At 72.0% G+C, this 56563-nt stretch carries 54 protein-coding genes, 1 tRNA gene, 1 pseudogene and 2 riboswitches (2 of these 58 only partly in view); of the genes and pseudogenes, 21 read left to right on the top strand and 35 right to left on the bottom strand.

Going from position 1 to position 56563, the window contains the following annotated elements; all coding sequences use genetic code 11:
* On the bottom strand, positions 1-860 hold the 5' portion of the coding sequence (locus tag IEQ44_RS12680) for a sulfotransferase family protein (protein WP_193638823.1). 292 nt of this gene lie to the left of the window's left edge; the window shows 860 of its 1152 coding nt (coding positions 1-860); its start codon is at positions 858-860; its stop codon lies off the left edge, out of view.
* A 41-nt stretch (positions 861-901) separates the two neighbouring features.
* Between IEQ44_RS12680 and IEQ44_RS12675 the strand changes: the two genes are divergently transcribed.
* The gene (locus tag IEQ44_RS12675) at positions 902-2080 is read left to right on the top strand and encodes a glycosyltransferase family 2 protein (RefSeq protein ID WP_193638822.1); all 1179 of its coding nucleotides are present in this window, start codon (positions 902-904) and stop codon (positions 2078-2080) included.
* Positions 2081-2138: 58 nt separating this feature from the next.
* Here the strand turns inward: IEQ44_RS12675 and IEQ44_RS12670 are convergent, their stop codons facing one another.
* The 12 genes from IEQ44_RS12670 to dacB form a co-directional block, all read right to left on the bottom strand.
* Complete coding sequence (locus tag IEQ44_RS12670) at positions 2139-2738, bottom strand: hypothetical protein (protein WP_193638821.1); 600 nt, start codon at positions 2736-2738, stop codon at positions 2139-2141.
* Between the two features lie 10 nt (positions 2739-2748).
* Entirely contained in the window at positions 2749-3276 is a 528-nt protein-coding gene (locus IEQ44_RS12665) for a DUF3180 domain-containing protein (RefSeq protein WP_193638820.1), read from the bottom strand.
* Between the two features lie 7 nt (positions 3277-3283).
* Positions 3284-3853: a 2-amino-4-hydroxy-6-hydroxymethyldihydropteridine diphosphokinase gene (gene folK, locus IEQ44_RS12660; RefSeq protein ID WP_193638819.1), complete on the bottom strand. Its 570-nt coding sequence runs from the start codon at positions 3851-3853 to the stop codon at positions 3284-3286.
* Positions 3850-4233 carry a dihydroneopterin aldolase gene (gene folB / locus IEQ44_RS12655; protein WP_193638818.1) on the bottom strand — a complete coding sequence of 128 codons (384 nt, stop codon included), beginning with the start codon at positions 4231-4233 and terminating at the stop codon, positions 3850-3852. Before folB ends, folK begins: the two co-directional genes overlap by 4 nt.
* The gene (folP, locus tag IEQ44_RS12650; RefSeq protein ID WP_438861851.1) at positions 4230-5102 is read right to left on the bottom strand and encodes a dihydropteroate synthase; all 873 of its coding nucleotides are present in this window, start codon (positions 5100-5102) and stop codon (positions 4230-4232) included. Before folP ends, folB begins: the two co-directional genes overlap by 4 nt.
* The gene (gene folE, locus IEQ44_RS12645) at positions 5099-5716 is read right to left on the bottom strand and encodes a GTP cyclohydrolase I FolE (RefSeq protein ID WP_193638817.1); all 618 of its coding nucleotides are present in this window, start codon (positions 5714-5716) and stop codon (positions 5099-5101) included. Before folE ends, folP begins: the two co-directional genes overlap by 4 nt.
* On the bottom strand, positions 5716-7809 hold the full coding sequence (ftsH, locus tag IEQ44_RS12640; protein WP_193638816.1) for an ATP-dependent zinc metalloprotease FtsH: 2094 nt from the start codon (positions 7807-7809) through the stop codon (positions 5716-5718). The genes folE and ftsH overlap by 1 nt, the downstream gene beginning before the upstream one ends.
* Before the next feature lie 206 nt (positions 7810-8015).
* Positions 8016-8624 carry a hypothetical protein gene (locus IEQ44_RS12635; RefSeq protein WP_193638815.1) on the bottom strand — a complete coding sequence of 203 codons (609 nt, stop codon included), beginning with the start codon at positions 8622-8624 and terminating at the stop codon, positions 8016-8018.
* Positions 8625-8667: 43 nt separating this feature from the next.
* Entirely contained in the window at positions 8668-9219 is a 552-nt protein-coding gene (gene hpt, locus IEQ44_RS12630; RefSeq protein ID WP_193638814.1) for a hypoxanthine phosphoribosyltransferase, read from the bottom strand.
* 30 nt (positions 9220-9249) lie between these two features.
* A complete protein-coding gene (tilS, locus tag IEQ44_RS12625) occupies positions 9250-10230 on the bottom strand; it encodes a tRNA lysidine(34) synthetase TilS (RefSeq protein ID WP_193638813.1) in 981 nt (326 codons plus the stop codon).
* Positions 10231-10254: 24 nt separating this feature from the next.
* Positions 10255-11316, bottom strand: coding sequence for a zinc-dependent metalloprotease (locus tag IEQ44_RS12620; protein ID WP_227487395.1), 1062 nt, complete (start codon positions 11314-11316; stop codon positions 10255-10257).
* A gap of 10 nt (positions 11317-11326) precedes the next feature.
* On the bottom strand, positions 11327-12820 hold the full coding sequence (gene dacB, locus IEQ44_RS12615) for a D-alanyl-D-alanine carboxypeptidase/D-alanyl-D-alanine endopeptidase (RefSeq protein ID WP_193638812.1): 1494 nt from the start codon (positions 12818-12820) through the stop codon (positions 11327-11329).
* A gap of 175 nt (positions 12821-12995) precedes the next feature.
* Here dacB and IEQ44_RS12610 point away from each other — a divergent pair, with 175 nt between their 5' ends.
* Positions 12996-13487: an inorganic diphosphatase gene (locus IEQ44_RS12610; protein ID WP_438861852.1), complete on the top strand. Its 492-nt coding sequence runs from the start codon at positions 12996-12998 to the stop codon at positions 13485-13487.
* 99 nt (positions 13488-13586) lie between these two features.
* Here IEQ44_RS12610 and IEQ44_RS12605 read toward each other — a convergent pair whose 3' ends face one another.
* The 9 genes from IEQ44_RS12605 to IEQ44_RS12565 all read right to left on the bottom strand — a co-directional run bounded on the left by IEQ44_RS12605 (position 13587) and on the right by IEQ44_RS12565 (position 24668).
* Positions 13587-14132, bottom strand: coding sequence for a carboxymuconolactone decarboxylase family protein (locus IEQ44_RS12605; protein ID WP_193638811.1), 546 nt, complete (start codon positions 14130-14132; stop codon positions 13587-13589).
* A complete protein-coding gene (locus tag IEQ44_RS12600) occupies positions 14129-15022 on the bottom strand; it encodes an SDR family oxidoreductase (RefSeq protein WP_193638810.1) in 894 nt (297 codons plus the stop codon). Before IEQ44_RS12600 ends, IEQ44_RS12605 begins: the two co-directional genes overlap by 4 nt.
* A 57-nt stretch (positions 15023-15079) precedes the next feature.
* A complete protein-coding gene (locus tag IEQ44_RS12595) occupies positions 15080-15907 on the bottom strand; it encodes a hypothetical protein (RefSeq protein WP_193638809.1) in 828 nt (275 codons plus the stop codon).
* 19 nt (positions 15908-15926) lie between these two features.
* Positions 15927-17987, bottom strand: coding sequence for an acyl-CoA dehydrogenase family protein (locus IEQ44_RS12590; RefSeq protein WP_193638808.1), 2061 nt, complete (start codon positions 17985-17987; stop codon positions 15927-15929).
* Positions 17988-18087: 100 nt separating this feature from the next.
* Positions 18088-19455, bottom strand: a complete 1368-nt coding sequence (locus IEQ44_RS12585) for a C40 family peptidase (RefSeq protein ID WP_193638807.1) — start codon at positions 19453-19455, stop codon at positions 18088-18090.
* Positions 19456-19730: 275 nt separating this feature from the next.
* On the bottom strand, positions 19731-20933 hold the full coding sequence (locus IEQ44_RS12580) for a phosphatase PAP2 family protein (RefSeq protein ID WP_319804660.1): 1203 nt from the start codon (positions 20931-20933) through the stop codon (positions 19731-19733).
* Positions 20815-21855: an ABC transporter ATP-binding protein gene (locus IEQ44_RS12575; protein WP_319804659.1), complete on the bottom strand. Its 1041-nt coding sequence runs from the start codon at positions 21853-21855 to the stop codon at positions 20815-20817. The genes IEQ44_RS12580 and IEQ44_RS12575 overlap by 119 nt, the downstream gene beginning before the upstream one ends.
* A 26-nt stretch (positions 21856-21881) precedes the next feature.
* Positions 21882-23519, bottom strand: coding sequence for an ABC transporter permease (locus IEQ44_RS12570; protein ID WP_319804658.1), 1638 nt, complete (start codon positions 23517-23519; stop codon positions 21882-21884).
* Between the two features lie 24 nt (positions 23520-23543).
* Positions 23544-24668, bottom strand: coding sequence for a thiamine ABC transporter substrate-binding protein (locus IEQ44_RS12565; RefSeq protein WP_193638806.1), 1125 nt, complete (start codon positions 24666-24668; stop codon positions 23544-23546).
* Positions 24661-24768, bottom strand: a riboswitch (TPP riboswitch). Its footprint overlaps the gene before it by 8 nt.
* Before the next feature lie 48 nt (positions 24769-24816).
* Between IEQ44_RS12565 and IEQ44_RS12560 the strand changes: the two genes are divergently transcribed.
* From IEQ44_RS12560 to IEQ44_RS12545, 4 genes are all read left to right on the top strand, one after another.
* Positions 24817-25767: an alpha/beta hydrolase gene (locus IEQ44_RS12560; RefSeq protein WP_193638805.1), complete on the top strand. Its 951-nt coding sequence runs from the start codon at positions 24817-24819 to the stop codon at positions 25765-25767.
* Between the two features lie 101 nt (positions 25768-25868).
* Positions 25869-27326, top strand: coding sequence for a WS/DGAT domain-containing protein (locus IEQ44_RS17960; protein ID WP_193638804.1), 1458 nt, complete (start codon positions 25869-25871; stop codon positions 27324-27326).
* Between the two features lie 26 nt (positions 27327-27352).
* Complete coding sequence (locus IEQ44_RS12550; RefSeq protein ID WP_193638803.1) at positions 27353-29392, top strand: DUF8754 domain-containing protein; 2040 nt, start codon at positions 27353-27355, stop codon at positions 29390-29392.
* Positions 29389-30228 carry an SDR family NAD(P)-dependent oxidoreductase gene (locus IEQ44_RS12545; RefSeq protein WP_193638802.1) on the top strand — a complete coding sequence of 280 codons (840 nt, stop codon included), beginning with the start codon at positions 29389-29391 and terminating at the stop codon, positions 30226-30228. Before IEQ44_RS12550 ends, IEQ44_RS12545 begins: the two co-directional genes overlap by 4 nt.
* A gap of 315 nt (positions 30229-30543) precedes the next feature.
* On the opposite strand, the pseudogene IEQ44_RS12540 reads toward IEQ44_RS12545, so the two are convergent.
* Together IEQ44_RS12540 and IEQ44_RS12535 are read right to left on the bottom strand one after the other, a co-directional pair.
* A pseudogene (locus IEQ44_RS12540) lies at positions 30544-33015 on the bottom strand (glycoside hydrolase family 65 protein); the annotation flags it as partial.
* Entirely contained in the window at positions 33015-33812 is a 798-nt protein-coding gene (locus tag IEQ44_RS12535) for an HAD family hydrolase (RefSeq protein ID WP_193638801.1), read from the bottom strand. The gene IEQ44_RS12535 and the pseudogene IEQ44_RS12540, both read right to left, overlap by 1 nt.
* A 124-nt stretch (positions 33813-33936) precedes the next feature.
* On the opposite strand from IEQ44_RS12535, the gene IEQ44_RS12530 reads away from it, so the two are divergent.
* Entirely contained in the window at positions 33937-34740 is an 804-nt protein-coding gene (locus IEQ44_RS12530) for an SDR family NAD(P)-dependent oxidoreductase (RefSeq protein ID WP_193638800.1), read from the top strand.
* A gap of 7 nt (positions 34741-34747) precedes the next feature.
* On the opposite strand, the gene IEQ44_RS12525 is transcribed toward IEQ44_RS12530, so the two are convergent.
* On the bottom strand, positions 34748-36043 hold the full coding sequence (locus IEQ44_RS12525) for a PucR family transcriptional regulator (protein WP_193638799.1): 1296 nt from the start codon (positions 36041-36043) through the stop codon (positions 34748-34750).
* 73 nt (positions 36044-36116) lie between these two features.
* Positions 36117-36181, top strand: a riboswitch (guanidine-III (ykkC-III) riboswitch).
* An 11-nt stretch (positions 36182-36192) separates the two neighbouring features.
* Here IEQ44_RS12525 and IEQ44_RS12520 point away from each other — a divergent pair.
* Positions 36193-36507, top strand: coding sequence for a DMT family transporter (locus IEQ44_RS12520; protein WP_193638798.1), 315 nt, complete (start codon positions 36193-36195; stop codon positions 36505-36507).
* Between the two features lie 17 nt (positions 36508-36524).
* On the opposite strand, the gene IEQ44_RS12515 is transcribed toward IEQ44_RS12520, so the two are convergent.
* The 8 genes from IEQ44_RS12515 to tmk all read right to left on the bottom strand — a co-directional run bounded on the left by IEQ44_RS12515 (position 36525) and on the right by tmk (position 43413).
* On the bottom strand, positions 36525-36986 hold the full coding sequence (locus IEQ44_RS12515) for a hypothetical protein (RefSeq protein WP_193638797.1): 462 nt from the start codon (positions 36984-36986) through the stop codon (positions 36525-36527).
* 45 nt (positions 36987-37031) lie between these two features.
* A complete protein-coding gene (locus tag IEQ44_RS12510; protein WP_193638796.1) occupies positions 37032-37622 on the bottom strand; it encodes a hypothetical protein in 591 nt (196 codons plus the stop codon).
* A gap of 1009 nt (positions 37623-38631) precedes the next feature.
* The gene (locus IEQ44_RS12505; protein ID WP_193638795.1) at positions 38632-39075 is read right to left on the bottom strand and encodes an MmcQ/YjbR family DNA-binding protein; all 444 of its coding nucleotides are present in this window, start codon (positions 39073-39075) and stop codon (positions 38632-38634) included.
* Positions 39075-39695: a hypothetical protein gene (locus IEQ44_RS12500; RefSeq protein ID WP_227487393.1), complete on the bottom strand. Its 621-nt coding sequence runs from the start codon at positions 39693-39695 to the stop codon at positions 39075-39077. Before IEQ44_RS12500 ends, IEQ44_RS12505 begins: the two co-directional genes overlap by 1 nt.
* Positions 39696-39827: 132 nt before the next feature.
* Positions 39828-39903: transfer RNA gene (locus tag IEQ44_RS12495), tRNA-Thr, on the bottom strand.
* Positions 39904-40049: 146 nt separating this feature from the next.
* Positions 40050-41588 carry an alpha/beta hydrolase gene (locus tag IEQ44_RS12490; RefSeq protein ID WP_193638793.1) on the bottom strand — a complete coding sequence of 513 codons (1539 nt, stop codon included), beginning with the start codon at positions 41586-41588 and terminating at the stop codon, positions 40050-40052.
* The gene (locus tag IEQ44_RS12485) at positions 41585-42760 is read right to left on the bottom strand and encodes a DNA polymerase III subunit delta' (protein ID WP_319804657.1); all 1176 of its coding nucleotides are present in this window, start codon (positions 42758-42760) and stop codon (positions 41585-41587) included. The genes IEQ44_RS12490 and IEQ44_RS12485 overlap by 4 nt, the downstream gene beginning before the upstream one ends.
* Positions 42757-43413 carry a dTMP kinase gene (gene tmk / locus IEQ44_RS12480; protein WP_193638792.1) on the bottom strand — a complete coding sequence of 219 codons (657 nt, stop codon included), beginning with the start codon at positions 43411-43413 and terminating at the stop codon, positions 42757-42759. Before tmk ends, IEQ44_RS12485 begins: the two co-directional genes overlap by 4 nt.
* A gap of 74 nt (positions 43414-43487) precedes the next feature.
* Between tmk and IEQ44_RS12475 the strand changes: the two genes are divergently transcribed.
* Positions 43488-44126: a class I SAM-dependent methyltransferase gene (locus IEQ44_RS12475; RefSeq protein WP_193638791.1), complete on the top strand. Its 639-nt coding sequence runs from the start codon at positions 43488-43490 to the stop codon at positions 44124-44126.
* Positions 44127-44139: 13 nt separating this feature from the next.
* Here the strand turns inward: IEQ44_RS12475 and IEQ44_RS12470 are convergent, their stop codons facing one another.
* Positions 44140-44946 (bottom strand): hypothetical protein, encoded by an 807-nt coding sequence (locus IEQ44_RS12470; protein ID WP_227487392.1) that lies wholly within the window; start codon positions 44944-44946, stop codon positions 44140-44142.
* On the opposite strand from IEQ44_RS12470, the gene IEQ44_RS12465 reads away from it, so the two are divergent.
* Together IEQ44_RS12465 and IEQ44_RS12460 are read left to right on the top strand one after the other, a co-directional pair.
* Entirely contained in the window at positions 44869-45492 is a 624-nt protein-coding gene (locus tag IEQ44_RS12465; RefSeq protein ID WP_193638789.1) for a hypothetical protein, read from the top strand. The genes IEQ44_RS12470 and IEQ44_RS12465 overlap by 78 nt on opposite strands.
* A 62-nt stretch (positions 45493-45554) precedes the next feature.
* Positions 45555-46154: a hypothetical protein gene (locus IEQ44_RS12460; RefSeq protein ID WP_193638788.1), complete on the top strand. Its 600-nt coding sequence runs from the start codon at positions 45555-45557 to the stop codon at positions 46152-46154.
* A gap of 21 nt (positions 46155-46175) precedes the next feature.
* On the opposite strand, the gene topA is transcribed toward IEQ44_RS12460, so the two are convergent.
* Positions 46176-48923, bottom strand: a complete 2748-nt coding sequence (gene topA / locus IEQ44_RS12455) for a type I DNA topoisomerase (protein WP_319804656.1) — start codon at positions 48921-48923, stop codon at positions 46176-46178.
* A 74-nt stretch (positions 48924-48997) separates the two neighbouring features.
* On the opposite strand from topA, the gene IEQ44_RS17725 reads away from it, so the two are divergent.
* The 10 genes from IEQ44_RS17725 to IEQ44_RS12410 form a co-directional block, all read left to right on the top strand.
* Positions 48998-49120, top strand: coding sequence for a hypothetical protein (locus tag IEQ44_RS17725; protein WP_264674474.1), 123 nt, complete (start codon positions 48998-49000; stop codon positions 49118-49120).
* Between the two features lie 134 nt (positions 49121-49254).
* Positions 49255-50544, top strand: a complete 1290-nt coding sequence (gene urtA, locus IEQ44_RS12450) for an urea ABC transporter substrate-binding protein (protein ID WP_193638787.1) — start codon at positions 49255-49257, stop codon at positions 50542-50544.
* An 86-nt stretch (positions 50545-50630) separates the two neighbouring features.
* Positions 50631-51512: an urea ABC transporter permease subunit UrtB gene (gene urtB / locus IEQ44_RS12445; RefSeq protein ID WP_193638786.1), complete on the top strand. Its 882-nt coding sequence runs from the start codon at positions 50631-50633 to the stop codon at positions 51510-51512.
* The gene (urtC, locus tag IEQ44_RS12440) at positions 51509-52684 is read left to right on the top strand and encodes an urea ABC transporter permease subunit UrtC (RefSeq protein ID WP_193638785.1); all 1176 of its coding nucleotides are present in this window, start codon (positions 51509-51511) and stop codon (positions 52682-52684) included. The genes urtB and urtC overlap by 4 nt, the downstream gene beginning before the upstream one ends.
* On the top strand, positions 52684-53439 hold the full coding sequence (urtD, locus tag IEQ44_RS12435) for an urea ABC transporter ATP-binding protein UrtD (protein WP_193638784.1): 756 nt from the start codon (positions 52684-52686) through the stop codon (positions 53437-53439). Before urtC ends, urtD begins: the two co-directional genes overlap by 1 nt.
* Positions 53432-54124 carry an ATP-binding cassette domain-containing protein gene (locus tag IEQ44_RS12430; RefSeq protein WP_227487391.1) on the top strand — a complete coding sequence of 231 codons (693 nt, stop codon included), beginning with the start codon at positions 53432-53434 and terminating at the stop codon, positions 54122-54124. The genes urtD and IEQ44_RS12430 overlap by 8 nt, the downstream gene beginning before the upstream one ends.
* Before the next feature lie 14 nt (positions 54125-54138).
* The gene (locus IEQ44_RS12425; protein ID WP_193638783.1) at positions 54139-54441 is read left to right on the top strand and encodes an urease subunit gamma; all 303 of its coding nucleotides are present in this window, start codon (positions 54139-54141) and stop codon (positions 54439-54441) included.
* Between the two features lie 10 nt (positions 54442-54451).
* Positions 54452-54793 (top strand): urease subunit beta, encoded by a 342-nt coding sequence (ureB, locus tag IEQ44_RS12420; protein WP_193638782.1) that lies wholly within the window; start codon positions 54452-54454, stop codon positions 54791-54793.
* Complete coding sequence (locus IEQ44_RS12415; protein ID WP_193638781.1) at positions 54786-56489, top strand: urease subunit alpha; 1704 nt, start codon at positions 54786-54788, stop codon at positions 56487-56489. Before ureB ends, IEQ44_RS12415 begins: the two co-directional genes overlap by 8 nt.
* Positions 56490-56502: 13 nt before the next feature.
* Positions 56503-56563: the beginning of an urease accessory protein UreF gene (locus IEQ44_RS12410; protein ID WP_193638780.1), read on the top strand. Its footprint extends 596 nt past the window's final position; 61 of the gene's 657 nt are visible here — the first part of the coding sequence; the start codon lies at positions 56503-56505; its stop codon lies off the right edge, out of view.

Raw genomic sequence — 56563 nt, 5'->3', positions numbered from 1 at the left:
GTGTCGTGGGCCGGGTCGGTCAGCAGGTTGAGCTGCTCCCAGGTCTCCTCGGTGAGCTCGTGCAGCCGCTTGGGCAGGCCGAGGTCGGCCAGCGTGACGGTGACCCGACGCAGGGTCGGGTCGACGAAGCGGTGGACCGCGCGGATGTCCTCGGAGTCGGCGTGCAGCACGGCGTCGAGACGCAGGTGCTCGGCCATGTCGGTGGTCGTGCGCACCCAGTCGGTGAGCAGGTCGGAGTAACGCACGAACGTACGCCCAGCGCCCGGGGTCGCACCCTCGACCGCGCGGGTCGCGCGCTCGGTGTGGAGCAGCATGTTGACCCAGCCGGCCGCCAGGTGTGCGGCGCCCAGCTTGTTGGCGTAGTACTTCTGCTTGGAGCCGACCACCTCGGCGGGGGGCCGCAGCATCGTCGCGAAGACCGGCTCGGCGCCCACCCGCAGCGCGCCCACCCGCCACAGGCCCAGGAACCAGCTCAGGCGCGGGTCCTTCACCACCAGCTCGGGAGCGACGGCGAAGTGGCTCTCGAGCCAGTCGGCGACCTTGATCCGCGCGGGCTCACGGGCCTCCACGCGTCCGGTCTCCAGCCAGGCCGACGGGCGCGCGTCGCTGACCTGCACGTTGACCTCGGCCAACCACCGGTCGTGCTGCTCGACGCACCAGCGCGGCTCGCCGAAGCCCTTGGGGTTCGACTCGTCAGCGGTGACCTCGGGCTGCGGCACGTGCAGGCCGAGGCGGCTGACGATCCCGGCCAGCGTGCTGGTGCCGCTGCGGCCCGCGCCGGCGACGAAGAGGACCTTGCGCGACGGCCCGTCCGGGGTCCCTGCCGCGCCGTCGGGGTGGGGAGAGGGAGCCTGCGTCACAGTCGGCGAGCCTACTGCATCGCCACCCTAGACTCGCGGCCATGAAGTGGCCCCGGATCCGTCGCCCGGACGACCGCACGGAGTCTCGGCGGGACCCTGCTGCGCGCCGAAGCCCGACCGTCGGCGTGGTGGTGCCCGCGTGGGGCGTCGAGCAGTGGCTGCCCGCCACCCTCGACAGCCTCCTGGCGCAGACCCACACGGCGTGGCAGGCGGTCGTGGTCGACGACGGCTCGCCCGACCGCAGCGGCGAGATCGCCGAGGCGTACGCGGCGCGCGACGACCGCATCCGGGTGCTGCACACCGACAACGGCGGCCTGGGCGCCGCCCGCAACCGGGGCACGGCGCTGGTGGAGGGCGACTACCTCTCCTTCGTCGACTCCGACGACGTGCTGCCGCCCGACGCGCTCGCCCACCAGGTCGGCCTGCTGGAGGCGTCGGGCTCCGACTTCGTCGCCTCCTGCCTGCTGCGCGTCGAGGCCGCGCCCCCCGCCGGCGCCGGCGCGGTCGTGCCGCGGTGGATGGCCCGGCTTCACGCAGACGAGCGGACCGGCATCCGGGTCGAGGAGCACCCCGAGATCCTGGGAGACGTCTTCGCCCACAACAAGATGTTCCGCCGCTCCTTCTGGGAGACCGAGCAGCTCGCCTGGCCCGAGGGCGTGCGCTACGAGGACCAGCCGACCACCACCCGGGCCTTCCTCGCCGGCCGCTTCGACGTCACCGGCCACGTCGTCTACCACTGGCAGGTGCGCGAGGACGGCTCGTCGATCACCCAGCAGCGCGGCTCCCTGACCGACCTGCACGACCGGTGGGCCACCAAGCGGATGTCCCTGACCTCCGTGCTGGAGCACGGCGACGCGGCCGTCACCCGGGTCTTCGCGACCCGCGTGCTCCCCGGCGACCTGTGGGTCTACCTGCACGCCGTGCCGGAGTGCGACGACGCGTGGTGGGAGAGCCTGCGCGCCGGCATCGACGAGTTCTGGGGCCCTGAGGGACGCACCGGGCACGACCTGACCGGGTCGATCCTCTCCCCCGCGATGCGGCTGGCGGCCTGGCTGGTCACCGAGGACCGGCGCGACGACGCCGCGGCCTTCGTGACCTACGTGAAGGGCCTGGCGGGGCGGCCGGTGCCGCGGACGCCCGACGGCCGCGCGCTCGACGTGCCCGCCGACGTACTGGCTCCGGGATCAGTGCCCCACGCGCGCCTGCTGCTGGCCCCCTGAACGCAGCAGGCCCCCGGAGCCGTGCTCCGGGGGCCGTGCGGTCGTGCGGGGGTGGAGATCAGGCGCGCTTGCGGGCGACCTGGGTGGCCTCGACCTTCCAGGCGTCGAGCTCGGAACGGAGACCGTCGAGCTCGGCTTCGAGCTCGGCGACGCGGACGATCGCCTCGGCGGCGCGGGTCTCGCTCTCCTCCACCGACTCGGTGAGGCGGGTGACCTGCGACTCGGCCAGGTCGGCGCGGCGGGCCTCGGAGCTCATCTTGAGCGTGGAGGTCGCGGCGCGCTCGAGGGCGCGGCCCAGCTCCACCTCGAGGTGGCCGATGACCTCTTCGCGCTCGGCGATGCGGGCGCGCATGTCCTGGGCGAAGGCGACGTTCTCGGCGGCCCGTCGCGCGGTGATGTCGCGGTAGGCCTGGGCCTGGCGGGCCCGGTCGGCGGCGGCGTCACGACGCGTCTGCACCAGCTCGGACCAGGTGATCCGCGTGGAGGCGGCTCCCAGGACGAGCGCGGCGACGGCGGAGAGGAGGACCAGCGCGAACTGGCCAGTGGCGACGGCCCCGACAACGAGGACGGCCGCGAGGACGAGGAGGCCGACGGCGACGGTCACACGCGTGGAGCGCTGACGTCGGCGGGCGGCGGGGTGGGTCGACGGGGAAGTCATGACCCTCAGGTTAGGGATGAGGGTCGCGCTTGGGTACTCGACACGCCCACTCCAGCCACTTGCCTCCCACCAGAACCGTGAGTGACGCCACGGCGGCGGCCAGGGCGACCCCCACCCGGGGGACGACGAGGTCGGGGTGCGCGTCGAGCCAGGAGAGTCCGTAGCCGACGTAGCCGCCGGCCAGCAGGGCCCCGACGACGGTCGCGGCGCGCGCCAGCACCAGACGGTTGACCATGCGCTCGGGGTCGAGGGTGACCGCGGTGCTGCGCACCTGACGCCGGGTGTGCACCGCCACCCCACCCAGGGCCGCGGCGAGGAAGGCCAGTGCCCCCACCTGGAGCCACGAGACGGGAGCCGCGGTGTCCACGGCGTCGGCCACCACCCGCAGGAGGCGCCCCAGCACCGCGCCGACCACCGCCACCGCCACCAGCGGCCCGGCGGGGAGAGGCTCGAGGTGACGCGACGACAGCTCCGCGCCGGGCCCGTCGGCCTCGTCGGACCCGTCGTCGGGGTCGTGGACCGGGTGGTCGTCCCTCACCGGGAGGTCACGGCAGCTCGAGGGCGATGTCCTCGCGCTTCACCACTCCGCTGGCGTCGACCTGGGCGAGGAGCTCGGCGACAGGGCCGTGGTCGAGGAGCACCGCGTCGGCCTCCAGCTCGTGCCACGGCACCAGGACGAAGGCCCGCTCGGCTGCGCGCGGGTGCGGCAGGACCAGCATGTCGTCGTTGGCGCGACGGTCACCGATCTGGATCAGGTCGATGTCGAGGGTGCGCGGGGCGTTGCGCACGTCGTCGCGCTCACGGTCGAAGGCGACCTCCACGGTCAGCGCCCGCTCCATGAGCCGGTGGGCCGGGAGCGTCGTGTCCAGCAGGACGACGGCGTTGAGGTAGGGGTCGGAGCCCTCGGGCGCGTCGACCGGCTCGGTCTCGTAGACGGAGGAGACGCTGGTCAACCAGACGTCCGGGGTGTCGGCGAGGGCGTCGACCGCACCCTGCAGGGCACCCAGGCGGTCGCCCAGGTTGGACCCCAGCGAGACGACCACGCGGCGGATCGGGTGCATCTCCCCGGTGAGGGCGTCGGCGTCGATGATGTGCGGGTTGGGCGTCTCGGTCACTGTTCGGTCCTCTTCGTCCTCGTGATGCTCAGGGTCACATCTGCGAACGTGGCCTGGATCGGCGCACTCGGTTTGTGCACGGTCACTCGGGCCCATTCAACACGGTCGCCGGTCAGGGCGACGTCGGCGATCCGCGCGGCCAGGGTTTCGATCAGGTCGACGGGGTCCGACTCGACCGCAGCTTTGACGCGGTCGACGAGGACACCGTAGTGCTCGGTGTCGGCGAGGTCGTCACTGGCGGCTGCCTGGCGGGTGTCGATGCCCAGGGTCAGGTCGACCACGAAGACCTGACCCTCGCGTCGCTCGAAGTCGAAGACCCCGTGGTGCCCGAAGCACTCGATCCCGGTGACGGTGAGCTCGTCGGTGGTGGGCTGCGTCATCGTGCTCCTCCCTCGGCGGGTGCGCCGAGGCGGCGCCAGACGTCCAGGGCGTCCACCGTGGCCTCCACGTCGTGGACGCGCAACCCCCACACCCCGCGGGCGGCGAGCAGGAGCGACAGCGCGACCCCGGCGTGCTCGCGGCGGTCGACCGGACGGGGGGTGCCGTCGGGAGCGGCCAGCAGGCTGCCCAGGAAGCTCTTGCGCGAGGCGCCCACCAGCACCGGGAATCCCAGGGCCTCGACGGCGCCCAGACCCTGCAGCAGCTCCCAGTTCTGCTCGGCGGTCTTCGCGAAGCCCAGCCCCGGGTCGAGCACCAGCTGCTCCTCGCGTACGCCCGCAGCCAGCGCCACCTCGACGCGGGCGGCGAGCTCGGCGCGGACGCCCTCGACCACGCCGGAGGGGTAGTGGGTGAAGGTGCCGCGCTGCATCTCGGTGGAGTGGGCGCGCCAGTGCATCAGCACGAGGACGGCGCCGGTCTGGGCGACCACGTCGAACATCTCGGGGTCCGCCAGCCCGCCGCTGACGTCGTTGACGACGTGGGCGCCGGCGGCGACGGAGGCGGCGGCGACCTCGGCCCGCATGGTGTCCACGGAGACGACCGCCCCCTGGGCGGCGAGCTCGGTGATGACCGGCACCACCCGGTCGAGCTCCTCGGCCGGCACCGGTCGGGTCGCACCCGGACGGGTCGACTCCCCGCCCACGTCCAGCAGGTCGGCGCCGGCCGCCACGAGGTCCGCGCCGTGGGCGAGGGCCAGCTCGGTGCTGGCGAAGCGCCCACCGTCGCTGAAGGAGTCGGGGGTGACGTTGACGATGCCCATCACCACCGGGCCGGGTCGGCCGGGGGTGGGCAGCGGCAGCGCCGGGGTCACCGCGTCCCGGACCGGATCAGGGCCATCGCCTCCGTGCGGGTGACGGCGTCACGCATCTGGCCGCGGACGGCGGAGGTGATGGTGCGGGCGCCGGCCTTGCGGACGCCGCGCATCGTCATGCACAGGTGCTCGGCCTCGATGACCACGATGACGCCGCGGGCGTCCAGGATGCCGGTCATCGCGTCGGCGACCTGGGTGGTGAGCCGCTCCTGCACCTGGGGGCGCTTGGCGTAGACGTCGACGAGCCGGGCCAGCTTGGAGAGACCGGTGATCTTGCCGCTCTCGGCCGGGATGTAGCCGACGTGCGCCACCCCGGTGAAGGGCACCAGGTGGTGCTCGCACATCGACCACAGCTCGATGTCACGGACCAGCACCATCTCGTCGTGCCCGAGGTCGAAGGTGGTGGTCAGCACCTCCTCGGGGCGCTGGCGCAGGCCGACGGTGAGCTCGGCGTACGCCCGGGCGACGCGTGCTGGCGTGTCGCGCAGGCCCTCGCGGTCGACGTCCTCCCCCATCGCGGCGAGCAGCTCGCGCACCGCGGCCTCGGCACGCGCGTGGTCGAAGTCGGGCACCTCGTCGGGATCGCGTTCGACGAGGACGACGGGGTCGGTCATCAGGACTGCTCCGTGGGGTGGCTGGGCGGTCCGGGCTGGGTGTCCGGGCCGGGGTCGACCCCGGGGTCGCCGTGCACGTCGCCGCCGGGGCCGGGCGGCGTGATGACGACACCACCCTCCTGCTCACCGGCGTCGACGTTGACGCCCAGGGCGGAGAGCGCCGCGGCGTCGCGCTCACGCACGTGCTGCGGCACCTCCACCGGGGGCAGGGTCGAGGGCACGCGGCGCTCGGAGCCCGTCCACGCGGGACGCACGGGCCGGCGACGCAGGGGCTCGAAGATCTCGGCGACCTCGGCCTTGTCGAGCGTCTCGCGGTCCATCAGGGCCAGCACGAGGGCGTCGAGGACGTCGCGGTTCTCGTCGAGGATCTCGAAGGCCTCGTGGTGGGCGGTGTCGAGCAGGGCCCGGACCTCGGCGTCGACCTGGGCGGCCACCGACTCGGAGTAGTCGCGGCTGTGGCCCATGTCGCGGCCCAGGAAGGGCTCGGAGTTGTTGGAGCCGAGCTTGACGGCTCCCAGCGTCTCGGACATGCCGTACTGGGTGACCATCGCGCGGGCCACGCTGGTGGCCTTCTCGATGTCGTTGCCGGCGCCGGTGGTGGGGTCGTGGAAGACGAGCTCCTCCGCGGCGCGGCCACCAAGCATGTAAGCCAGCTTGTCGAGCATCTCGCTGCGGGTCTGGGAGTACTTGTCCTCGTCGGGCAGCACCATCGTGTAGCCCAGCGCGCGTCCGCGCGGCAGGATCGTCACCTTGTGCACCGGGTCGGTGCCGGGCAGCGCCGCGGCGACGAGGGCGTGGCCGCCCTCGTGGTAGGCGGTGACGAGCTTCTCGTGCTCGCTCATCAGACGCGTACGCCGCTGCGGACCGGCGATCACGCGGTCGATCGCCTCGTCGAGCGAGGCGTTGGTGATCAGCTTCGCGTCGCTGCGGGCGGTGAGCAGCGCCGCCTCGTTGAGCACGTTGGCCAGGTCGGCGCCGGTGAAGCCGGGCGTGCGACGGGCGACGGAGCGCAGGTCGATGTCGTCGGCGATCGGCTTGCCGCGCGAGTGCACCTGGAGGATCTTGTGGCGTCCGTCGAGGTTGGGGGCGTCGACCTGGATCTGGCGGTCGAAGCGGCCCGGACGCAGCAGCGCGGGGTCGAGCACGTCGGGTCGGTTGGTGGCGGCGATGAGGATGACGCCGCCGCGCACGTCGAAGCCGTCCATCTCGACGAGCAGCTGGTTGAGGGTCTGCTCACGCTCGTCGTGGCCGCCGCCCATGCCGGCGCCGCGGTGGCGGCCGACGGCGTCGATCTCGTCGATGAAGACGATCGCGGGCGCGTTCTCCTTGGCCTGCTCGAAGAGGTCGCGCACGCGGGAGGCACCCACGCCGACGAACATCTCGACGAAGTCGGAGCCGGAGATCGAGTAGAAGGGCACGCCTGCCTCGCCGGCGACGGCGCGCGCGAGCAGGGTCTTGCCGGTGCCGGGCGGGCCGTAGAGCAGCACGCCCTTGGGGATCTTGGCGCCCACGGCCTGGAACTTCGCGGGCTCGGCGAGGAACTCCTTGATCTCGCTGAGCTCCTCGAGCGCCTCCTCGGCGCCGGCCACGTCGGCGAACGTGGTCTTCGGCATGTCCTTGGTGATCAGCTTCGCCTTCGACTTGGCGAACTGCATGACCCCGCGACCGCCACCGCCCTGGGCCTGGTTCATCAGGAACAGGAAGATCAGCACGATCAGCACGAAGGGCAGCAGGGTGATCAGCAGCGAGCCCAGCACGCTCGGCTTCGGCACCTCGGTGGTGTATTCCGAGATCTCGCCGGCCTCGACCTGGCGCTGCACGGCGCGCTCGATGTCGTCCTGGGTGTTCGACAGCCAGAAGGCCATCACCTGGTCGTTGCCGTCGCGTACGCCCTCGTCGAGCGTCGCGCGGATCTCCTGGTCGCCGTCGACGAAGGTGATCTCGTCGACCTGCCCCTCGGCGATGTAGGCGTTCATCTGCGAGGTGGTGATCTCGTCGTGCCCGTCGCCGGGCGCGAAGATCTGGATGGCCAGCAGCACACCGAGGGCCGCCAGCACGACCCACAGCCAGGGGCCCTTGACAATGCGCTTCACAGGCTTCTTTCCACTCTCACGTCGACCGACCAGGAGACGTCGGTGACGCTACACGTCGACGCCCACGACGGTCGGGCGCCGGCAGCAGTCACCACCGCGGAGGTCATTCTCGCAGGCAGAGCGAAATGACCGGTCGCCACGTCACTGGTCGTCGACCGATCCGTGCAGGTCACCAGCCTTCAGGCATGAGGGACGGAGGATCGAGGCTAGGAACATCCGTCGTCCGGGTCCTGGAGCATCTCGGTGCCGCACAAGGTGATCTGCCACCGAGAGGTGCTGGCGGAATGGCTCTGTCCGTCACCGGTCGTGTAGAGGATCGACACCCGCTCCACCTTCGCTCCGCGATCGTCCGTCCTGCCAGCCACCAGCAGGTCGGCAAAACGGCCAGCGCGTTCGTCGACGTCACAGGGAAGCGCCTCCACCCGCGTGCCCTGTGCGGGCTCCACCCACTCGTCCATGTCGTCCATGCCGTGAATGGTGGGCGGCTTGCCGGGGCCGGCGCCGAACCGACGGTGCGTGCCGTCCTCGCGACTCCCGCGAGGGCTGGCGTACAACCACTCCTCCTGCGCCAGGATGCCGCCTGACCACACGACCTCGACGCGTTCGATGGTGACTGGCTCAGTCGAGCACAGGGGGAGTCCGACGGTCCCCCACCATGTGGGTGTGTCCTGGGCATTGATGGCCGAGCCGCCGGCCCCCATGTAGAACTCGAGGGGTCCGGATTCCGCGCGGTTTTCCGGAGGGGACGAGCACGACATCGCCAGGACCAGGAGGGGGGCGAACAACGCGCTCTTCCCGACGCGACGTGCGCTCATGCCGTCGAAACCACGGATTGCGCCCTTGCGTGCCTGCTCCGCCTCAGGAGTAGACGTGCGGCGCCAGCGTGCCGATGTCGCGCAGGTTGCGGTACTTCTCGTTGAAGTCCAGGCCGTAGCCGACGACGAACTCGTTGGGGATGTCCCAGCCGACGTACTTCGGCTCCACCGGCATCGACAGCGCCTCCGGCTTGCGCAGCAGGGTGGCGATCTCCACCGAGGCCGGGTTGCGGGTGCCCAGGGAGTTGACCAGCCACGACAGGGTCAGGCCGGTGTCGATGATCTCGTCGACCACGAGCACGTGGCGACCCGAGATGTCGGTGTCGAGGTCCTTGAGGATGCGCACCACGCCCGACGACTTCGTGCCGGAGCCGTAGGAGGAGATCGCCATCCAGTCCATCTCGACGTGGCGGGGCAGGGCGCGGGCCAGGTCGGCCATCACCATGACGGCGCCGCGCAGCACGCCCACGACCAGCAGGTCGCGGCCCTCGTAGTCCTCGGCGATCCGGACGGCCATCTCGGCGAGCCGTTCCTGGATCTGCGCCTCGGTGAAGAGGATGTTGACCAGATCGTCTTCGACGTGGGAGGACTCCATGCGCCCTGACGATACAGGCAGCGCCGGGCCTCAGTCGGCCGGCATCGAGCCCTCGAACACCACCGCTCCGTCACGCCTCAGGGCCCTCAGGTGACCCGGCAGGTCGATCCACTTCTGGCCCCGCCACGCGGTGACGAGCTCGTCGGTGGCGAGCACGTGGGAGTGGAAGAGCTCGGCGTCGAGGGCGCCCGCCCGCACGGCAGCCGCGCGCAGCACGCGACGGCGTACGGCCGTGGGCAGGGTCGCGAGGGCGGCGACCTGCAGCGCGTCGGCGCGGGTCAACCACTCCTCGGTGAGCTCGTCGAGCGCCTCCATGTCGGTGCGCAGGGAGTCGGCGGTGCGCGCCAGCGTCTCCGCGACCCCGGGTCCGAGGTGGTCCTCGAGCACCGGCATCACGTCCAGGCGCACCCGCGAGCGCAGGAAGCGGGGGTCAGCGTTGTGCGGGTCGCTCCAGAAGGCGATGCCCTCGGCCACGCACGCCGCCTCCGTCTCCTCCCGCCGGACGTCGAGCAGCGGGCGACGGTAGCGGTCGAAGCCGCGTCGCATCCCCGCGATCGAGCGGCCGCCGCTGCCGCGGGTCAACCCGAGCAGCACCGTCTCGGCCTGGTCGTCGAGGGTGTGCCCCAGCAGGATCGCGCCCGCCCCGACCCGGTCGGCGACCTGGTCGAGCACGGCGTAGCGCGCCTGCCGGGCGGCGGCCTCGGGGCCCTGCCCGGCGCCCTCGACGGTGACGGAGACCGCGAACGTCTCGTCGGCGCCCAGCGCCTGCATCTGCGCGACCGTGTGGCGGGCCTGGTCAGTCGATCCTTCCTGCAACCCGTGGTCGACGGTCACACCGACCACCCGGTCGCCGCTCGCACGAGCCTCGAAGACGGTCGCCGCCAGCAGGGCGAGCGAGTCCGCGCCGCCGCTGCAGGCCACGAGCACCACCCGGTCGTCGGCAGGCGGCAGGTCGGCGAGGCACTGGCGTACGCCCCGGCGCACCGCCGCGACCGCGGGGTGCAGCCTCATGGCGCGCTCACCCGTGGACCCTGCTCATCCGTGCACCCGGGCGACCCACGTCGCCGGGTCGTGGATCTCGGCCCGCGACGGCAGCGCCTCAGGCCCGCTCCACACGGCGTTGAAGCCCTCCATGCCAACGGTGTCGACGACCTCACGGACGAAGACGGCCCCGTCGCGGTACTGCGCCATCTTGGCGTCGAGGCCCAGCAGCCGGCGCACCATCCGGTCGACGGTGCCCAGGCCGGCGCGACGCGTCGTGAACTTGCGACGGATCTGTCGCACCGACGGGATCACCGACGGTCCGACGCCGTCCATCACCACGTCGGCGTGCCCCTCGAGCAGCGACATCACACCGGTGACCCGGTCGAGCAGCTCGCGCTGCTCCGGGCTGCTCAGCAGCTCGACCAGCGAGTTGTCCTTCGCCTCGCCACGGGCCACCTGCGCGACCCGCTTGACGAGGTCGCCCAGCACGATCTGGGGGTCCACCGAACCGCTGGCCTCACCGACCAACCCACGCAGGTGCTCACGCATCCACGGCACGGCGGTGAACTGCACCCGATGGGTCTCCTCGTGCAGGCAGACCCAGAGCCGGAAGTCGGTGGGGTCGACCTCGAGCTCGCGCTCCAGGTGCACCAGGTTGGGCGCGACCAGCAGCAGCCGGCCGGCCTCGCCGTGGAAGGGGTCGAACTGGCCCAGCACCTTGGAGGAGAGGAAGGAGAGCAGTCCGCCCACCTCCGCGCCGGTGACCCGCGACCCGACCGCGTGGGTCACGCTGCCCGGCCGGGGCGCCCCCCGCTTCTGGGTCAGCTTCTCGACCAGGGGATCCATCAGGGAGGCGAACGACTCGGTGTTGGCGCGGATCCAACCGGGCCGGTCGACCACCAGCACCGGGGCCTCGGGGCCACCGCCCGCCTCCAGGCCGGTGAAGTCGCGCACCAGGTCGGTCGAGCGACGGGCGCCCTCGCGCAGTTCGCGCACGGTCGCCTCGGCCTCGTGGGCCGCCACCTGGGGGGGAGCCGGCGCCGTGCGCGCCCCCACGGTCGCGGCGAACTCCCAGTCGACCATCTGCGCGGACCCGCCGGCGTTCTCCGTCATGCTCGCGACCCTAGCCGTCGGACCCAGTGGCCGATCCGCACGCGCAGGTCGCCAGGGCGGCCGCGGCCCGGTCGAGCGCGGCGCGAGCGTCGAGGCTCTTGTCGGCCGCGACCCGGTCGGCGGCGAGCACGACCACCATCGGCACCCCGTCGGCGCCGGTGACCAGGCCGGCCAGGGCGTGCACCCCGGTCAGGGTGCCGGTCTTGGCGCGCACCCGCCCCAGGCCGCCGTCGGACGCGTCCTCGGAGAAGCGGGCGGCCAGCGAGCCGGTGAAGCCGGCGACGGGCAGCCCCTCGATGACGGCCCGCAGCTCGGGGTGGTCATCCGACGCCGCGACCCGCAGCACGTCGACGAGCGTGCGGGCGGCGAACCCGTTGTCGCGCGACAGTCCGGAGCCGTCGTGGAGCTCGAGGCCGGTCTCGTCGACCCCCAGGTCGGCGAGCACGGTCCGCACGGCGTCCAGGCCGGCGCGCGTGCTGCCCTCCCCCACCACCGCGAGACCGACGTGGCGCAGGACCACCTCGGTGGTCTCGTTGTCGGAGACGTCGACCAGCCACTGCACGACCTGGTCCAGCGGCGGTGAGCTCACCGCGGCGAGCTGCTCAGAGCCTTCGGGAGCGCGACCGGCCCGGACCCGCGAGACCCGTACGCCCTCGTCGCGCAGGGCGTCGGCGAAGGTGGTGGCGGCGGCGCGGGGCGCGTCGCCCACCCGCCCCCAGCCGCTGGGGTCGCGGCCGCCGTCCACCCACAGCGCGCTGGTCGGCGTGACCACCTGGTCGGGCACGTAGGACGGCTCCCACCGTGGGTTGACCGCGGGCCCCGCAAAGAGCGAGTCGTCATAGCGCACCTGCACCCGGCGTACGCCCCGCTCGCGCAGGGCGGCAGCGGTCTCGGCGGCGAGGGTGGCCACGTCGGCGCGGACGGGCCAGACGTCGCCCTCGGGGTCGGCCGGCTCGGCGGCGAGCAGGGGGTCGCCGCCGCCGACCAGCACCACCTGGTCGGAGGCGTCGCCGGTCACCACGGTGGTCTCGAAGGTGGCGTCGGGGCCGAGGGCGGCCAGGGCGGCGGTGGCGGTCAGCAGCTTGGTGGTGGAGGCCGGCACGAGCGGGTCGCGGCCCCGCTGCAGGGCGATGCCGGGGCCGTCGAGCGAGGCCACGGCGGCCACGACGTGCGGGCCGAGGTCGGCGTCACGCAGAGGGCGCGCCAGGGCCTTGCGGACCGCAGCGAGGTCGACCCCGTCGGGAGCGGCGGGCTCGGCCACCGGCGGCGGGTCGGCGACCTCCGGCAGGTCGAGGCCGGCGGGCAGGGCGACCGCGGCAGGGTCGACCGCCGGGTCGCCGCCACGCCAGCCAAGGTGGGTCGGCCCCCACCGCCGGTCGTCGGCGACCACGGCCAGGGCGAGCAGCGCGAGGACCAGCAGCACCGGCAGCGTCAGGGCCACGGCGCCGGGGCCGGTGCGCGGTCGACGCGACCCCGTAGTGTGACCTGTCTCACGTCTCGCCACTGGTGGGTTCCTCCCGAATGTGTGTCGGGGGCCATTGTGCGCGACACTGAGCGGCGGCAGCGCGTCGGTGACCCCGCCCGGACACCCGGTCGGACCCACGTGCGCAGCCGGGGGACACCGCACCACGCGCATCCCCGACAAGTCTTGCAGGCAACACGATGACGAGGTGAATGCGGTGCTGGAGTTCGACGTGCTGGTCGAGATCCCCAAGGGTGAGCGCAACAAGTACGAGGTCGACCACGAGTCCGGGCGCCTGCGCCTGGACCGCATGCTCTTCACCTCGACGGCCTACCCGACCGACTACGGCTACATCGAGAACACCCTCGGCCAGGACGGCGACCCGCTCGACGCCATGGTCATCCTGCAGTCGCCCACCTTCCCGGGCTGCCTGATCAAGTGCCGCGCGATCGGCATGTTCCGCATGACCGACGAGGCCGGCGGCGACGACAAGGTCCTCTGCGTGCCGTCCTCCGACCCGCGCCTGGAGCACCTGCGCGACATCAACCACGTGTCGAAGTTCGACCGCCTGGAGATCCAGCACTTCTTCGAGGTCTACAAGGACCTCGAGCCCGGCAAGTCGGTCGAGGGTGCTGACTGGGTCGGCCGCGCCGAGGCCGAGGCCGAGGTCCGCGCCTCCTTCGACCGCTTCAAGCCCGGCGGCCACTGAGTCACCCGGCTCCACGAGCCTTCTCGCAACTGGCGAGAAGATGACGTCTTCCTCGCAAGGAACGTCATCTTCTCGCCAGTTGTCGTTGGGGTACAGGGATCAGCGGTCGCGGTCGGGCTGGACCCGCAGCGTGCCGAGTGTCTGGGCGAGCATCTGGTAGTGCCCGACCAGCAGGAGCACCTCGATGCAGGTGCGCTCGTCGAGATCCTGACGCAGCCGGGCCCAGGTGGCGTCGGAGAGGTCGCGCTCGTGGTGCAGCTCGTCGGTCACCTCGAGCAGCAGGCGCTCGCGGGGCGTCCAGCCCTCGGCCTCCGGACCGGCCACGACCCGCTCCAGCTCGGCGGGGCCGATCCCGGCCCGCCTCCCCAGACGGGCGTGGTGGCTGAACTCGTAGTCCGAACCTGCGAGCGTCGCGACCCGGAGGATCACCAGCTCGGTCTCGCGACGCGGCAGCCGCCCTCCGGGCATCAACCGACCAGCGAAGTGGAGCCATCCCCAGAAAAGGCCACGGTTGCGGCCCAGGGTGAGGAAGATGGCGGGCGGCTCGGTGCCGGTCACTCGCCCGGCGATCTTGGCGAACCCGGCCACCACCGGCCCGACCTCGCGCCAGCTGCCGGGGGTGATCCGGGGCGTACCGGGACTCATCGTGACCACTCCTCGCTCCGCCGGGCCCGACCGACGTCGGGCAGCGCCCGGTTGGCGCCGGCACTCAGGCCCCGCATCGCCAGCACGTAGAGCCACGGCAGGTGCCGCTGGATCCAGTGGATGACCCGGATGTCGGGCGAGGTGTAGACCCAGTAGCGGTTGCGCCGCACGCCGGCGAGGATCGCCTCGGCCGCCTGCTCCGGCGTCACCGCGCGGGACCGGAAACGGGCGTGCAGCTTCTCGAAGCGCGGGCTGGCCTTGTCGATGCCGGCGATGGTGACGGTCTCGGTCAGCGGGGTCGCGACGCCGCCGGGGCAGACGAGGCTGACCCCGATCCCGTGGCGGGCGAGGTCGAAGCGGAGCACCTCCGAGACGCCGCGCACCCCGAACTTGCTGGCGCTGTACGCCGCGTGCCACGGCATCCCGATGATCCCCGCGGCCGACGACACGTTGACGAGGTGGCCACCGCGCCCCGCCTCGACCATCGGCGGGACGAAGGCCTCGATGACGTGGATCGGCCCCATCAGGTTGACGTCGACGAGGCGCTGCCAGTGGTGGTGCTCGAGGCTCTGCACGGTGCCCCAGGTGGAGATGCCGGCGATGTTCATCACCACGTCCATCGGCCCGGACGTCGCGGTGACCTCGTCGGCGACCCGACGCACGGCCGCGAGGTCGGAGACGTCGGCGGCCCCGGCATACGCCACCGTGCCGCCGCGCTGCCGGACGGCGGCGGCGACCTCCTCGAGCCGGGGTGCGTCGCGGTCGGTCAGGTGGAGCACCGCGCCCCGGAAGGCAGCCAGCTCGGCGGTGGCGCGGCCGATCCCGCTGGCGGCACCGGTGATGAAGACGTTCAGTCCGGACAGGTCGCGAAGGCGTCGTGGTCGGGCCATCAGGACAGTGTGGCAGGGGCCACTCACCACCGGCTGCCAAGCGTCTCGCGACGTGGTTCAGTCGAACTCGACGGCCATGAGGACGGTGCGCGTCTCGGGCTCGAAGAGCACCAGCAGGCTGGCCACGGACTCGTCGTTCCACGCCCACCGGTCCGTCCGCCCGACCAAGCGGAACGGACGACCGTCGGCCGTCGTCACCCCCGGCGGGCCGGCGTGGTCGTGCGGCTCGACGTAACGGTAGGCAGCAGGCGGGGCGACGACCGTCCAGTTGCCCCAGTAGAGCTCGCCCCCGAGGGTGAACACCTGCGCGCCCTTCCCGCCGGTGCGACGCAGACGCAGTTGGCCCTTCGCTCGGTCCAACGCGTCACGCACGTAGTGGTCCTCGACCGGGGAGCCCGTCAGCTCACCGCGTTCGCGCAGCGTCTCGTGCAGGAAGTAGGTGCGCCGCCCGAGGAACCGCAGCCGGCCGTCCGGCTCCAGCCGCAGCGCCATCCACGAGTTGCAGGCGTGGTCGTCGTGGGACTCCTCCGTCTCGTCACCGACACTGCCCTGCACGTCATGCACCGGCTCGACCGGATCCACGATTGGCAGGCTTCCTGACCACGTGGGGTCCACGGCCGACAGGTCGACGCGCAGCACGGGCATCAGCACGTCGCCGAGCCACGGCTGGTCGGCGACGAAGACCGTGGCCGGGTCGGGCAGGAGCTGCAGTCGCGGGTCGTCACCCCTCAGCTCCTCGCCCTCCTCGGGCTCCCACTCGTCGTCACTGCCCGAACCCCCGTTCGGCCTCAGCAGCTCGTCGTCGGCGCGTGCCACTCCGACGGCCTTCAGGATCTCTCCGAGTCGCTCCCGTCCGCCCATGGTGACCACCGTAGGGAGAGTCATCCCTCAGACGGTGGGCGTCTCAGCCGATGAGTTCCTCTGCCCGCAGGACCTCCTTCGGCACCCCGAAGGCGTCGACCAGGTCGACCGCGATCGGGCGGACCTTGCGGCACAACGCATTGACCTCGGCGGTGATCGCCTTGGACCGCTGCACGGTCAACCGGCCGTGCTCCATGAACCAGGCGCGGTCGGCCTCGATCGTGGAGAGCGCGTGGAGGTCGCAGAGCAGGTTGAGGGCGACCTTGTCGTCACCCTCGGGCATCGTGGCGAGCTTGTCGACGAAGGCCTCGAGCACGAGGCGCTCGACGTGGGCGCGCGCGGTGGCCATCACGTGGTCCTGGACCCGGCTCAGCACCTCGCCGGGGTGCTCGCCGTTGCGCACCCGGCCCTGGATGCGGCGCGCCACCCCGCCGATCATGTGCTCCTCACGGAAGCGCAGCATGGCGAGCTGGTAGTTGGGGTCGAGCAGCCCCGCCTCCTGGTCCCACTCGTCGCTGCTGCCACCGGGGAGCACGTCCTTGATGCGCTCGAGCAGCTTGTGCACGTTGGTCTTCTCCAGCACCGTCTCCACCGCGAGACCGGCGACGAAGCGGACCATGCCGAACTGGTCCATCTCCTCGAACTCGCTGGAGTAGTCGGTCAGCAGGCCCTTGGCGACCAGCTGCAGGAGGACGTGGTTGTCACCCTCGAAGGTGGTGAAGACGTCGGTGTCTGCCTTGAGCGCGGCAAACCGGTTGCGGCTCATGTAGCCGGCGCCGCCGCACGCCTCGCGGCACTCCTGGATGGTGCGGGTCGCGTGCCAGGTGCCGAGGGCCTTCGTGCCGGCGGCCCGCGACTCCAGCAGCTGGCGCGCGAGCCCACCGGCGTCGGGGTGATCGGGGTCGGCGGAGAAGACCCGGTGCAGGTCGTCGACGAGCACCTCCTGGGCGAAGTGCAGGGCATAGGTGCGCGCCAGCAGCGGCAGCAGGCGGCGCTGGTGCATGCCGTAGTCGAGCAGCAGCTGCTCCTCGCCCTCGCGCGGCGAGTCGAACTGGCGCCGTCGGTCGGCATAACGGATCGCGATCGTCAGGGCGACCTTGGCGGCGTTGATGCCGGCGCCACCCACGCTGACCCGCCCCTGCACGAGCGTGCCGAGCATGGTGAAGAAGCGCCGGCCGCGCGACTCGATGGGGCTGGAGTAGACGCCGTCGGCGCTGACGGAGGCGAACCGGTCGAGCAGGTTCTCCCGGGGCACCCGCACGTCGTCGAACCAGATCTGGCCGTTGTCGACACCGTGCAGGCCCAGCTTGTCGCCGCTGTCCTCGATGCGTACGCCCGGGGCGAGCTCGCCGTCCACGCGCAGCGGCACCACGACGGCGTGCACGCCGTGCCGCTCGCCGGCCACCTCGAGCTGGGCGAAGACCACGGCCAGCTCACCGTGTCGCGCCGCGTTGCCGATGTAGTCCTTGCGCGCCGCGTCGTTGGGCGTGGTCACGACGAACTCGTCGGTCTCGGGGTCGAAGCGGGCGACCGTCTCGACCGCGGCGACGTCGGAGCCGTGGCCGCGCTCCGTCATCGCGAAGGAGCCGAGGAGGCGGCCGGCGACGATGTCGGCCATCCAGCGCTCGTGGTGCTTCTCGGTGCCGAGCTGGAGGATCGCGCCGCCGAAGAGCCCGAACTGCACCCCCACCTTGGTGAGGACGGAGAGGTCGCCGAAGGCCAGCGTCTCAAAGGCCGCGACGGAGGCGCCCACGTCGCCGCCACCGCCGTACGCCTCGGGCAGGCCGAGGCCCGTCTGGCCGGTGGACGCGAGGTCGACGACGACGTCCCGCACCTGGTCGCGGAAGTCGTCGCGGCTCATGGCTTCGGCGTCGACGAGCACGTCGGCGTGGCTGACGAGGTTGCCGCGCACCAGGTCGCGCACGTCGGCGTAACGGCCGTCGAGGAAGGCCTGGAGCGACGCCACGTCGACCTGCGGGGAGTAGGTCTCGGCCTCGGCGCCCGAGCCGGTGCCAGAGTCAGCACCCGAGTCAGCGCCCGAGGCCGCTCCGAGCGGGGTCTCGGTGGTCTCGTCCGGGGTCGCGGTGGTGCTCTCGTCAGCCATGTCGAGAGGTTACCGACACACCGGGAAGCAGAAACGTCGCCCGAGCCACACCGGCGCCGCGGGGTGGGATCCGCGTTGGCTCAGCGTCGGGCCAGGGGGCTCAGGGTCGGGTGAAGAAGTTGGGCGAGCGCCAGTAGTACATGGACTCCTTGACGACCGGCCGTCCGGTGCGCGGCGCGTGCACGATCATGCCGTCGCCGACGTAGAGCGCCACGTGGAAGATCGTGTCGGGGTTGCTCGAGGAGCTCCAGAAGACGAGGTCGCCGGCCCGCAGGGCCGAGGCCTTGACCGGGGTGGTCGCCCGGTACTGGCCGACGGACCAGTGAGGCAGCGACTTCCCGCCCTGCGCCCAGGCCTGCATGGTGAGGCCGGAGCAGTCCCAGGCGTTCGGGCCGGCGGCGCCCCACACGTACGGCTCGCCCAGCTGGCGCTCGGCGAAGGCCACGGCGGCGGAGGCTCCGCGAGCGGGAGCGGGCGGCGCAGGAGCCGGGGGCGCCGGAGCGGGGGCCGGCGGAGCCGGTGCGGGGGCCGGCGGAGTGCTGGGCGACGGGCTCGGTCGGGGCTCGGGCCGGGGGCTGGGGGTCAGCTCGGGCCTCGGCTCGGGCGTCTCCTCCGGGGCGGGGGCCGGGGCGGGTCCCGGCTGCGGCTCAGCGGGGGGATCAGCAGGGGGCTCGGCGTCGCGCTCCTGCTCCTGCTGACGGGCGCGGGCCGCCTCCTCGGCGGCCTGCTGCTCGAGCGCACGCTGGCGTCGTTCGGCCAGGGCGACGCTGATGCCCTCGAGCTCGGCGAGCTCGGCGAGCAGCTCCGACTTCCGCGCGGCGATCTCCTCGGCGCGGGTGGCAGCGGAGGCGGCGGCCCGGGAGGCGGCGTCGCGCAGCTCGCGCGCCTCCGCCTCGAGCTCTTGGGCCGCGGCACGGCTCTCGGCCGCCCGGCCCGACGAGATCTCGGCGACCAGGGACGAGGCACGGAACTGCTGGTAGCGACCCTCCATGGCGTCCACGGCGTGGTCCATGCTGACCCGCTGCTCCACGAAGGACTCGATGCCGTCGGCGTCGAGCACGGCCGCGACACCCGCGATCTCCGGCGACGCCTGGTAGGAGCGCACCAGCGCGTCGCCGTACTCGCGCTGCTGGCGGCGTACGTCGTGACCCGCACTGCGCGCGGCCCGGCGCGCTGCCGCGGCCTCGCGGCGCGCTTCCTCGAGCTGCCACAGGGCGCCGTTGTAGGCCTCGGAGGCCTGCGCGGCGGCCACGGCCGACTCCTCGAGCTCGACGTTGGCCAGGGCGAGCTCCGCCTGGACGCCGGCGACGTCGCGTGCCTTGTCGTCTGCGGCGTCACGCGCGGCCCGGACCTCCTCGCGGGAGGGGGTCGGCTCGTCGGCGAAGGAGACGTTGGTGGCCAGGAGCACCGAGGTGAGGGCCCCGACGACGCCGGCGGCGACGAGTGGGGCACGGCGGCGCTGGCGCACGGGGACGACTCCTGGGGGTGGGTGTGTCGAGGCTGGTGTGACCTCGGGCGGCTTCCCCACCGTCCGAGGCCCACGCGGAACGGTAGTGCGCTTTCGTCACACTGGAAACACTTTTCCCACAAAATCTTCAAGTCATCGGCGTGTCGGCTTGCAAACTACATCCGTGTAGTTCCTGACCCATCCCCCAAAAGCCGTGCGCGGGCTGTTGATGTCACTGGATGACACCAACGGGCCGCGCACGGTCGGTGGGGGCGGGGCAGGCGGAGAGGGGTGGGTCAGACCCGTGGGACGGGGTCGCGCCCGGGTTCGAGCTCTTCGGGCTCGGTGTCGGAGACCTCGTCGAGCGCCTCCCGCAGCGCCTTCTTGGAGAACTTCTGCCCCGAGGCCCAGCCACCGACCGCGAAGGAGACCAGCGCGATCGCGACGCCGGCGATGTCGTCGGCCACGTAGTGCCAGCCGAAGTAGAGCGTCGCCACGATGGTGACGGCGAAGTTGGCCCAGGCCAACCGCTTCACCCAGCGGTTGCGCAGCGTGTACTGGATCATCAGCGCCCACAGCAGCGTCACGCCGGTGTGCAGGCTGGCGAAGGCCGCCACGGACTGCACCTTCGCCTCAGCGCCGTCGTGCAGCACGCTCTTGCGCCCGTAGAAGAGTGAGTCCATCAGGTCGCCGGTGCCGGTCTGCGGCAGCTCGGTGAAGAGCCAGTAGTAGCGGAAGCCCGGCCCCAGGCTCGGGAGGCAGTAGTACATCGCCGTGCCGAGGGTCCAGATCAGCACCTGCGACGTGGCGAACCAGTAGCCGAAACGCAGGTTGCGCGACCACACCACGTAGACCGCCACCATGATCGCCACCAGCGGCAGGAAGGCCACGTAGACGGTGGAGAGGACGTGGGCGCTGATGCCGGTGCCGAGGATCGAGTGGAGCACGGTCGCGGGCTCGTTGCCGAAGAACATGGCCCGGTCGAGCACGTGGAGCTCACGGTCGTACTTGGTCTCGCCCATTACGAAGGGCAGGTGCGACTTGATGTTGCGGTAGGTCACGTAGGTGACGTAGAAGCACGCGATGCCGGAGACGACCAACGCCCAGCGCGCCTTCGTCCAGTGGGTCTCCCAGCGCCGCTTCATCGCCTCCCAGCCGGCTCGCGGCTTGCCGCGGCCGGTCCAGAAGTACTGCGGCAGCATGTCGGCCAGCAGCGCCGCACCGACCAGCATCGGGAGCCGCAGGAAGCTCGGGCCGAGGAAGCCCTCGGGGTCCACGAGCGTGCGGTCGAGCTGGACCGACATGACCAGCGCGACGACTCCCATCAGCAGGGTCGTGCCGATCATGACTACGTAGGCGCGGCGATACACGCGCGCCATCCTACTGAGCGGTCGCACCCGGCTCCGGGCCCAGCGCCATGCGGGTGGCGTCCACCACGAGTCGTACGTCCTCGCCCACCGCCACCGGGCGGTCCAGCGCCGCGACCGCGTCGGCGTCACCCACGTCGGGCAGACGCACCCTCAGTCGCCACTGCTCGGGGGTGGAGCTGACCGCCAGCACGCGGGCCTGCAGGCTCCCCCGGGGGTCGACGTGCAGGGCGGAGCGGCGCAGCGCCACCCACTGCGCCGGCCGCACCCCCGCGGCGCGGCAGAAGACCAGGGCGGGGGCGCCGGTGCGTACGCCCGCATAGCCCAGGAAGGTCGCCGTGCGGGGGGTCGCGGGCCGGGCCCAGACGTCGGCGATCGGCCCCTGCTGCACCACCTCGCCGTCGAACATGACGGCCAGCCGGTCGGCCACCGCGAACGCCTCGTCGTGGTCGTGGGTGACCATCACCGCGGTCGTGCCCGCGGCGCGCAGGATGTCGCGCAGGTCGGCGGCGAGGCTCTCGCGCAGCGAGGCGTCGAGGGCGGAGAGCGGCTCGTCGAGCAGGAGCAGCCGTGGCTCGACGGCGAGCGCCCGGGCCAGCGCGACCCGCTGCCGCTCGCCGCCCGACAACGTCGCCGGCATCCGCTCCTCGTGGCCGGACAACCCGACGAGCGCCAGCAGCTCGGCCACCCGCGCCGCCACCTCGGCCCGCGGCCGGCGGCGCAGACGCAACGCGTAGCCGACGTTGCGGGCCACCGACAGGTGGGCGAAGAGCTGGCCGTCCTGGAACATGAGCGCGAACCCACGCCGGTGCGTGGGCACCCCCCGCAGGTCGTGGCCCTCGAGGAGCACCCGGCCCGCGCTGAGCGGCTCCAGCCCGGCCAGGGCCCGCAGCAGCGTGGACTTGCCGCACCCCGAGGGTCCGAGCACGGCGAGCACGTCGCCGCGCCCGAGCTCGAACGAGACGTCGCGCACCACCGGGACACCGCCGTAGGAGACGTCGACGTGCTCGACCTGCAGCACCGCCGCGCCTGCTCCGGGTCGCTCGTCGCGCACTCCTGCTCCTTCCTCCGGCCCCGACGTCACACTGCCCCCAGGCTGGGCACCCGCAGCCGCTCGACGGCGAGCATGACGGTGGCGGTGGTGACCGCGAGCACCACCGAGGCCGCCAGCGCCATGCCGTAGTTCATCTCACCCGGCTGCCCCAGGAGACGGAAGATCACGATCGGCAGGGTCGGTGCCTCGTCGCGGGCCAGGAAGCTGGTCGCACCGAACTCGCCCAGCGAGGCCGCGAAGGCGAACCCGCTGGCCGCCAGCAGCGGCTTCCAGATGACCGGCGCCTCCACCGTCCACCAGGTGCGGGTCGCCCCCGCACCCAGCGACGCGGCCGCCTGGCGCTGCCGGTCGTCGACCCCTCCCAGCACGGGCACCAGGGTGCGCACCACCAGCGGCAGCGCCACCAGCGCCTGCGCGATCGGCACGAGCACCGGGGAGTCGCGCAGGTCGAGCGGGCCCGAGTCGAGGGTGACGAGCAGGCCGAAGCCCAGCGTCACCGCCGAGACCCCCAGCGGCAGCATGAAGAGCGCGTCGAGACCACCTCGCAGCCGCCGCTCCAGCGGTGAGTGGGAGCGGCGGGTCACGACCACGGAGAGGAGCAGACCCAGCCCCAGCGCCATCCAGGTGGCGTCGACCGCGATGCGCAGCGACGCCGTCAGCGCCTCGGTCACCGGCACCAGCAGGGCCTCCTGCTCGCCGCGCCCGGCGAGGGCCCGGTAGTTGCCCAGGCTCCACTCGCCCCGCACCCGCAGCGAACCGATGACCAGGCCACTGAGGGGCACCGCGACAAAGAGCAGCAGCAGCGCGGTCATCGCCAGCGCCGGCGCGTCACTGACCCGGGGGCGCCGCGGGGTCGTACGCGCCCTGGCGACGGGGGCCACGGGCGTACGGGAGCGGGCCGCCAGGGCCAGGAGAGCCACCACGACCACCAGCTGCAGGATCGACAGGGCCGCGGCCGCCCGCAGGTCGAAGAGGGTCGTGGTCAGCAGGTAGATCTCGGTCTCGACCGTCGCCCAGCGCACGCCGCCCAGGGTGAGCACCACGCCGAAGGAGGTGGCGCAGAAGAGGAAGACGACCGAGGCGGCCGAGACGACGGCACCGCGCAGGGCCGGCCAGGTGACGGTCCACCAGACCTGGAGGGGGGTGGCGCCCAGCGCCGCGGCGGCCTCACCGGGGCGTGGGTCGAGGGACTCCCACGCCGCCCCGACCGTGCGGATCACCACTGCGGCGTTGAAGAACGCCAGCCCGAGCACCACCGCGACCGGCGACTGCTCCCAGCCGAGGAAGCCGAGCGGGCCGCCCTCCCCCAGCACCTGGCGGAAGGCGACGCCCACGACGATGGTCGGCAGCACGAAGGGCACCAGCAGCAGCGCGCGCAGGACGCGGCGTCCCGGCACCGCCACCCGGCTCAGCACGTAGGCGGCGGGAAGCCCGAGCACGAGGGAGAGCGCCGTCCCGGCGGTGGCCGAGAGCACGGTGAAGGCGAGCACGCGGCCCACCCGTGGTCGGGTGAGCACCTCCAGCACGCCCACCGGGTCGAGGGTGCCGTCGACGACGAAGCCGCGCCCCACCATGCCCGCGACGGGCAGGAGGAAGAAGAGGGTGAGCACGACCAGGGGCCCGGCCGCGAGTGCGACCAGGCCGACCAGTCGCCGCGCCACCACGTCGTCAGCCCTGCGTGTGCGGCATCAGCGGGTGACGACCTCGGTCCACTCGGTCAGCCACGCCTCGCGCTGCTCGGAGATGTCCTCGGGGCTGACCTCCCACGACTCCTCCGGCTCGGGCGCGAAGCGGGACCACTCCTCGGGCACCTCCACCTGCGAGGAGACGGGGCGCACGTACATCGCCGTCGGCAGCGCGGCCTGGACGTCGTCGCCCAGGAGGAACTCGACCAGCTCTCGCGCGCCCTCGGGGTTGTCGGCGCCCTCCAGGACACCCGCGTACTCGACCTGGCGGAAGCAGGTGCCGAGCAGGGCGGCGGTGCGCGTCGCCTCACCGTCGTCGGTCACGGTGAAGGCCGGGGAGCTGTCGTACGACAGCACGACGGGCCGCTTGCCCTTCTCGCTGCCGCCGGTGAAGTCGGCGTAGTAGGCGTCGGACCAGCCGTCGACCACCTTGAGGTCGTTGGCCATCAGGTCGGCCCAGTAGTCGGTCCACTCGTCGCCGAAGGCAGCCCGGGTGGTCAGCATGAACGCCAGACCGGGCGACGAGGTGGAGGCCCCCGGCACGACGGTGAGCCCGCGGTAGCGCCGGTCGGTCAGGTCCTCCAGCGTCGCGGGAGGCTCGAGGTCGCGCTCGGAGAACCAGGTGGTGTCGACGTTGAGGCACACGTGCGACTGGTCGACGGGAGCCAGCCGGTCGGCACCCTGGTCGAGGGCGTAGTCGTCGGCGCCCTCGGGCAGCGTCGTCTCGTGCGGAGCCAGGGCACCCGCCTCGAGCACGCGGGAGGCGAAGGTGTTGTCGACGCCGAAGGTGGCGTCGCCCGACGGGTTGCCGGCGGTGAGCGCGAGCTTGGTGGCGAGCTGTCCGGCGTCGCCAGCGGCACGGACCACCAGCTCCAGGCCGGTCTCGGACTCGAACTGGGTGACGAGCTCCTCGGGCAGCTCGAAGGAGCTGTGGGTGAGCAGCACGACCTTCGAGGGCGCGTCGCCGGACCCGGCGTCGGAGTCGGAGTCGGAGTCGCCGCCGGAGTCGCCACCGAGCAGGCTGCACGCGGTGAGCGTGGTGGCCAGCAGGAGGCCGGCAACGCCGGTCGAGGCCGTCGTGGCGACGCGGCGCGGGCGGGGCGCGCGGCCGTGGGCAGGCAGGATCATCGTGGTGACTCCCTTCGCCGGTGCTAACCGGAGCAGGTTCGTAGGGTCTGCGGCTGGTCCGCACTCTCAGCACGCTCGGCGTGCTCCCCTGTCTGACGCCGCACACCATACGCCTGCCGGCTCACCGCCCATCGCCTACGGTCGGAGGGTGGCCCTCCTCGCACCCTCCTCCCCGAGCGCGCTGCACCAGGTGGTGGCGAAGGTCCTGCCCCGGGTGCGCCGGGCGCGTGACCTCGACGACGCGGAGTCCGAGCGCCGCCGCATCCTGAGGTGGCAGTCGACGCTGCCCGACGCGCTGCCCACCCGCCTCGTGCCGGGCTTCGAGCGGCGCTTCACCCTCGAGGTGGACCGGTCGGCGGGGTGGCCCGTCTACGTCTTCTCGCCCCGAGGGCGCCGGGTGCGCCGCACCGTCCTCTACGGGCACGGCGGGGGCTACATGGCACCCATCGACCCCTTCCACGTGCTCCATGCCGCGAGCCTGGCCCGACGCCTGGACGCGCGGATCGTGATGCCCGACTACCCGCTCGCCCCCACCCACACCTGGCGCGACTCCCGCGACGACCTGGTCGACCTGGCCGTCGCCTGGGCCGAGCACGCCGACTGCACCGGTGAGAAGCCCCTGGTCCTGGCCGGCGACTCCGCGGGCGGCGGGCTGGTGCTGGCGATCGCGCAGGCCATGCGCGACCGGGTGCGCCGCGACGGGTCCGGGCCGACGGCGGGCGCGATGGTGCTGCACGCCCCCTGGGTCGACCTCACCTCCACCGCACCCGGCACCGAGGAGTTCTCCGCCCGGGACCCGTGGCTCTTCCTCGGCAAGATCCGGCTCTACGCCCAGTGGTGGGCCGGCGCCGAACCGGTCGAGCGCCCCGAGGTCTCCCCCGGGCTCGGCGACCTCTCCGACCTGCCACCGGCCCTGATGTTCCACGGCACGCTCGACACCCTCGCGCCCGCCTGCCGCGTGCTCGCCGAGCGCGCCGAGGCGGCCGGATGGCAGCTGACGAGCATCGAGGAGCGCGACCTCCTGCACGTCTACAGCATCTTCCCGCTGCTGCCCGAGGCGCGTCGGGCGATGCGTCGCACCCTCGACTTCCTGGCCTGAGCGCCGACCCCGGACGGGGCCGGGAGGGCCGGATGCAGGAAGAGTCCCACTTCACCTGACGAACAGCGGCGCCGACGGCCTCGCGGGCCTAGGTTGGAGACGTGGACACCGTGAGGACCGTGAACGCGACGCCGATACCGACGGCCGACCAGACCTGGCTGCACATGGACCGGCCCAACAACCTCATGGAGGTGCGGGCGCTCATGTGGTTCGACGACGAGCCCGACCGTGAGGCCGTGGAACGGGTGCTCTCCGAGCGGCTGGTGGACCGCCATCCCGTCTTCCGGCGGCGAGCCGTCGAGCGTGACGGCGACTGGTTCTGGGAGGACGTGGCGGAGTTCGACGTCGCGGACCACGTGCGCACCACCCGGCTCGGTGGCGACGCCGACGACCTGAAGGCCTGGATCGGTGAGCGGTTCGCCGAGCCGCTGGACCGCCGGCGCCCCCTGTGGGACTGCACCCTGGTCTCGGACGTCGAGGGCTACGGCACCGTCCTGTTCTTCCGCTTCCACCACGCGGTCGCCGACGGCATCCGGGCCGTGCAGCTGATGTTCAACATGTGCGAGCCCGCCGACGGCAGCGCCGTGCTGCCGGTGCCGGTGGGTCGCACGCGTCGACGCGCCCATCCGCTCGCCGTGACCACCGGTGTCGTACGCCGCGGTGCCGGCGACCTGGGCGACTTCGCCCTGGGCGCGGCGAGGCTGCCGCTGAGGGTGGCGGCGACGCTGAGCCCGCGCCTGCTGCGTGAGGGCGTGGAGGCCGGATGGGGCTTGGTCCGCCGTCCGTTGAAGCTGGTCGACATGGTCGAGGGCCTGGCCTCGCGCGACAACCACTCGGTCAACACCATCGCCGAGGTCAGTCGCCTCCTCGCCGCCCCGCGCAGCGTGAAGACGTCGTGGTCGGGCACGCCGGGCGTCGAGAAGTCGGTCTCCTGGGTGACCGGTCTCGACCTGGAGCGCATCAAGACGGTCGGCCGCGAGCACGGCGGCACCGTCAACGACGTGCTGCTCGCCCTGGTCTCCCAGGCCCTGACCCGATACCTGGCGGAGAAGGACGCGCTGGTCGACGAGATCTCCTGGCTGGTGCCGGTGTCGCTGCTGCCCTTCGACGCCAACCTTCCCGAAGAGCTGGGCAACCACTTCTCGTTGGTCTTCCTGCCGATGCCGCTCGGCACGGGCAGCACGCAGGCCGCCGTCCGCGCGATGCGTGACCGGATGCTGCGCATCAAGAACAGCGTGGAGCCGGCGATCACGTTCGGCGTGCAGTGGATGGTGGCCGAGAGTCCCCGTGCGCTGGCCGTGCGTCTCACCAACCTCTTCGCCAACAAGGGCGTCGGCGTGCTCACCAACGTGCCGGGGCCCCGCACGCCGATCACCTTCGCGGGGGCGACGGTCGCCGGCGTCCTGGGGTGGGTGCCGATGTCGGGCGACCAGCCGCTCGGTGTGGCGATCTTCAGCTATGACGGCGAGGTCAGCATCGGCATCGCGGGTGACGCCGCCCTGGTGCCCGACCCGGACCGCATCGCCGACCTGATCCAGCAGGAGTACGCAGCCTTGTGACTGCCCACCGACCGGAAGGATGAGCCATGACACGTCCCGTCATCGTCAACGTGAGCCTGGCCGGGCCCGAGCTCGACCACGACCAGGACGCCACCCTGCTCGGGGAGTCCTTCCGGTTGGTGCGTCGCGGCACGTCCGGTGACGTGGACGCGGCCGTCGCCCTGGTCGAGGAGTGGCGCGACCGCGCGGCCGTCTTCGCGCTCTCGGGTGTCCGGGAGGCCCGGGCGGCGGGCCTCTTCGGGGGCCGCGACTCCGACGTCGCCCGGATCCGCGCGGCCTGCGGAGACGTGCCGGTGACCGACGGCGAGCTGCTCACCGACGTGCTCCAGGAGTGGGCCATCCGGTCGGTGCAGTCGGCCGAGCCGGGCTACTTCACCAACGCGCGCGTGCTGGTGCTCGGGCACGGTACGCACTCGCGTACGGCAGGGGTGCTCGCGGAGTTCACGCCCAACGTCGAGCACGCCGACCCCGGCGCCCGGCTCGACCGCGTCGCGCTGCAGGCCGCGGCGAGCGTGCTCGGGCTGGCCGGCGACGTCGCCAGCCTGCCGATGCGGCTGCTTCCCGGGGGCCTGCGCCGCACGTTGGCCACGCCCGCCGAGTGGGTCGCCAACGAGGTGGCGCGGCGGCGGGCCCGCGACAACGACGTCGTGGTCGGTGCCTACGACGAGCTGACCGGCTTCGACCTGGAGGACCTCGCGGCCACGACGGTGGTCTCCGCGGCGATCTCACCGGGACGGCTCACCGACCTCGCTGCTCGCGGCGTCGACCGGGTCATCGACACCACGCCCCAGCCGTTCGACGGCGTGACCGTGGTGGCGGCCACGCTGGAGGCGGTGGTGCGGCTGCACCGTGGCGGCGACGTCTCGGTCGACGACATGCTGCGCGCCATCGAGGAGGCCGACCTGGAGCCGCGTCGTCTGGACCCCCACGGCCCGCGTCGCCACCACCGCTTCGCCTTCGTGATCCACCCGCTCTCCACCCAGTACTTCCGCAACGTCCAGCCGCTCGGCCTGATCACCCAGGTGCCGGGCATGACGCCGGTGGTGGAGAAGGCGGCGGCCTACCTGCCCCCCTTCGTCTACAGCCACGTCACCGGCATCACCTCCCCCACCGGAGCCGAGGCGGAGGGATGGTTGATCACCGTCGGCGGCACCCCGAAGGAGCTGATGGCCCACCCGCCGGAGTTCACCTACTCCCGGCTGCTCCAGGCCGCCGACCTGGCTCGCAAGCTGGGCGCGCAGGTCATGGGCCTGGGCGCCTTCACCAAGGTGGTCGGCGACGCCGGTGTCACCGTCGCGAAGCAGGCGCCCCTGCCCGTGACCACCGGCAACAGCTACAGCGCGTCGGGGGCGCTGTGGGCCGCCCACGAGGCGATCCGGCGCCTCGGCATCGCCGAGGTCGACGAGAAGGGGCGGCTCCACGGCAGCACGATGGTGATCGGTGCCACCGGATCCATCGGCGCCGCCTGCGCCCGTCTGCTCGCGCTCGCCAGTGACGAGCTGTGGCTGGTCTCCCCGGAGTCGGCCAAGCTGCTCTCCCTCAAGGCCGAGATCGAGGCCGAGAAGCCGCGCGCCGTCGTGCACGTCGCCACCCGACCAGACGAGGTGCTGGGCGAGATGGACATGATCGTCACGGCCACCTCCGCCGCGGGCCAGAAGGTGCTCGACGTGATGGCCCTCAAGCCCGGCTGCGTGGTCACCGACGTGGCGCGCCCCCTCGACCTCTCCGCCGAGGACGTCGCCAAGCGGCCCGACGTGCTGGTCGTGGAGTCCGGCGAGATCAAGCTGCCGGGCGACGTGCGCATGAAGGACATCGGGCTGCCGCCGGGCGTCGTCTACGCCTGCCTGGCCGAGACCGTCGTGTTGGCACTCGAGGGCCGCTACGAGGCCTTCACCGTCGGTCGCACGATCGAGTGGTCCAAGGTCAAGGAGATCTACCGGCTCGGCCTCAAGCACGGCATGGAGCTGGCCACGATCTCAGGCGTCAACGGCGTCTACACCGACGACGACTTCGCCCGGGTGCGGACCCGCGCCCTGGCTGCTCGCGCAGAAGGAGGAAGGTCATGAAGAACGTCTCCGGAGCGACGGTGCTCATCACCGGCGCCGCCAAGGGCATGGGACGGCTGTTCGCCGAGCGTGCCGTCGAGGAGGGCGCCGGGGCCGTGGTGCTCCTCGACGTCGACGCGGACGCGCTGGCCGAGACGGCGGCCGCGCTGTCGGGGCGCGGCAGCCGCGTGCTCAGCGAGGACGTGGACGTACGCCGCCTCCCGGCGATCCGCGCGGCGGCGAAGCGCATCCACGCCGAGGTCGGGCCGATCGACGTGCTCGTCAACAACGCCGGCGTCGTGCGCGGCAACGACTACTTCTGGGAGACCAGTCCGGCGGACACGAAGTTCACCCTGGAGGTCAACGCGCTGGCGCCGATGCAGATGGCCCACGTCTTCCTGCCCGAGATGATCGCCCCCGGGCCCGACGGCGAAGGGCGCGAGCGTCGCCTGGTCAACATCGCCTCGGCCGCCGGGCTCACCTCCAACCCGCGGATGGCCGCCTACGCCGCCTCGAAGTGGGCGGTGGTGGGCTGGTCGGACTCGGTGCGCCTCGAGCTCGAGCAGGCGGGCCACCACCACGTGAAGGTCACCACCGTGTGCCCCTACTACGTGAAGACCGGCATGTTCGACGGCGCCAGGTCGGCCCCCCTGCTGCCGTTGCTGGAGCCCGACGACGTGGTGCAGCAGACCTGGTCGGCGATGCTGCGTGGCCAGGCCATGCTCGTGCTGCCACGCACGGTGATGATCAGCGAGGTCGCCAAGGGCGTGCTGCCGGTCGGGGTGCGCGACTTCGTGGCCGACAAGGTGCTCGGGATCTACCACACGATGGACGACTTCACCGGCCGCGGCGAGTGACGCCCGCTCCCCCGCCCGCGCGACGCGGAGCGGGGGGCGCACCACTCACTCGTGGACCGACTCCGACGCCACGTCCTGCACGCGCACGATGCGCTCCGACTCGGTGATCGCCCGGGCGCGACCCTCCAACGGCACCTCGTGACCGTCATGGTCGTCACCCCCCGACCCGGCACCGTTCTCGTCGGCCTGGTTGCGTCGGTCGACCAGCTCGGCGTAGTCGTCGACCTGCTCCGACGGCACGTCGGCGTCGGAGCCGTCGTAGAGGTCGGTCGCCGGCGTCCACGCGGCGTAGGGGTCGGGTCGGGCCTCGGTGACCACCGGGTCGGGCACGCCTGCGGTGATGCGGGTGCCGTCGGCGCGCACGCCACCGGTGTGCGGCAGGTCGCCCATCAGGCCGTCGATCCGCTCACCCTGGTGCTCGAGGGCCACCTCGACCCCCGAGGGCGTGACCGTCACGGCCTCACCACGCACCGTCACCTCGATCGGGCCCTGCCCCTCGACCAGCGAGAGGTGCAGGGCGTCCTGCGTGAGGCGTACGAGGAGGCGGTCGCCGCGCCAGGCGATCTTGAACTCCAGGCTCTCCCACTCGGCGGGCAGGCGCGGGTCGAATGAGAGGGCCCCCTCGTGGTCGCGCATGCCGCCGAAGCCGAAGACCAGGGCGGTCCACACCCCGCCGGTGGAGGCGACGTGGATGCCGTCCTCGGTGTTGTGGTGCAGGTCGCCGAGGTCGGTGTGCAGGGCGTGGGAGAAGTAGTCCATCGCCACCTCGTGGTAGCCCACCTCGGCCGCCACGATCGACTGCACCACCGCCGACAGGGTCGAGTCGCCCGTGGTGATCGGGTCGTAGTACTCGAAGTCGGCCTTCTTCTCCTCGGCGGTGAACTGGTCACCGTGCAGGAAGAGGGCCAGCACCACGTCGGCCTGCTTGAGCACCTGGAACCGGTAGATCACCAGCGGGTGGTAGTGCAGCAGGAGCGGTCGCAGCTCCTTGGGCGTGCGGGAGAGGTCCCACACCTCGCGGTCGAGGAAGAAGTCGTCCTGGGGGTGGATGCCCAGGCCCTCGTCGAAGGGGACGTGCATGCCCTCGGCGCAGCGCATCCACTCGTCGACCTCCTCCGGCTGCACGTGCAGCCGGTGCACGAGCGCCCGGTGGGCGTCGGGCTCCTTCTCGCGCAGGTGACGCACCACCTCCGCCGCGGAGCGCAGGTTGAAGCGCGCCATCAGGTTGGTGAAGAGGTTGTTGTTGACCACCGTCGTGTACTCGTCGGGGCCGGTCACGCCGTGGATGTGGAAGCTGGGCTGGCCGTTGCTGCGCCAGAAGCCCAGGTCGCGCCACATCCGCGCGGTCTCGACGAGGACGTCGACGCCCTCCTCCTTGAGGAAGTCGTGGTCGCCGCTGGCCACGACGTACTTCATCAGCGCATAGACCACGTCGCCGTTGATGTGCATCTGGGCCGACCCGGCGGCGTAGTAGGCCGAGGCCTCCTCGCCGTTGATGGTGCGCCACGGGAAGAGCGCGCCGCTCTGCGCCATCTCGCTGGCCCGCACCCGTGCCGCCGGCAGCATCTTGCGGCGGAAGTGCACGGCGTTGCGGGCCAGTCCGGGGTGGGTGTAGGTCAGGAAGGGCACCACGTAGATCTCGGTGTCCCAGAAGTAGTGGCCCTCGTAGCCGCTGCCGGTCACGCCCTTGGCGGCGATGCCGCCACCGTCGGTGCGCCCCGCTGCCTGCGCCAGGCAGAAGAGGTTGAAGCGCACCGCCTGCTGGATGGCGTCGTCGGCGCCGACCACCACGTCGGCGTTCTCCCAGAACTCGTCGAACCACTCGCGCTGCTCGGCCTCGAGGTGCTCGACGCCGTGGCGCAGGGCCCGGTCGAGCGTCCGGTCGCAGCGGTCCGTCAGCTCACGCACCGGCACGCCCCGCGACGTGTGGTAGGTGACGTACTTCTCCAAGCGGACGGTCTCGCCCTCGGCGGCGTCGAACCGGAAGACGGCCTTGGCCTGGTCCTCGCTGGCCCGCAGCACGAGGTCGGCGTGGTCGGGCCCGTCGAAGCGGTGCTCCGCGGCCACCGCGACGGTCATCCGCGAGCGCGCGCACTGGTAGCCCAGCACCATGCGGCCGTCGTCGCAGGAGTGCGCCTTCGGCAGCAGCACGCGACCCTCGAACGACCCCGCCTTGCGCGGGTCGGCCATGCCGCCCTCGTCGGGGTCGGGACCGCGGAAGTCGTCGAGCCCGTCCTGGCGGTTGATGAGCTGCGAGGAGACCACGACCGGGGCCGACCCGGTCAGCATCGTCACCTCGAGGGTCATCACGGCGACGTGGCGCTGGACCATCGACACCATGCGCGTGGTGACCACCTGCACCCGCTTGCCCGAGGGCGTACGCCAGACGAGACGTCGGCGCAGCACGCCGGCGCGGAAGTCGAGGGCCCGCTCGTACTCCTCCAGCTCCGAGACCCCCAGCACCAGCGGCTCGTCGTCGACGTAGAGCTTCATCACCTTCGCGTCGGGCGCGTTGACGATGGTCTGGCCGGTGCGGGCGAACCCGAATGCCGCCTCGGCGTGGCGGATGTCCCAGGTCTCGTGGAGCCCGTTGATGAAGGTGCCGTGGGCGACCGCCTCACGGCCCTCCTCGGGGTTGCCGCGCAGACCCAGGTAGCCGTTGGCGACGGAGAAGAGCGTCTCGTCGGCGCCCATGGTGTGCGGCGCGAACGAGGTCTCCACCAGCTGCCACGGGTCGACGGGGTAGCGGTCGCGGTCGATCGGGGCGTGGGTCGTGTCGCGAGCCATCACTGCACCTCCGCAGCACCGGGACGGGCGGGGACGAGCTCGGCGAGGTCGCCCACCACCAGCGTCGCACCAGCAGCCGTCAGGGCGTCGGCGCCCACGCCGCGGTCGACGCCGACGACGACGGCGAACCCGCCCGCGGCCCCGGCCCGCACGCCGGAGACGGCGTCCTCCAGCACGACCGCGCGCTCCACGGGCGCGCCGAGCACCTGGGCCGCGTGCACGAACGTGTCGGGCGCCGGCTTGCCGGGCAGGCCCAGCTCCTCGGCGACCGCGCCGGAGACCACGGTGACGAAGCGGTCGGTCAACCCGGCAGCCTCCAGCACAGCGGCCGCGTTGCGCGACGACGACACGACCGCCAGCGGGGTGCCGAGGTCGGCCAGGTGGTCGAGCAGCGCGACCGAGCCCGGGTAGGCCTCGACCCCGTCCCGCTCGAGCACCTCGTTGAACGCAGAGTCCTTGCGGTTGCCCAGACCGTGCACGGTGAGCGCCTCGCCGTCGTCGTCGGCACTGCCCTCGGGCAGCACGATCCCCCGTGAGGCCAGGAAGTCACGGACGCCGTCGTAGCGGGGCTTGCCGTCGACGTGCGCGAAGTAGTCGTCGGCCTCGTAGGGCGAGCGGTCGCCACCGCCGGGGGCATCCGGCAGGGCGAGGAAGTCGTTGAACATCACCGACCAGGCCCGCATGTGCACCTCAGCGGTGGGGGTCACCACGCCGTCGAGGTCGAAGAGCACGGCGGCCTGGGCAGACCAGTCGAGGGGCGCGGCGGAGATGGGGGCGGCCGGACGCGAATCACTCATTGGACGAGCCTAAAGTGCCGTGCCACACGGGCGCGAACGCTCGCGTGCACCGGGGCGTGTGAATCGTGCCGCACGACCACCCGCGCACCTGTCACGCCGCCTCTGACGGGCCTACTGTGGGGCCATGGAGATCACCGGAAAGGTCGTCGTCGTCACTGGCGGCGGCAACGGCATCGGACGTGAGGTCGTGCTCGAGCTGCTGCGTCGTGGCGCCCGAGTCGCGGCCGTCGACCTGCGCCCCGAGGCGCTCGAGGCCACCGTCGCCCTCGCCTCGGCCGGCGAGCGGCTCACCACCCACGCCGTCGACGTCTCCGACCGGGCGGGGGTCGAGGCCCTCGCCGCCGACGTGCTCGCCGCGCACGGCCACGTCGACGCGGTGGCCAACGTCGCCGGCATCATCCAGAAGTTCGTGCCGTTCCACGACCTCGACCTGCCCCAGATGGAGAAGGTGCTGGACGTGAACTTCTGGGGCGTCGTGCACGTCACGAAGGCGTTCCTGCCCCACCTGCTGGCGCGACCGGAGGCCAGCCTGGTCAACGTCTCCAGCATGGGCGCCCTCGTGCCGGTGCCCGGGCAGTCGCTGTACGGCGCGAGCAAGGCAGCGGTGAAGTTGCTGACCGAGGGGTTGCAGGCCGAGCTGCGCGACACCTCGGTCGCGGTGACCGTGGTCTTCCCGGGGGCGGTGGGCACAGGCATCGCGGACCACTCGGGCGCCTCGCTGCCCGGCCGTGACAGCAGCACGAGCGCTGCGGCCGCCCGGATGACGAGCGCCCCCGACGCGGCCCGTCAGGTCGTCGACGCGATGGCGGCGGGCACACCCCGACTGCGGATCGGCTCCGACGCGAAGATGCTCGACCGGCTCTCCCGGCTGGCACCCACCCGGGCGATCGAGCTCGTCGCCCGCAAGATGGCCGACCTGCTCGGCTGAGCTCGGCTCAGCGGGTGCTGGCGCCCGCGTCGGGGGTGCGACGCAGGACGATGTCTCCGAGCACGTGGCAGGCCTGCAGCGCGAGCTCGAGGTCGAGCCGCCCCTCGGTGAGCTCCCGGCCGCGTTCGGCCGCGACCTTGGTCAACCGGTACTTCACGGTGTTGCGGTGCAGCTGCAGCTGCTCGGCGGTCTCGACGTAGGAGTTGGTGCGCAGGTAGACCCTCAGGGTCTCCCGGGTGCGGCGAGCCGTCTCGGAGTCGTCAGCCAGGGACCCGAGGGTGTTGCCCACCCAGCGTCGGGCGGCCGGCAGGTCCTGGGCGAGCATCGCCACGAGAGCGACGCCCGCCTCGCTGTGGAAGAGCGCCCGGTGGGGCACCGAGGGCGCCACGCGGACGAGGTGGCGCAGGCTCCGGGCCTGCTCCATGCTGCGACGGAACCCTTCACCTCCCGCGCCCGGCGAACCGATGGCGAGACGCACGTCGGCCCGGCGGTCCAGCACGTCGCGCACCGCAGCCTCGTGACGCACGGGGTCGCACCCGTCGTCGGTGTACCAGGCGAGCAGCTCGGAGCGCCCGCTCTGCACCGTCAGGGGTGCCTCGGGGCAGGCCATCGCCTCCGCCACCTCCGCGGCGACCTCCCGCAGGAGCCCGGTGCGGTCGGGTCCGTGGCCGATGTCCTCGAGCCAGAGCACGACACCCAGGTGCGTGTGTGCGAGCTCGTGGCCGGTGACGGCCAGGAATGCCTCGGGGTCGACCTCCTCCCCCTTCATCACGAGGTGGACCTGGGCCAGCACCTCCGAGCTGTGCCGCTCGGCCAGGTCGACCAGCACCGTCTGGTGCAGGTCGGCCACCAGCAGGGAGGCACAGTCGGCGTAGGTGTGCAGCCAGCGCGCGAGGTGACGGAAGACCTGCAGCTTGAGGTCTCCGGAGGCCTCGAGTCCCTCCACCTCGGCGAAGACGACGCTGACCATCTCGTCGGCAGCGACCTGGTAGGCGCGGCGCAGCCAGATGGTCGGCACCCCACGCTGGGCCAGCTCGCGGACGTAGATGACCGCCTCCGCCGGGATGCCGTCGTGTTCGGGCGGGCAGTCGCGGCGGAGTCGGTCGAAGATGTCGTCGAGGCTGTGGCGGGTGGCGCCCTCCAGGAGCGCGTGGGTGGCCTCCGGCACCCCGTCCACTGGCTCGAACCGCGCACTGGCCGACCTGGCCAGTTCCACGCCGACGTCGGGTTGTCGCGCGGCGAGCCGGTCGACGACCTCGAGCACGGCCGCCCGGGCAGCTTCGGGGAGGGGGGTGTCCGGCATGGTTTCCACGGTAGTCGCGGAGTCCAGCGGAGTCGCCGCACGGGTGCGGAGGAAGGCGGCGGCTACCCTGTGGTCGGAGTCAGGTGAGCTGATCCCCGGACGAGGGAGCCGTACCCGGAACGCGACAAGACGGCCGCCGGAGGTGCGTCGTGGCGTGGTTGGTGCTGGTGCTGTCCGGGGTGCTCGAGGCTGTCTGGGCGGTCGCCCTCGGCCGGTCGGAGGGGTTCACCCGCCTCGTCCCGTCGGTGGTCTTCGGGGTGGCGGTGACCATCAGCATGGTGGGGTTGGCCTACGCCATGCGCACCCTTCCGGTGGGCACGGCCTACGCGGTGTGGGTCGGCATCGGTGCCTCCCTCACGGTGGCGTGGGGCATGGCGACCGGGGCCGAGGCCGTGAGCCTGACCAAGCTGCTGCTGATCGCTGGTCTGATCGGCTGCGTCATCGGCCTCAAACTGGTGCACTGACGCGGAGCCGACCCGGTTCAGCTGAAGCCTTCGAGCCCCTCGAGCGAGTCGGGCACCACGATGTCGTCCATGTCATCGGCGTCGGCGTCGGCGTCGAGTGAGGTCAGGCCGTCGGGGTCGCGTCGCACCGGCAGGTGCTGGAGGGCGGCGGTGACGAGGGCAGCGGTGAGCGCGACCTGGGCCTTGCGACGGAGCTTGCCTCCCGAGTCGCCGACCACTGACTCCACGGCCTCGGTGACCTGCTGCGACGTGAAGGTCGCGCGGGTGCCCGCCTCCACCTCGACGTCGGGCAGGGCCACCAGCACGGGCAGGAGCTGACCACCGAGGCCGTCGAGCAGCTGGTAGCGCTCGAACTTGTCCATGGTGCGCCACACGTCGTCGACGTCGAGCTTCTGCTTGCGCACGTCCTTGCGGCCGGCCAGCACGGTCTTCGCCGCTCCGTGCAGGGCCTGGGTCAGCTCGTGCTCGGTGAATCGCATGCCCCCATTGTGGCCCACCTTCGTCGGACCCACGCCTACGCGCCTTCAGGCGTACGCAGGCACGCGCGGCGGGCTCAGCACCGTGCGGCGCCGGCGCACCGGGGCGTTGAGCCGAAGTCGGTCGCGCACGGCAAGGATCCTGCGGGGTGCCCCCATGCGGGCCAGCGCCTCGGCGAAGGGTTCGTCACCGCTGGCGAACCCGCGGGTCAGGCCGCAGGGGCCCCCCTCCCCCGGAGCGACGCCGGCTGCCCGCTCCCGGAGCCAGTGCTCCACGAGCAGCTCGGTGCGCGCCATCACGACGCGGGGGAAGAGGTCGCCGATCCGGGCCAGGTTGCCGGTGGTCGAGGTGATGAGGGCGACCCTGGTGCCCACCGGGAAGGCGCAGTGGAAGCGCACCTCCGCCCCGGACTCGCCCTGGCCGACGAGGCGCCACACCGGGTGGCGGTGCACGTGGCGGACCCGTCCCAGCACCGAGGTCTCGTGGTCGCGGTCGGGCGGAAACTTCGCGTCGTGCAGCTCCAGGAGCAACGCCATGGCGAGGTCGTGGCGCTCCGCAGCGACCTCGTCGCCGTCACGCGCGGAGCGGTCGAGGCCGATGAGCCACTCCCAGAACTCCGCAGGTGCTTCAACGATCACCCACCGATGATTGGTCAGTGAGGCAGAGGTCACATGCCCTGAATCGATGATCTTCCCCGCGTTTCTCCTTGCCGTCGTCGATGACGACCCTGTAACAGGCGCGCTCCGGGCGTGAACTCGAGGTGAGAAACCCGCGCCTCGGACCGGTCTCGTGGACGCTGGGGCGACTTCCCCCATCCACCTCCCTTCTCCCAGGAGGAACCCGTGATCTTCGCGCCCCCTTCCGACCCCCCGGCCCCCACGAACCCCGCCGTTGCGGCGACTTCCCCCACACCGTCGGCGACGCCGGCACCGACGGTCCGGCTGGGTCCTCTGCACGGACTGATCGGCGCCCAGGTGCGCTACGTCGCGCGTCTGGGCCACGGCATGGACCCCCGGCTCGGGCTCGGCGAGCTCGTCTGGCTCACCTCGACCGGCAGCAGCAGCATCACCGCGCGGGTCACGTTCGACGAGGGTGGAGAGTGCCGGGCGCGTGGTCAGCTGGTCGACACCCCGAGCGGGGCGGTGGCACCAGCATCGGGGACGGCGGACGGCATGAGCTGCACCGAGGCGGCCCTGGCCTGCCTCGGCATCGTGCGCGAGCTGCCCGGCCTGGTCTGGGGTGCGTTGGTGCGCGCCGACCGGACGGTCGTCGCCAGCGTCGGCGAACCGCCGCTGGAGGCGCTGCCCGACGTGGCCGTCCGCGCGTTCGGCATCCTCGGCGGGCTGGAGCCGCAGCACCGTGAGGAGTGCGTACGCCTCGTCTTCGACCACCGCGACGTGGTCGTCGCACCGGCGGGGGCGGCCTGCGTCGTCCTCTGCCTGGAGTCCGACGACCCCGCGGGCGAGCTGTCGGCACCGCTGCGCCGCACCCTCGAGGTCGTACGCCGCAGCCTCGCCGCCGTGGACCTCGACCGGGTGCCGCCGCTCGACGCGCCGCTGCTCGCGGGCCCGACACCGCCCGAGGAGCGGACCGCCGGAGACCAGACCGACGAGTGGGACGACGAGGAGGAGTGGGACGAGCCCCCGCTCATCGGGGCCCGGTTCGCCGGCGCGACCGGCGCCCGGACCACGCGGCCGCGTCGTCGTCGGGGTCAGGGCGGTCGACGAGGGCGGCCAGTCCTGCCGGGGCCCGCAGACAGTAGGAGTCGGTGAGCAGCTCGGCGACCTCGGTCCAGTCGGTGGCGTCGTCGAGGAGGAGGCCCACGCCGTCGTCGCCCCAGCCGAGGGTGAAGTAGGGCTCCCCCAGGTGCCGGAAGGCCGCGACCTCGTCGGGCTCGGCCCGGAAGGTGAGCCGGAAGCGTTGGTCCTCACCGCCGAAGACGTGGGCGACCGTACGTCCGTGCACGCGCCACCTCACGCCCGTCCAGGCGTCCTCCTGCTCGACGTCCGGGAGCGCCAGGAGCACCTCACCGATGCGGTTCACCCAACCGGCGGGGACGTCGGGCCGGCGGACGGGACCCCGACCGGCCATCAGCGCAGGAGAGCCCGGGTGAGGGCGGCACCGGAGTCGCCGTCGGGCGCCCACAGGCCGTCGCCGCCCTGGGTGAGGGTCATCGTGACCCGCATGGGCTTCTTGACGGGCTTGACCACGTCCAGGGCCTCGAGCACCAGCGACGCGTAGGAACCGGCCGGGTCCTTGTCGTCGAGCGTCCAGTCCTTGGCGGCTGACTCCATGGCGTCTCCGTAGGCGAGCCCGCGCACGGCGAGGGTCACCGTCGCGGTGTCGCCGTCGACCTTCTCGTCGACCACCTCGGCCTTGACCTGGCCGAGAGCGCGCTCGTAGGCGGTAGCCACCTCGGCGGCCTGCTCGGAGGTGAGCGGCTCGCCGACGACCTCGGGGGCGCTGTTGCCCAACGACTCGAAGTAGGAGCCGTCCCAGCTCGAGTTCTCGTTGTAGGAGGTCAGGCCGTCCCCGCCGCGGAAGGCGTCGACGTAGAGCATCGCCACCTCTTGCGGCGACTTCTGCTCGGGCTCGGGGTCCTCGGCACTGCCTCCGTCCCCACCACCGCTGCAGCCGCCGAGGGCCAGGGCCAGGAGGAGGGCGGTCAACGCGGCGCACAGACTCGTCCAGAGCTTCTTCATGCTGCTCACCTTCTCGGTTCTTCCTCGAGGGTAGCCCTCCGCGGGCCCGAAGCCACCCCGTCTGCAGCGAAAGTAACGGACGGAACACCGCCCCCGGACGACGCCGAAGGGCCCCGGTCATCGAGCGGGGCCCTTCGCGCGTGGAGCCGCCTGTCGGAATCGAACCGACGACCTAGTCATTACGAGTGACTCGCTCTACCGACTGAGCTAAGGCGGCGCGGCGTTCGCTGTTTCCCGTCGGCCAGGCCGAGGGACGGACGAACAACCTCGGGTGAGTATACGGACACCGTGACCCGGCGAGGAATCGGGCACCGTGTTCCCGGACAGCCTCCGCCGCACGGCGCCGGCCCAGCGGCACCTGCGTCAGCAGGAGAGTCCGTCGTCGGGCACCGTGCCGTCGAGCAGGTAGGCCTCGACGGCGTCGTCGACACACCGGTTGCCCGCGTTGTAGGCGGTGTGGCCGTCGCCGTCGCGGCGGATGAGGACCCCCGACTCGAGCTGGTCGGCCAGCGCCTCCGCCCAGCTCAGCGGCGTGGCGGGGTCACGGGTCGTGCCGGTCACGACGATGGGGGCGGCGCCGTCACCGTCGATCTCGATCTGCTCGGCGGGCTCGCCGGTGAAGTGCTCGCAGCCGGCGAGACCCCAGGCGAAGACCCGCCCGAAGGTCGGCGACGCCTCCTCGAACTCGTCGAAGCGCTCCGGCACCTCATCCAGCGGCACGAACGAGGGGTCGTCGAGGCAGTTGATGGCCACGATCGCCTCGGTGCTGTTGTCCTGGAAGCCGTCGGGGCCGCGCGAGGCGTACAGGTCGGCGGTCAGCAGCAGCCCGGACCCGTCGCCGTCGAAGGCCTTCTGCAGGCCGCTGGTCAGCAACGACCAGTAGTCGCGGTTGTAGAGCGGCATGACGATCCCGTAGAACGCGCGCCCCGGGGTCAGCGGACGGTCACCGCCGGCGGGCAGCGGCTTCTCGGCAAGCCCCTCGACCAGCTCGGTGACCTGGGCCAGGCCCTCCTCGACCGACCCCTCGAGCGGGCACGACGACTTCTCCACGCAGTCGGCGACGTAGGCGCGCAGCGCGGTCTCGAAGCCGCGCGCCTGCACCAGGCTCCGCTCCACCTGGTCGGCGGAGACGTCGACACCGCCGTCGAGCACGAAGTGGCCCACGCGCTCGGGGAAGAGCTCGGCATAGGTGGCCCCGAGCTGGGTGCCGTAGGAGGCACCGAAGTAGTCCAGGCGTCCCTCCCCCAGGACGGCGCGCAGCACGTCCATGTCACGCGCCGCCTCGATGGTGCTGACGTGGTCGACCAGCTGCCCGGACTTCTCCCGGCAGCCCTCGAAGAACGCCCGGTTCTGCCGGTCGGTCTCCGCGACCTCGGCCGGGGTGCGGGGCGTCGGGTTGCCCCCAAGGTAGTCGTCGAGCTCCTCGTCGCTGAGGCAGTCGACCGGTCGGCTGCTGCCCGTGCCACGGGGGTCGAAGCCGACCACGTCGAAGTGGTCGAGCAGGCGGTCGCCGAAGACCGAGGTGCCGGCCGCCGCATACTGCGTGCCAGGCGCGCCGGGTCCGCCGGGGTTGACCACCAGCGAGCCGATCCGGTCGTCGGTGCGCGCCGGCAGCTTGAGGGCCAGGAGCTTGATGGTGCGCCCCTGGGGCTTGGCGTAGTCGAGCGGCACGGTCACCCATCCGCACTGGAAGGTGCTGCCGCAGCTCTGCCACGCCACGACCTGCGAGTAGTACTTCGCCAGGTCCGGCTCGGGTGGGGTGGCGACGTCGCCGCGCTCCTCCTCGTCGAGCCGCTCGGGGGCGGAGTCGGAGAAGTTCATCTGTGAGAAGAAGATCGCCGCGCCCCCGATCGACCCGAGCAGCAGCGCCAGCAGGGCGACGAGGGCGACGACCCGCTTCACCGGCGCTGTCCCTCGAGTCGCAGGGCGACCATCATGGCCTCGAGTGCCGTCTCCGGCCTCACGTTGAACTCCAACATCTGCTCCCTAGCAGTGAAGATCGCGTCGATGCGACGCAGGTGTGCCTCGGGCGACGAACGACGCGCCAGCTGCGCGATGTCCGGGCGGATCTCCTCGTTGACGAGGTCGCCCTGCGCGCCCACCCCGAACGCGATGGCGTCGCGGTAGACCGAGACCAGGTCCATCAGGGCCCGGTCGACGACGTCGAGCAGGCGCCGCTTCGCACGGCGCTTCTGGCCCTGCTCCAGCTCCTTGAGCGCGGGCGCGTACTCCCGGGGCCGCTTGCCGCGACCCTCGACGCCGTAGGAGCGGTCGAGCTCGGCCTTCTCGCGCGCCTCGATGGCGGCTCCCAGCGCCTCGGTCTCCTCCTTGGCCACGTCGACGAGGTTGGCCGCCGCGTTCATGCAGGAGCCCAACGAGGTCAGCTTCGCCGGCCACCGCACCACCTCGGCCCGGCGGTTGCGGGTCGCCTCGTCACGGGCCAGCGCCCGCGCGCGGCCGATGTGGCCCTGGCTGGCGCGGGCCGCGTGGTGGGCCACCGTGGGCGGCACGTCGTCGGTGCGCACCAGGAAGTCGGCGACCTGCTCGGCCGTGGGCGTGGTCAGGGTGACCAGCCGGCACCGGGAGCGGATCGTGACCAGCACGTCCTCGGCGGTCGGCGCGCAGAGCAGCCACACGGTGCGGGTGTTGGGTTCCTCGATCGCCTTGAGGAGGGCGTTGAACCCCTGGTCGTTGAGGCGGTCGGCGTCCTCGACGACGATGACCTGCCAGCGCTGGCCGTTGGGCGACAGCGCGGCCTTGCGCACCAGCTCGCGCACGTCCTTGACGGCGATCACCAGGGCGTCGGTGCGTACGGCGGTGACGTCGGCGTGCGTCCCGCCCAGCACCGTGCGGCACGAGTGGCACTCACCGCAGCCGGCCTGCTCGCACTGCAGCGCGGCGGCGAACGCGAGGGCGGCGTTGGAGCGTCCGGAGCCGGGTGGACCGGTGAAGAGCCAGGCATGGGTCATGCCGTCGCCCCGCGCGGCTCGGTCGAGCGTCTCGATGACGTGGCGCTGCCCGACCAGGGTGTCCCAGATCGGCGCCGTACGCTGCTCGCGCGCAGCCGCGGTCACTGCACGTCCTCCGTCGGCTCGGGCAGCAACGGCTCGAGGCGGGCGCGGATCGCGGCGTGGATCGACTCGACGCTGGCGCGCGCCGGCAGCACGAGGTAGTGGTCGGGATCCCGCGCGGCCAGGGCGAGGAACTGCTCGCGGACCCGCTCGTGGAACTCCAGCGACTCACCCTCGATGCGGTCACGCCCCTCGAAGCGGCCCAGCCCGGCCTCGGGCGGCAGGTCGAGCACCACGGTCAGGTGGGGTCGCAGGCCCCCGGTGGCCCAGCGCATCAGCTGCTCGACCTCGTCGACGTCCAGCACCCGGCCCGCACCCTGGTAGGCCAGCGCGGAGTCGACGTAGCGGTCGGTGACCACCACCTCACCCCGCTCGAGCGCGGGGCGCACCACGGTGTCGACGTGCTCGGCCTTGTCGGCGGCGTAGGCCAGCGCCTCGGTGCGCGGCGAGAGGTCACCGGTCTCGGGTGAGAGCACGATGCGCCGGAACTCCTGACCGACCACCGTGCCCCCCGGCTGGCGGGTCAACAGGGCCTTGCGCCCGGTCGAGGTCACCCAGTCGACCAGCAGCTGCGCCTGGGTCGACTTGCCACCCCCGTCGCCGCCCTCGAAGCAGACGAACAGGCCGGAGTCGGCTCGGGTGGCGGCTGAAGTCACGCCCACACCCTACGGGCGGGCCACGACCATCCGTGCGGAGAGTTCACAGGCCCCGGGCCGCGTACGGTGGCGTCATGGGGATGCAGAGCTGGTGGACCGAGCGGGTCGTGCCCGTGATGACCGACGTGGCGCTCTCCCCGCCCCACATCGGCAAGCTGCGGGCCCGCGCCTGCGCTCCCCTGACCGGCCGCGTGCTGGAGCTCGGGTTCGGGTCGGGCGCCAACCTCGACCACCTGCCCGACGCGGTGACCGCCCTCGACGCCGTGGAGCCCTCCGACCTCGCCTGGGACCGCTCGCGGGGGCGCCGGCGTACGTCCTCGCGTCCCGTCACGCGGATCGGCCTCGACGGCCAGGCCATCGACGCGCCCGACGCGGCCTACGACTCCGCGCTCGTCACCTTCTCGCTCTGCACCATCCCTGACCCGATGCTCGCGCTGGCCGAGGTCCGCAGGCTGCTGGTGCCCGGCGGGGTGCTGGCCTTCCTGGAGCACGGGCTCAGCCCGGAGCCGTCGGTGGCGGCGTGGCAGCACCGGCTCGACCCGCTCGAGCGGACCTTCGCCGGCGGCTGCCGGCTGACCCGAGACGTGCCGACGCTGCTGCGTGCGGCCGGCTTCGAGGTCGCAGCGCTGGAGGAGGGCGTGCTGCTGCCGGGGCCACGCGTGATGAGACCGTGGGCCCACGGCTTCGTCGGCCGCGCGCACTCCCCCGCCTGAGGCGGCACCTCATTCAGGCGTTGAGCAGCAGGCCGGCCCCGAAGGCCGTCACGACGGAGAGCCCGAAGCCGCTCCAACCGCTCAGCCGGCGCGCGGGGTCGGCGGGCGGGAACAGTCCCGACGAGCCACCGAACAGCAGGAAGGCGGGTACGCCGACCGGCCCGGCGCCGAAGACGAGCCAGAACCAGCCCCACCGGGTGAAGCGCCACGGCTGGGGACCCACCACCAGCCAGGCGAACGTCGTCACCCCGACCACGAGACCAGTCGTGGCCGCCCACGACGGGACGATCCACTCGGCGTCGAAGATCTCGACGGAGCCGGTCGAGGAGTGGTCCCGCTCCCACGGCTCGACCACGATCCGTGACTGGGTCTGGGTCCACTCCGTCGGCAGCGCGTCGGGGTCACCGACCACCACCGGACCGGGATGGCCCAGGGACCGTTGGAACCGCCGGGCCTTGCGCTCCGAGGAGGCCACCAGGTAGTCGGTGTGGCGCAGGAGCCCCCACTCACGCCACCGGACCTCGACGACCGCCGACCACGACCCGTCGCCCGGCTCCCAGTCCCACTCGTGGCCCTCGCGGAGGTCGAAGGGACGGTCGACCCACAGGGTGGTCGCCCGGCCGTCGGCAGCGTCCTCGAGCAGCCGCTGCTCCAACGCCCCGGGCCGCGCCTCACCCGACCCGGCGACCACCAGGGCACCGAACGACGCGACGAAGGCACCCAGCAGCAGCCAGCCGACCGCATGGACGACGAAGAGCCGCCACGGCCACCGCCGCCGCTCCTCGCCGACGCGCGGCTCCTGCGCCACGTCGGTCCTCACCACGCCTGCCCCTTCCGGGCGTACGCCTGCACGCCGGTCGCCGGACCCTACCGCGCGCCGCGGGGGTCGTTCACTCCTTCGCCACGTCGACGGGGCGAGGTTTCACCGACCCGAAACATCGCGGAAGCACCCAGGTCGCATCCGGGGCGCACGCTGGAGCGCGTCGCCGACACCCAGGCGCGCCGCCACCGCACCCCGGACCGAAGGGCTCTCACCATGATGTTCTCCGCCAAGGCCGTCTTCACCGAACGTCGTACCGGCATCGCCACCGCGGTCGCCTGCGCCACCGGACAGGGCATGGCCCTGATGGGGTTGCGCACGGTGCCCGGCTGGAACGGGATGCTGGTCGACGAGATCCTGCTCGCCACCCCCGGCGGGTGGGACGTCGCCCGCCTCGAGACCTTCCTGCTGGCCTCGGGGGCCGCCACCGTCTCCGTGACGCCCACCGACGCGGAGGGACGCACCGTCTCGGAGGCTGCCGAACGCCGCGCCCGGTTGGCCCACCCCGCCGGCGCGGGGCGTGCCTGGATGGCCCAGGCCTCCTGAGACCGCGCCCGACCCCGGGCGTCCCGTGCGAGCCTGTGCGAGCCTGTGCGAGCCTGTGCGGCATGCGTACGCCCTGGCTCCCCGTGACCACCCTCCTGCTGACCGTGGTCGTCACCGCCTGCGGCACGCAGTCCGCGTCACCTCAGGGGGGCGACGAACCCACGACGCCGGGCGCCCTGGCGTACGTGGCGGCCGAGCACGCCGGCTCCCCCGACCGGGTGTCGGTCATGAAGCGGCGCGACGTCACCTCCCTCTTCTCCGAGGGCGGGGAGGGGGCAGAGCTGCGCTACGGCTCCGACGGGGAGTACGACGGCGACATGCTGGTCGTCGTGGTGGGACAGGGCCTCGACCCGGACCTGCTGGACTGCGACACGGAGCGCAACGCGGGCGCCGACGGGTGCGAGCACACCGACGACGGGATGCTGATCTGGGAGGACCTGACGCCCGAGGAGGATCCGGGCACCCTCACGGTGATCGTGGAGAAGGAGGGGGCGACGGTGCTGGTCGGCTACGCGGGCCCGACCATCACGGACGATCCCCGCCAGATGGAGCTGCCGATCAGCGTCGACACCCTCTTCGCCATCGCCGCCGACCCCCGCGTCGACGCCACGACCACGGCCGAGGCCAACGCGGCCGGGGAGGAGCTGGTCAGCGGCGGCTGACCGGCACTCCCGGAGCCGCCCCTACGTCGAGGCAGTCGTCTTCTTGGCGGTCGACTTCTTCGTGGTGGCCTTCTTGGCGGCGGTCTTCTTGGTGGCCGCCTTCTTGGCCGTGGTCTTCTTGGCGGTCGCCTTCTTCGTGCTCTTCTTGGCGGTCTTCTTGCCGCCCTTCTTGGCGGGCCCCTTGTCGCGACGCTCCTGGAGCAGCTCGGCGGCGCGCTCGAGGGTGATCGACTCGACGGTGTCGTCCTTGCGGAGGGTGGCGTTGTACTCCCCGTCGGTGACGTACTCACCGAAGCGGCCGGCCTTGACCACGACCGGCTGGCCGGAGACGGGGTCGTTGCCGAGCTCCTTGAGGGGCGCCGTCGCCGCGCCACGACCACGAGCCTTGGGCTGGGCGTAGATCTTCTCCGCCTCCTCCAGGGTGATCGTGAGCAGCTTCTCCTCGGAGTCGATGGTCCGCGAGTCGGTGCCCTTCTTGAGGTAGGGACCGAAGCGACCGTTCTGGGCGGTGATCTCCACGCCCTCGGCGTCGACGCCGACCACGCGCGGCAGCGTCAGCAGCTGCACGGCCTGGTCGAGGGTGACGGTGTCGAGGCTCATCGACTTGAAGAGCGACGCGGTGCGCGGCTTGGCGCCCTTCTTGGCGTCCTCGGGCAGCACCTCGGTGACGTAGGGACCGAAGCGGCCGTTCTTCGCCACCACGACGAGTCCGGTCTCGGGGTGCTCCCCCAGCACGGCCTCCTCGCCGGCGGGGTTGGCCAGCAGCTCCTTGGCCTTCGCCACGGTCAGCTCGTCGGGCGGCAGGTCGTCAGGCACGTTGGCCCGCTTGGCCGGCACCGACCCGTCGTCGTCGGGACCGGCGACCTCCTCGACGTAGGGGCCGTAGCGACCCACCCGCAGGTGGATGCCGTCGGCCGGCTCACCGATGGGGAAGGTCGCCATCTCGCGGGCGTCGATGTCGCCGAGGCCGGTGACGAGCTCCTTCAGGCCGGTGATCCGGTCGGAGCCGTTGTAGAACTCCTTGAGCTCGTCGACCCGGTTGCGGCGGCCACCGGCGATCTCGTCGAGCACCTTCTCCATCTCGGCGGTGAACTCGTAGGAGATCTGCCGGCCGAAGTGCTCCTCCATGAGGCGCATCACCGAGAAGGCCACCCAGGCGGGCACCAGGGCGGTGCCCTTCTTGTAGACGTAGCCGCGGTTGATGATCGTCGAGATGATCGAGGCGTAGGTGGAGGGGCGGCCGATCTCGCGCTCCTCCAGCTCCTTGATCAGCGTCGCCTCGGTGAAGCGCGACGGCGGCTTGGTCTCGTGGCCGTTGGCGCTGACGCTGGCGGCGCTGACGGCGGCGCCCTCGACCAGCTCGGGCAGCCGGGTCTCGGCGTCGTCGCGCTGCTTGGAGGCGTCGTCGGTGCCCTCGACGTAGGCCTTGAGGAAGCCGTGGAAGGTGATGACCCGGCCGGAGGAGCCGAAGACCACGTCGCGCCCGTCGGCGGCGGCACCGCCCAGGCGTACGGAGACCGTGTGACCGACCGCGTCCTTCATCTGGGAGGCGACGGTGCGCATCCAGATCAGCTCGTAGAGCCTGAACTGGTCACCGCGCAGGCCGGTCTCGGCGGGGGTCTTGAAGGTCTCGCCGGCGGGACGGATGGCCTCGTGGGCCTCCTGGGCGTTCTTGACCTTGGAGGCGTACGTCCGGGGGCTGTCGGGCAGGTACTCCGCGCCGTAGAGCTCGCGCACTTGGTCGCGCGCCGCCCCGACCGCCGCGCCCGAGAGCGTGGTCGAGTCAGTACGCATGTAGGTGATGAAGCCGTTCTCGTAGAGGCGCTGGGCGACCGACATGGTCACCTGCGCGCTCATGCCGAGCTTGCGGCCCGCCTCCTGCTGCAGCGTGGTGGTGCGGAAGGGCGCGTAGGGCGAGCGGCGGTAGGGCTTGGACTCGACCGAGCGGACCTCGAAGGCGGTGTCGCGCAGCGCGTCGACCAGGCCCTCGGCGCCGCTGCGGTCGAGGTGCACGACCTTGTCGGCCGACTTGAGCTGGCCGGCCTGGTCGAAGTCGGAGCCGCGGGCGACCCGCTTGCCGTCGACCGAGTGGAGCTTGGCGGGGAACATCCGCGGGTCGGCGGTGGCGCCGCCGTCGAAGGTGGCGTCGAGGTCCCAGTAGGAGGCGACACGGAACTTCATCCGCTCCTTCTCCCGGTCGACCACGAGGCGCGTGGCGACCGATTGCACGCGGCCGGCGGACAGGCCGCTCATGACCTTCTTCCACAGCACCGGGGAGACCTCGTAGCCGTAGAGGCGGTCGAGGATGCGACGCGCCTCCTGGGCCTCGACGAGGTCCATGTCGATCTCGCGGGGGTTGGCGGCCGCCTCGCGGATGGCCGACTCGGTGATCTCGTGGAAGACCATGCGCCGCACCGGGATGCCCTTGGGCTTGAGCTCGTCGAGCAGGTGCCAGGCGATGGCCTCCCCCTCGCGGTCCTCATCGGTGGCCAGGAAGAGCTCGTCGGCGTCCTTGAGCAACTTCTTCAGCTTGGCGATGTGGCTCTTCTTGTCGCGGGGCACCACGTAGAAGGGCTCGAAGTCGTGGTCGACGTCGACGCCGAGGCGCCCCCACGGCTTGTCCTTGATGGCGGCCGGGGTGTCGGCGGCGCTCTGCGGCAGGTCGCGGATGTGGCCGATGGACGACTCGACGACGTAGTCCGGACCGAGGTATCCACCGATCTTCGTCGCCTTGGTCGGCGACTCCACGATGACCAGCTTGTGTGCCACTTTGCGTTCCTTGCTCTCCTGCGCCCCGCGCGGGGCCGACCGGCGACACGGTAGCGCGAGGACCTGACTTTCCCGTGCCGACGTCGCGCGGTCGGACGTGGGAGCACCGTCGCCGCCAGCGTGCCACACGCTCGGGCACCGGCGGTCGTCAGCGGCCCGACCCATGCCCGATGGGGGACGCCCGGGCCAGCGTGTGAGACATGCCACGCCCACTCGTGGGATCCGCGTCCAGACGTGACAACTCGTTCACAGCACCGAAACACGGCCCTACTGGGATGGCTCCCGTTCGGGAACACCTGACACCGCAGGGCTCCCAGGGAGGAAGACAACCGTGCGCAACCACACCACCATCCGGCGCCGCACCGCAGCGGCCGCCTCGGTCCTCGTGATCGGCCTCGCCACCGCCGCCTGCGGCGGCTCCAAGGCATCCGACGGCGACGCCCCGGCCGCCGAGCCGGCGGAGTCCTGTGTCGACACCTCGGGCGACACCGTCAAGCTGGGCTTCATCAACTCCCTCACCGGAGCGATGGCCATCTCGGAGAAGACGGTCTCCTCCGTCCTCCACATGGCGGCCGACGAGATCAACGCCTCCGGCGGGATCATGGGCAAGAAGATCGAGCCGGTCCAGGAGGACGGCGCGACCGACTGGCCCACCTTCGCGGAGAAGACGGAGAAGCTGATCACCGATGACTGCGTCGCGGCGGTCTTCGGCGGCTGGACCTCCTCCTCGCGCAAGGCGATGAAGCCGGTCGTGGAGAAGCACAACGGCCTGCTCTTCTACCCCGTCCAGTACGAGGGCCTCGAGTCGTCGAAGAACATCTACTACACCGGCGCCACGACCAACCAGCAGATCCTGCCGGCGATGGAGTTCCTCAAGGCCGAGGGCGTGAAGACGCTCTTCCTGGCCGGCTCCGACTACGTCTTCCCGCGCACCGCCAACGCGATCATCAAGCTCTACGCCGCCGAGCTGGGCATCGAGATCGTGGGCGAGGAGTACGTGCCGCTCGACAAGGACGACTGGACCACCCAGGTGGCCAAGATCGTCAAGGCCAAGCCGGACTTCATCTTCAACACCATCAACGGCTCCTCCAACGTCGGCTTCGTCAAGGCCTACACCGACGCCGGACTGACGGCCGAGACGACGCCGATCATCTCGGTGTCGATCGCCGAGGAGGAGGCCCCCAACATGGGCGCCTCGGTCGAGGGCCAGTACGCCGCGTGGAACTACTTCCAGTCGGTCGAGACCCCGCAGAACGAGAAGTTCATCAAGGACTGGGTCGCCCACGACGGCCCCAGCGACGTGACCTCCGACCCGATGGAGGCGGCGTACATCTCGCTGCACCTCTACAAGGCGATGGTGGAGAAGGCCGGGTCCTTCGACGTCGACGAGATCAACGCGGCCGCCGACGGTGTCTCCTTCGAGGCCCCCGAGGGCACGGTCGTGGTCGACGGCGACAACCACCACATCACCAAGCCGGGACTGATCGGACAGATCAACGCCGACAACCAGTTCGACGTCGTCTGGTCGTCCGAGGGCCCGATCGACCCGGACCCCTACCTCGAGGGCTACGACTGGTTCCCGGAGGCGACGCGTGACGCCCTGGTGAAGGCCGCCGGCTGACGCACCGGAGCACGTGAGGGGTCCCGCACCGTGCGGGTGCGGGGCCCCTCCGACCCCCTCGTCCCACTCCACCTGAGAGGCCTCGCATGGACTCCCTGATCGCGCCGTTCCTCAACGGCACCGCCGACGGTGCGCTGCTGCTCATCGCCGCCCTCGGCCTCGCCCTCACCTTCGGGCAGATGGGCGTCATCAACATGGCGCACGGGGAGTTCCTGCTCGCCGGGGCCGTCTGCGCCTACTGGACCCAGCTGGTGGTCGCGAGCACCGACGTCTCGATCCTGGTGGCGCTGCCGGTCGCGTTCGTGGTCGCCGGGCTGCTCGGACTCGTCCTCGAGGCCACGGTCCTGCAGTGGATGTACGACCGTCCGCTGGACACGCTGCTGGCCACGGTGGGCGTCAGCCTGGCGCTGCAGCAGGTCTTCCTGCAGATGTATCCCAGCGGCGTCCCGGTCGAGAAGCCGAGCCTGCTCGACGGCCAGCTCGACGTCCTCGGCTACGCGTGGCCGTTGCGCCAGGTGTTCACGATCGTGCTGGCTGCTGTGTGCCTGGCCGCTCTCGGTGCGCTGTTGAAGTACAGCTCGTTCGGCCGTCGGATCCGGGCCACGGTGCAGAACCGGGCGCTCGCCGAGACGCTCGGCGTCGCCACCCGCTCGGTCGACCGGATGACCTTCTTCATCGGCTCCGGCCTGGCGGGCGTCGGCGGCGTGGCCGCCTCGCTGATCGGCGGCACCAACTCCCAGATGGGCACGAAGTACATCATCCTGGCCTTCCTCGTCGTCGTCGCCGGAGGCCTCGGCCAGCTCCGCGGGACCGTCATCGCGGCCTGGACGGTCGGCGTCGTCACGGCCTACCTGGCCGACTGGACGACGGGCAGCATCGCCCAGGTCATCGCGTTCGTGCTCGTCGTCGTCTTCCTGCAGGTGAGGCCCAACGGCCTCTTCACCGTCCGAACGCGAGGTCTGGCATGAGCACCGACGTCACCAGCACCGTCGAGAGCACCTCCGTCCCGGTCACGGCGGCACCCTCCGTCGACCGCCGCCTCCCGAGGCGCTCGCGGCGCCCGTCGCGAGACACCGTGTCGCTCCTCGGCATCGGGGTGTTCGCGTTCTTCATGCTCGTGGTCGCGCCCGCGGTGCTGAGCGACTTCCGACTCAACAACCTCGGCAAGTACGCCTGCTGGGCGATGGTCGCGGTCGGCATCGGCCTGGCGTGGGGTCGCGGCGGCATGCTGGTGCTGGGCCAGGGCGTCTACTTCGCCCTGGGTGCCTACGCCATGGCGATGCACCTCACCCTGGAGACCGCGGGGCCCGACGCGATCCCGGTCTTCATGATCCTCTACGACCCGCTGGCTCCCCTGCCCGGCTTCTGGGAGCCCTTCCGCAGCGGCACCTTCACGCTGCTGGCCGTCGTCGTCGCCCCGGTGCTGCTGGCCGGCACGCTCGGCTACGCGATCTTCAAGCGCCGCGTGAAGGGGGCCTACTTCGCCATCCTGTCGCAGGCACTGGCCGTGGCCCTGGCCTACCTGATCGGCGGCACGATCAAGCTGACCGGAGGCGACACCGGGCTGAGCGACTTCAAGTACTTCTTCGGCTACACGCTCTCCGACCCGGTCAACAAGCGGATGATCTACTCCATCACCGCCGGCCTGCTCGTGCTCTGCCTGCTCGTGGTCTGGCAGCTCTACCGCAGCCGGTACGGCGAGCTGCTCGTCGCGACGAGGGACGCCGAGGAGCGGGTCCGGTTCCTGGGCCACGACCCGGCCAACATCAAGCTCGTCGCCTACGTGACGGCCGCGGTGATGGCCAGCATCGGCGGCGCCATGTTCGTGCCCATCGCGGGCATCATCTCGCCGAAGGAGATCGGCGCGGCGGCCTCGATCTTCCTGATCGCCGGTGCCGCGTTCGGTGGCCGCGCCACCCTGTTCGGCCCCGTCCTGGGCGCCCTGCTGCTGGGCTTCGGCCGCTCCTCGCTCTCGGAGCGGTGGGAGAACGGGTGGATCTACGTGCTCGCGGCGATCTTCATCCTGGTCACCCTGATCGCCCCCGAGGGGATGGCCTCCGTCCCGCGCCGCGTGGCCGCAGCGCTCGGCTCCCTGCGCCGACCCACGAAGAGCACCCCCGCGCCGAAGGAGGCCAGCTGATGACGAGTCAGTACTACGTGGAGGTCCAGGGACTGACGGTCGACTTCGACGGCTTCAAGGCCAACGAGGGCGTCGACGTGACCTTCCTCCAGGGCCGCATCCACTTCCTGATCGGCCCCAACGGGGCCGGCAAGACCACGCTGGTGGACGCGCTCACCGGGCTGGTGAAGGGCACCGGACGCGCGCGCTACGGCAACAAGGACCTGCTGGCGCTGAAGTCCCACCAGATCTCGCGCGCCGGGGTGGGCCGCACCTTCCAGACGGCCACCGTCTTCGAGGAGCTCTCGGTCCTGCAGAACCTCGACATCGCCGGCGGGGTGCACCGCAGGGCGTGGGGCATGCTCCGGGCGCGCAAGGGCATCCCGGACTACGTCGCCGAGGCGATGGAGACCGTGGGCCTGGCCGACCTGCGCGACCGTCCCGCCGGGATCCTCGCCCACGGCCAGAAGCAGTGGCTCGAGATCGGCATGCTCCTGGTGCAGGACGCGAAGGTGATGTTCCTCGACGAGACGGTCGCCGGGATGAGCCACGAGGAGCGCGACCAGACCGGCGAGCTCCTGCGTCGGATCGCCCCGAGCCGCACGATCGTCGTCATCGAGCACGACATGGACTTCGTGCGCAACCACGCCGACGTCGTCACCGTGCTGCACGCAGGCAAGGTGCTGGCGGAGGGGTCAGTCGCCGAGATCCAGGCAGACGCACGCGTCCAGGAGGTCTACCTCGGACGCCACATCGAGGAGGTGTCGCATGGGTGAGTCGATGCTCGAGCTGGTCGGGGTCACGGCGGGCTACGGCCGGAGCATGGTGCTGCACGACGTGAACCTGAAGGTCACCACCGGCGGTGGGACGGCGTTGATGGGGCACAACGGGGCCGGCAAGACGACGCTGCTGCGCGTCGCCGTCGGCCTGCTGCCGGTGCGCAGCGGCACGGTGCTGCTGGACGGCGAGGACGTGACGAGGCTGCGGCCCAACGCGCGGGTGAAGCGCGGCCTGGGCTACGTGCCGCAGGGGCAGCTCTGCTTCCCGCAGATGACCACGCTGGAGAACCTCCAGCTCGTGACCGGGAGCCGCACCGAGATCGACGAGGCCCTGGACACCTTCCCCGCCCTGACCGGGCTGCTGTCGCGCCGCGCGGGCCTGCTGTCGGGCGGTCAGCGCCAGCAGCTGGCGATCGCACGCACGCTGCTGACGAAGCCCCGGATGCTGATCCTCGACGAGCCGACCGAGGGCATCCAGCCCAACGTGGTCGAGGACATCGAGCAGGTCATCTCCGACCTCACCCGACGCGGGGACCTGTCGGTCCTCCTGGTCGAGCAGCACGTGGGCTTCGCGCTCCGGGCCACCAGCGACTACTACGTGCTCGAGTCGGGCCGGGTCACCGCCTCCGGGGTCGGCGGCGTCGGGGCCGTCGAGACCGTGCGCGACGCGATGGCTGTCTGAGGGGGTTCGCCGAGATGCACCTGACTCCCGCAGACACCGAGAAGCTGCTCCTCTCCGTCGCCGGCATGGTGGCGCGCGACCGCCTGGCGCGGGGCGTACGCCTGAACCACCCGGAGTCGGTCGCCCTGCTGGCCACGTGGGTCATCGAGCGGGCCCGCGAAGGGGCGTCCGTGCCCGACCTGATGGAGGCCGGCCGCGAAGTCCTCACCGTCGACGACGTGATGGAGGGCGTCGCCGAGATGCTCACCGACGTCCAGGTCGAGGCGACCTTCCCCGACGGCCGCAAGCTCGTGACGCTGCACCACCCCATCTCGTGAAGGACTGACGATGTCTGCTCTCCCCGCCACCGGCCCCGGCGCGATCCGTTGCGCCCCGGGCACCGTCGTGCTCAACGGCGACCGCAGTGACGCCGAGCGGCTGTCGCTGGTCGTGGTGAACACCGGCGACCGACCCGTCCAGGTCGGCTCCCACACCCACTTCGCGCAGGTCAACGCCGCACTCTCCTTCAACCGCGAGGCCGCGGTCGGCTTCCGGCTCGACGTGCCCTCCGGCACCTCGCAACGCTTCGAGCCGGGCGCCTCACGCGAGGTAGCGCTGGTGGCGTTGCGGGGGGCGCGGGTCGTCCCGGGCATCCAGGTCGGACGTACGGCGGGGGTCAACGGTGGTTGAGATCTCGCGGGAGGCGTACGCCACCCTCTACGGTCCGACCTCCGGCGACCAGGTCCGCCTGGGCGACACGGACCTGTGGATCGAGGTGGAGCGCGACCTGACCGTCGGCGGCGAGGAGGCCGTCTTCGGCGGGGGCAAGTCGATCCGCGAGTCGATGGCCCAGTCGACCCGCACCCGCGCGGAGGGTGCGCTCGACACGGTGGTCACCAACGCGGTCGTGCTCGACCACTGGGGCGTCGTGAAGGCCGACGTCGGCATCCGCGACGGCCGGATCGTGGCGTTGGGCCGCGCCGGCAACCCCGACATCGCCGACGGTGTGCACCCCGACCTGGTCATCGGCCCGTCGACCGACGTGGTCTCCGGCGAGGGCAAGATCCTCACCGCCGGGGCGATCGACGTGCACGTGCACTTCCTGTCGCGCTCGCAGGTCCACGAGGCGCTGGCCACCGGCATCACCACCGTGGGCGGTGGCGGCACCGGACCGTCGGAGGGGTCGAAGGCGACCACGGTGACGCCGGGTGCCTGGCACCTGACGGCGGTGCACCGGGCGTTGGACCCGCTGCCGGTCAACGTGCTGCTGATGGGCAAGGGCAACACGGTCTCCGCCGCGGGCCTCGCCGAGCAGGCGCTGGCCGGGGCGGCGGCCTACAAGGTGCACGAGGACTGGGGCTCGACCCCGGCCGCGATCAACGCCGCGTTGCGCGCCGCCGACGAGCACGGCCTGCAGGTGGCGCTGCACTCCGACAGCCTCAACGAGGCCGGCTTCCTGGAGTCGACGCTGGCCGCCATCGACGGGCGCGGCATCCACGCCTTCCACGCCGAGGGCGCGGGCGGGGGGCACGCGCCCGACATCATCAAGGTGGCCGGGCAGGCGCACGTCATCCCCGGCTCGACGAACCCGACGCTGCCGCACACCGTCAACACCGTCGCCGAGCACCTCGACATGCTGATGGTCTGCCACCACCTCAACCCAGCGGTGCCGGAGGACCTGGCCTTCGCGGAGTCACGGATCCGCGAGACGACCATCGCGGCGGAGGACCTGCTGCACGACCTGGGCGCCATGTCGATCACCTCCTCCGATGCCCAGGCGATGGGCCGCATCGGCGAGGTGGTCTGCCGCACCTGGCAGGTGGCCCACGTGATGAAGGCCCGCTTCGGGCGGCTCGGGGAGAACCTGCCGGCCGACAACGAGCGAGCGCGGCGCTACGTCGCGAAGTACACGATCAACCCGGCGATCGCCCACGGCATCGGCCACGAGGTGGGGTCGGTGGAGGCCGGCAAGATGGCCGACCTGGTGCTGTGGGACCCGCGCTTCTTCGGCATCCGACCGTCGGTCGTGATGAAGGGCGGCGCGCTGGTCTGGGCGGCGTTGGGCGACCCCAACGCCTCGATCCCGACGCCGCAGCCGGTGCTGATGCGGCCCACCCTCATCGAGGAGTCGGGCGCGGACCACGCGGTCACCTTCGTGGCGCCGGCGGCGCTGGACGACGGGCTGGCGGAGCGACTCGGGCTGCGACGCCGGTTGGCGGCCATCACGCCGACCCGCCACGTCGGCAAGGCCGACATGGTCAACAACTCCGCACTGCCCGACATCGAGGTCGACTCGGAGACCTTCGCCATCACGATCGACGGAGAGCTGGTCACGCCGTCGCCCGCGACCACCTTGCCTCTGGCCCAGCTCTACTCGATGTTCTGAGCAGGCGACTCCGATGACCCCCTCCCACCCCGAGCTGCTGGCGCTGCTGCTGGCCGACGCCCGGCTGCCGGTCG

Origin of the sequence: Nocardioides malaquae (assembly GCF_015070385.1) — a bacterium.
Lineage (GTDB): Bacteria > Actinomycetota > Actinomycetes > Propionibacteriales > Nocardioidaceae > Nocardioides > Nocardioides malaquae.
The sequence above is the reverse complement of the archived record's forward strand: the minus strand, read 5'-3'. Positions and strand labels throughout refer to the sequence as shown.

Excerpts from the sequence above, each read along its gene's own strand:
- IEQ44_RS12675 (WP_193638822.1), top strand. The coding sequence starts at position 902 with ATGAAGTGGCCCCGGATCCGTCGCCCGGACGACCGCACGGAGTCTCGG.
- IEQ44_RS12670 (WP_193638821.1), bottom strand. The coding sequence starts at position 2,738 with ATGACTTCCCCGTCGACCCACCCCGCCGCCCGCCGACGTCAGCGCTCC.
- folB (WP_193638818.1), bottom strand. The coding sequence starts at position 4,233 with ATGACGCAGCCCACCACCGACGAGCTCACCGTCACCGGGATCGAGTGC.
- folE (WP_193638817.1), bottom strand. The coding sequence starts at position 5,716 with ATGACCGACCCCGTCGTCCTCGTCGAACGCGATCCCGACGAGGTGCCC.
- IEQ44_RS12635 (WP_193638815.1), bottom strand. The coding sequence starts at position 8,624 with ATGAGCGCACGTCGCGTCGGGAAGAGCGCGTTGTTCGCCCCCCTCCTG.
- hpt (WP_193638814.1), bottom strand. The coding sequence starts at position 9,219 with ATGGAGTCCTCCCACGTCGAAGACGATCTGGTCAACATCCTCTTCACC.
- tilS (WP_193638813.1), bottom strand. The coding sequence starts at position 10,230 with ATGAGGCTGCACCCCGCGGTCGCGGCGGTGCGCCGGGGCGTACGCCAG.
- IEQ44_RS12620 (WP_227487395.1), bottom strand. The coding sequence starts at position 11,316 with ATGACGGAGAACGCCGGCGGGTCCGCGCAGATGGTCGACTGGGAGTTC.
- IEQ44_RS12605 (WP_193638811.1), bottom strand. The coding sequence starts at position 14,132 with ATGAGTCCCGGTACGCCCCGGATCACCCCCGGCAGCTGGCGCGAGGTC.
- IEQ44_RS12600 (WP_193638810.1), bottom strand. The coding sequence starts at position 15,022 with ATGGCCCGACCACGACGCCTTCGCGACCTGTCCGGACTGAACGTCTTC.
- IEQ44_RS12595 (WP_193638809.1), bottom strand. The coding sequence starts at position 15,907 with ATGACTCTCCCTACGGTGGTCACCATGGGCGGACGGGAGCGACTCGGA.
- IEQ44_RS12590 (WP_193638808.1), bottom strand. The coding sequence starts at position 17,987 with ATGGCTGACGAGAGCACCACCGCGACCCCGGACGAGACCACCGAGACC.
- IEQ44_RS12565 (WP_193638806.1), bottom strand. The coding sequence starts at position 24,668 with ATGATCCTGCCTGCCCACGGCCGCGCGCCCCGCCCGCGCCGCGTCGCC.
- IEQ44_RS12550 (WP_193638803.1), top strand. The coding sequence starts at position 27,353 with ATGACACGTCCCGTCATCGTCAACGTGAGCCTGGCCGGGCCCGAGCTC.
- IEQ44_RS12545 (WP_193638802.1), top strand. The coding sequence starts at position 29,389 with ATGAAGAACGTCTCCGGAGCGACGGTGCTCATCACCGGCGCCGCCAAG.
- IEQ44_RS12535 (WP_193638801.1), bottom strand. The coding sequence starts at position 33,812 with ATGAGTGATTCGCGTCCGGCCGCCCCCATCTCCGCCGCGCCCCTCGAC.
- IEQ44_RS12530 (WP_193638800.1), top strand. The coding sequence starts at position 33,937 with ATGGAGATCACCGGAAAGGTCGTCGTCGTCACTGGCGGCGGCAACGGC.
- IEQ44_RS12525 (WP_193638799.1), bottom strand. The coding sequence starts at position 36,043 with ATGCCGGACACCCCCCTCCCCGAAGCTGCCCGGGCGGCCGTGCTCGAG.
- IEQ44_RS12515 (WP_193638797.1), bottom strand. The coding sequence starts at position 36,986 with ATGCGATTCACCGAGCACGAGCTGACCCAGGCCCTGCACGGAGCGGCG.
- IEQ44_RS12505 (WP_193638795.1), bottom strand. The coding sequence starts at position 39,075 with ATGGCCGGTCGGGGTCCCGTCCGCCGGCCCGACGTCCCCGCCGGTTGG.
- IEQ44_RS12475 (WP_193638791.1), top strand. The coding sequence starts at position 43,488 with ATGGGGATGCAGAGCTGGTGGACCGAGCGGGTCGTGCCCGTGATGACC.
- IEQ44_RS12465 (WP_193638789.1), top strand. The coding sequence starts at position 44,869 with ATGGACGACGAAGAGCCGCCACGGCCACCGCCGCCGCTCCTCGCCGAC.
- IEQ44_RS12460 (WP_193638788.1), top strand. The coding sequence starts at position 45,555 with ATGCGTACGCCCTGGCTCCCCGTGACCACCCTCCTGCTGACCGTGGTC.
- urtB (WP_193638786.1), top strand. The coding sequence starts at position 50,631 with ATGGACTCCCTGATCGCGCCGTTCCTCAACGGCACCGCCGACGGTGCG.
- urtC (WP_193638785.1), top strand. The coding sequence starts at position 51,509 with ATGAGCACCGACGTCACCAGCACCGTCGAGAGCACCTCCGTCCCGGTC.
- urtD (WP_193638784.1), top strand. The coding sequence starts at position 52,684 with ATGACGAGTCAGTACTACGTGGAGGTCCAGGGACTGACGGTCGACTTC.
- IEQ44_RS12430 (WP_227487391.1), top strand. The coding sequence starts at position 53,432 with ATGGGTGAGTCGATGCTCGAGCTGGTCGGGGTCACGGCGGGCTACGGC.
- IEQ44_RS12425 (WP_193638783.1), top strand. The coding sequence starts at position 54,139 with ATGCACCTGACTCCCGCAGACACCGAGAAGCTGCTCCTCTCCGTCGCC.
- ureB (WP_193638782.1), top strand. The coding sequence starts at position 54,452 with ATGTCTGCTCTCCCCGCCACCGGCCCCGGCGCGATCCGTTGCGCCCCG.